The 56,014-nt window shown below is 68.3% G+C and carries 55 protein-coding genes, 2 tRNA genes and 4 pseudogenes (1 of these 61 running past the window's edge); 22 read left to right on the top strand and 39 right to left on the bottom strand.

Going from position 1 to position 56,014, the window contains the following annotated elements; genetic code table 11:
* Positions 1 to 80: 80 nt before the first annotated feature.
* The 3 genes from NVV57_02905 to NVV57_02915 form a co-directional block, all read right to left on the bottom strand.
* Positions 81 to 431 (bottom strand): hypothetical protein, encoded by a 351-nt coding sequence (locus tag NVV57_02905; GenBank protein MCR6711696.1) that lies wholly within the window; start codon positions 429 to 431, stop codon positions 81 to 83.
* Between the two features lie 188 nt (positions 432 to 619).
* On the bottom strand, positions 620 to 1,885 hold the full coding sequence (locus NVV57_02910) for a hypothetical protein (GenBank protein MCR6711697.1): 1,266 nt from the start codon (positions 1,883 to 1,885) through the stop codon (positions 620 to 622).
* Positions 1,882 to 2,646 (bottom strand): isoprenyl transferase, encoded by a 765-nt coding sequence (locus NVV57_02915; GenBank protein MCR6711698.1) that lies wholly within the window; start codon positions 2,644 to 2,646, stop codon positions 1,882 to 1,884. Before NVV57_02915 ends, NVV57_02910 begins: the two co-directional genes overlap by 4 nt.
* Before the next feature lie 77 nt (positions 2,647 to 2,723).
* On the opposite strand from NVV57_02915, the gene NVV57_02920 reads away from it, so the two are divergent.
* From NVV57_02920 to greA, 3 genes are all read left to right on the top strand, one after another.
* Positions 2,724 to 3,380: a hemolysin III family protein gene (locus NVV57_02920; GenBank protein ID MCR6711699.1), complete on the top strand. Its 657-nt coding sequence runs from the start codon at positions 2,724 to 2,726 to the stop codon at positions 3,378 to 3,380.
* A 178-nt stretch (positions 3,381 to 3,558) separates the two neighbouring features.
* Positions 3,559 to 3,978, top strand: a complete 420-nt coding sequence (locus tag NVV57_02925) for a DUF4307 domain-containing protein (protein MCR6711700.1) — start codon at positions 3,559 to 3,561, stop codon at positions 3,976 to 3,978.
* A 69-nt stretch (positions 3,979 to 4,047) separates the two neighbouring features.
* Complete coding sequence (gene greA / locus NVV57_02930) at positions 4,048 to 4,530, top strand: transcription elongation factor GreA (protein ID MCR6711701.1); 483 nt, start codon at positions 4,048 to 4,050, stop codon at positions 4,528 to 4,530.
* 209 nt (positions 4,531 to 4,739) lie between these two features.
* Here the strand turns inward: greA and rlmC are convergent.
* Together rlmC and NVV57_02940 are read right to left on the bottom strand one after the other, a co-directional pair.
* Positions 4,740 to 5,856 (bottom strand): annotated as a pseudogene (rlmC, locus tag NVV57_02935) (23S rRNA (uracil(747)-C(5))-methyltransferase RlmC).
* Entirely contained in the window at positions 5,856 to 7,004 is a 1,149-nt protein-coding gene (locus tag NVV57_02940) for an AI-2E family transporter (protein ID MCR6711702.1), read from the bottom strand. Before NVV57_02940 ends, rlmC begins: the two are co-directional and overlap by 1 nt.
* A gap of 85 nt (positions 7,005 to 7,089) precedes the next feature.
* Between NVV57_02940 and msrA the strand changes: the two genes are divergently transcribed.
* Complete coding sequence (gene msrA / locus NVV57_02945) at positions 7,090 to 7,740, top strand: peptide-methionine (S)-S-oxide reductase MsrA (GenBank protein MCR6711703.1); 651 nt, start codon at positions 7,090 to 7,092, stop codon at positions 7,738 to 7,740.
* 43 nt (positions 7,741 to 7,783) lie between these two features.
* Here msrA and NVV57_02950 read toward each other — a convergent pair whose 3' ends face one another.
* The 5 genes from NVV57_02950 to NVV57_02970 all read right to left on the bottom strand — a co-directional run bounded on the left by NVV57_02950 (position 7,784) and on the right by NVV57_02970 (position 12,401).
* Entirely contained in the window at positions 7,784 to 8,665 is an 882-nt protein-coding gene (locus NVV57_02950) for an SDR family oxidoreductase (protein MCR6711704.1), read from the bottom strand.
* Positions 8,662 to 9,945, bottom strand: a complete 1,284-nt coding sequence (locus NVV57_02955; GenBank protein MCR6711705.1) for an NAD(P)-binding domain-containing protein — start codon at positions 9,943 to 9,945, stop codon at positions 8,662 to 8,664. The genes NVV57_02950 and NVV57_02955 overlap by 4 nt, the downstream gene beginning before the upstream one ends.
* 79 nt (positions 9,946 to 10,024) lie before the next feature.
* Entirely contained in the window at positions 10,025 to 10,996 is a 972-nt protein-coding gene (locus tag NVV57_02960; GenBank protein MCR6711706.1) for an acetylxylan esterase, read from the bottom strand.
* A gap of 5 nt (positions 10,997 to 11,001) precedes the next feature.
* A complete protein-coding gene (locus NVV57_02965; protein ID MCR6711707.1) occupies positions 11,002 to 11,586 on the bottom strand; it encodes a hypothetical protein in 585 nt (194 codons plus the stop codon).
* 2 nt (positions 11,587 to 11,588) lie between these two features.
* A complete protein-coding gene (locus tag NVV57_02970; GenBank protein ID MCR6711708.1) occupies positions 11,589 to 12,401 on the bottom strand; it encodes a Bax inhibitor-1/YccA family protein in 813 nt (270 codons plus the stop codon).
* Positions 12,402 to 12,482: 81 nt separating this feature from the next.
* Here NVV57_02970 and NVV57_02975 point away from each other — a divergent pair, with 81 nt between their 5' ends.
* A complete protein-coding gene (locus NVV57_02975; protein ID MCR6711709.1) occupies positions 12,483 to 12,731 on the top strand; it encodes a hypothetical protein in 249 nt (82 codons plus the stop codon).
* Positions 12,683 to 13,246: a class I SAM-dependent methyltransferase gene (locus NVV57_02980; protein ID MCR6711710.1), complete on the top strand. Its 564-nt coding sequence runs from the start codon at positions 12,683 to 12,685 to the stop codon at positions 13,244 to 13,246. The genes NVV57_02975 and NVV57_02980 overlap by 49 nt, the downstream gene beginning before the upstream one ends.
* A gap of 3 nt (positions 13,247 to 13,249) precedes the next feature.
* Here NVV57_02980 and NVV57_02985 read toward each other — a convergent pair.
* The 7 genes from NVV57_02985 to mfd form a co-directional block, all read right to left on the bottom strand.
* Positions 13,250 to 13,323, bottom strand: a tRNA-Leu gene (locus tag NVV57_02985).
* A 13-nt stretch (positions 13,324 to 13,336) separates the two neighbouring features.
* Positions 13,337 to 14,290, bottom strand: a complete 954-nt coding sequence (locus tag NVV57_02990; GenBank protein ID MCR6711711.1) for a Ppx/GppA family phosphatase — start codon at positions 14,288 to 14,290, stop codon at positions 13,337 to 13,339.
* A 9-nt stretch (positions 14,291 to 14,299) separates the two neighbouring features.
* Entirely contained in the window at positions 14,300 to 14,812 is a 513-nt protein-coding gene (locus NVV57_02995; GenBank protein ID MCR6711712.1) for a DUF501 domain-containing protein, read from the bottom strand.
* A gap of 24 nt (positions 14,813 to 14,836) precedes the next feature.
* Positions 14,837 to 15,499 carry a septum formation initiator family protein gene (locus NVV57_03000; GenBank protein ID MCR6711713.1) on the bottom strand — a complete coding sequence of 221 codons (663 nt, stop codon included), beginning with the start codon at positions 15,497 to 15,499 and terminating at the stop codon, positions 14,837 to 14,839.
* A gap of 96 nt (positions 15,500 to 15,595) precedes the next feature.
* Positions 15,596 to 16,879 carry a phosphopyruvate hydratase gene (gene eno, locus NVV57_03005; protein MCR6711714.1) on the bottom strand — a complete coding sequence of 428 codons (1,284 nt, stop codon included), beginning with the start codon at positions 16,877 to 16,879 and terminating at the stop codon, positions 15,596 to 15,598.
* 112 nt (positions 16,880 to 16,991) lie between these two features.
* Positions 16,992 to 17,633 carry a hypothetical protein gene (locus tag NVV57_03010; GenBank protein ID MCR6711715.1) on the bottom strand — a complete coding sequence of 214 codons (642 nt, stop codon included), beginning with the start codon at positions 17,631 to 17,633 and terminating at the stop codon, positions 16,992 to 16,994.
* A 10-nt stretch (positions 17,634 to 17,643) separates the two neighbouring features.
* On the bottom strand, positions 17,644 to 21,126 hold the full coding sequence (gene mfd / locus NVV57_03015) for a transcription-repair coupling factor (GenBank protein MCR6711716.1): 3,483 nt from the start codon (positions 21,124 to 21,126) through the stop codon (positions 17,644 to 17,646).
* Positions 21,127 to 21,369: 243 nt separating this feature from the next.
* Here mfd and NVV57_03020 point away from each other — a divergent pair, with 243 nt between their 5' ends.
* The 6 genes from NVV57_03020 to NVV57_03045 are packed head-to-tail and all read left to right on the top strand — an operon-like array spanning position 21,370 to position 27,009.
* Complete coding sequence (locus tag NVV57_03020; protein MCR6711717.1) at positions 21,370 to 22,773, top strand: adenosylhomocysteinase; 1,404 nt, start codon at positions 21,370 to 21,372, stop codon at positions 22,771 to 22,773.
* Positions 22,770 to 24,050, top strand: coding sequence for an amidohydrolase family protein (locus tag NVV57_03025; GenBank protein ID MCR6711718.1), 1,281 nt, complete (start codon positions 22,770 to 22,772; stop codon positions 24,048 to 24,050). The genes NVV57_03020 and NVV57_03025 overlap by 4 nt, the downstream gene beginning before the upstream one ends.
* Entirely contained in the window at positions 24,047 to 24,469 is a 423-nt protein-coding gene (locus NVV57_03030; GenBank protein ID MCR6711719.1) for a cupin domain-containing protein, read from the top strand. Before NVV57_03025 ends, NVV57_03030 begins: the two co-directional genes overlap by 4 nt.
* 58 nt (positions 24,470 to 24,527) lie before the next feature.
* Positions 24,528 to 25,397, top strand: a complete 870-nt coding sequence (locus NVV57_03035; protein ID MCR6711720.1) for an ABC transporter substrate-binding protein — start codon at positions 24,528 to 24,530, stop codon at positions 25,395 to 25,397.
* Positions 25,398 to 25,414: 17 nt separating this feature from the next.
* Positions 25,415 to 26,272, top strand: a complete 858-nt coding sequence (locus NVV57_03040; protein MCR6711721.1) for an amino acid ABC transporter permease — start codon at positions 25,415 to 25,417, stop codon at positions 26,270 to 26,272.
* Complete coding sequence (locus tag NVV57_03045) at positions 26,269 to 27,009, top strand: amino acid ABC transporter ATP-binding protein (GenBank protein ID MCR6711722.1); 741 nt, start codon at positions 26,269 to 26,271, stop codon at positions 27,007 to 27,009. The genes NVV57_03040 and NVV57_03045 overlap by 4 nt, the downstream gene beginning before the upstream one ends.
* Before the next feature lie 105 nt (positions 27,010 to 27,114).
* Here the strand turns inward: NVV57_03045 and pth are convergent, their stop codons facing one another.
* Positions 27,115 to 27,687 carry an aminoacyl-tRNA hydrolase gene (pth, locus tag NVV57_03050; protein MCR6711723.1) on the bottom strand — a complete coding sequence of 191 codons (573 nt, stop codon included), beginning with the start codon at positions 27,685 to 27,687 and terminating at the stop codon, positions 27,115 to 27,117.
* A complete protein-coding gene (locus NVV57_03055) occupies positions 27,684 to 28,400 on the bottom strand; it encodes a 50S ribosomal protein L25/general stress protein Ctc (GenBank protein MCR6711724.1) in 717 nt (238 codons plus the stop codon). Before NVV57_03055 ends, pth begins: the two co-directional genes overlap by 4 nt.
* Positions 28,401 to 28,596: 196 nt before the next feature.
* Between NVV57_03055 and NVV57_03060 the strand changes: the two genes are divergently transcribed.
* Both NVV57_03060 and NVV57_03065 read left to right on the top strand, forming a co-directional pair.
* Positions 28,597 to 29,133 (top strand): sigma-70 family RNA polymerase sigma factor, encoded by a 537-nt coding sequence (locus tag NVV57_03060; protein MCR6711725.1) that lies wholly within the window; start codon positions 28,597 to 28,599, stop codon positions 29,131 to 29,133.
* Positions 29,130 to 30,545 carry a hypothetical protein gene (locus NVV57_03065; protein ID MCR6711726.1) on the top strand — a complete coding sequence of 472 codons (1,416 nt, stop codon included), beginning with the start codon at positions 29,130 to 29,132 and terminating at the stop codon, positions 30,543 to 30,545. Before NVV57_03060 ends, NVV57_03065 begins: the two co-directional genes overlap by 4 nt.
* Before the next feature lie 3 nt (positions 30,546 to 30,548).
* Here the strand turns inward: NVV57_03065 and NVV57_03070 are convergent, their stop codons facing one another.
* A complete protein-coding gene (locus NVV57_03070) occupies positions 30,549 to 31,529 on the bottom strand; it encodes a ribose-phosphate diphosphokinase (protein MCR6711727.1) in 981 nt (326 codons plus the stop codon).
* Positions 31,526 to 32,984: pseudogene (gene glmU / locus NVV57_03075) on the bottom strand (bifunctional UDP-N-acetylglucosamine diphosphorylase/glucosamine-1-phosphate N-acetyltransferase GlmU). The gene NVV57_03070 and the pseudogene glmU overlap by 4 nt, the downstream one beginning before the upstream one ends.
* A gap of 155 nt (positions 32,985 to 33,139) precedes the next feature.
* Here glmU and NVV57_03080 point away from each other — a divergent pair.
* Positions 33,140 to 33,541 carry a pentapeptide repeat-containing protein gene (locus tag NVV57_03080; GenBank protein ID MCR6711728.1) on the top strand — a complete coding sequence of 134 codons (402 nt, stop codon included), beginning with the start codon at positions 33,140 to 33,142 and terminating at the stop codon, positions 33,539 to 33,541.
* Between the two features lie 19 nt (positions 33,542 to 33,560).
* Here NVV57_03080 and NVV57_03085 read toward each other — a convergent pair.
* Positions 33,561 to 33,632: transfer RNA gene (locus NVV57_03085), tRNA-Gln, on the bottom strand.
* Between the two features lie 95 nt (positions 33,633 to 33,727).
* On the opposite strand from NVV57_03085, the gene NVV57_03090 reads away from it, so the two are divergent.
* Both NVV57_03090 and mscL read left to right on the top strand, forming a co-directional pair.
* Positions 33,728 to 34,360, top strand: coding sequence for a TetR/AcrR family transcriptional regulator (locus tag NVV57_03090; GenBank protein ID MCR6711729.1), 633 nt, complete (start codon positions 33,728 to 33,730; stop codon positions 34,358 to 34,360).
* 45 nt (positions 34,361 to 34,405) lie between these two features.
* Positions 34,406 to 34,798 carry a large conductance mechanosensitive channel protein MscL gene (gene mscL, locus NVV57_03095; protein MCR6711730.1) on the top strand — a complete coding sequence of 131 codons (393 nt, stop codon included), beginning with the start codon at positions 34,406 to 34,408 and terminating at the stop codon, positions 34,796 to 34,798.
* 6 nt (positions 34,799 to 34,804) lie between these two features.
* On the opposite strand, the pseudogene NVV57_03100 reads toward mscL, so the two are convergent.
* The 7 genes and pseudogenes from NVV57_03100 to rsmI all read right to left on the bottom strand — a co-directional run bounded on the left by NVV57_03100 (position 34,805) and on the right by rsmI (position 42,040).
* Positions 34,805 to 35,742: pseudogene (locus NVV57_03100) on the bottom strand (4-(cytidine 5'-diphospho)-2-C-methyl-D-erythritol kinase).
* Between the two features lie 4 nt (positions 35,743 to 35,746).
* A complete protein-coding gene (gene rsmA / locus NVV57_03105) occupies positions 35,747 to 36,589 on the bottom strand; it encodes a 16S rRNA (adenine(1518)-N(6)/adenine(1519)-N(6))-dimethyltransferase RsmA (GenBank protein MCR6711731.1) in 843 nt (280 codons plus the stop codon).
* Positions 36,590 to 36,608: 19 nt separating this feature from the next.
* Entirely contained in the window at positions 36,609 to 37,202 is a 594-nt protein-coding gene (locus NVV57_03110; GenBank protein MCR6711732.1) for a G5 domain-containing protein, read from the bottom strand.
* A gap of 328 nt (positions 37,203 to 37,530) precedes the next feature.
* Positions 37,531 to 38,364 carry a TatD family hydrolase gene (locus tag NVV57_03115; protein ID MCR6711733.1) on the bottom strand — a complete coding sequence of 278 codons (834 nt, stop codon included), beginning with the start codon at positions 38,362 to 38,364 and terminating at the stop codon, positions 37,531 to 37,533.
* A 28-nt stretch (positions 38,365 to 38,392) separates the two neighbouring features.
* Positions 38,393 to 40,184: pseudogene (metG, locus tag NVV57_03120) on the bottom strand (methionine--tRNA ligase).
* Between the two features lie 228 nt (positions 40,185 to 40,412).
* Positions 40,413 to 40,970, bottom strand: coding sequence for a M15 family metallopeptidase (locus tag NVV57_03125; protein MCR6711734.1), 558 nt, complete (start codon positions 40,968 to 40,970; stop codon positions 40,413 to 40,415).
* A gap of 233 nt (positions 40,971 to 41,203) precedes the next feature.
* Positions 41,204 to 42,040, bottom strand: a complete 837-nt coding sequence (gene rsmI, locus NVV57_03130) for a 16S rRNA (cytidine(1402)-2'-O)-methyltransferase (protein MCR6711735.1) — start codon at positions 42,038 to 42,040, stop codon at positions 41,204 to 41,206.
* Positions 42,041 to 42,078: 38 nt separating this feature from the next.
* Here rsmI and NVV57_03135 point away from each other — a divergent pair, with 38 nt between their 5' ends.
* On the top strand, positions 42,079 to 43,674 hold the full coding sequence (locus tag NVV57_03135) for a phospholipid carrier-dependent glycosyltransferase (GenBank protein MCR6711736.1): 1,596 nt from the start codon (positions 42,079 to 42,081) through the stop codon (positions 43,672 to 43,674).
* Positions 43,675 to 43,686: 12 nt separating this feature from the next.
* On the opposite strand, the gene NVV57_03140 is transcribed toward NVV57_03135, so the two are convergent.
* Entirely contained in the window at positions 43,687 to 44,124 is a 438-nt protein-coding gene (locus NVV57_03140) for an Lrp/AsnC family transcriptional regulator (GenBank protein MCR6711737.1), read from the bottom strand.
* A gap of 121 nt (positions 44,125 to 44,245) precedes the next feature.
* Between NVV57_03140 and NVV57_03145 the strand changes: the two genes are divergently transcribed.
* From NVV57_03145 to NVV57_03160, 4 genes are all read left to right on the top strand, one after another.
* Entirely contained in the window at positions 44,246 to 45,130 is an 885-nt protein-coding gene (locus tag NVV57_03145; protein MCR6711738.1) for an N-dimethylarginine dimethylaminohydrolase, read from the top strand.
* A gap of 1 nt (position 45,131) precedes the next feature.
* Entirely contained in the window at positions 45,132 to 46,157 is a 1,026-nt protein-coding gene (locus NVV57_03150) for an ornithine cyclodeaminase (GenBank protein ID MCR6711739.1), read from the top strand.
* 126 nt (positions 46,158 to 46,283) lie between these two features.
* On the top strand, positions 46,284 to 46,901 hold the full coding sequence (locus tag NVV57_03155; protein MCR6711740.1) for a DUF308 domain-containing protein: 618 nt from the start codon (positions 46,284 to 46,286) through the stop codon (positions 46,899 to 46,901).
* Between the two features lie 21 nt (positions 46,902 to 46,922).
* Positions 46,923 to 48,161, top strand: coding sequence for an AI-2E family transporter (locus tag NVV57_03160; GenBank protein MCR6711741.1), 1,239 nt, complete (start codon positions 46,923 to 46,925; stop codon positions 48,159 to 48,161).
* A 158-nt stretch (positions 48,162 to 48,319) separates the two neighbouring features.
* On the opposite strand, the gene NVV57_03165 is transcribed toward NVV57_03160, so the two are convergent.
* The 9 genes from NVV57_03165 to NVV57_03205 form a co-directional block, all read right to left on the bottom strand.
* Positions 48,320 to 49,276, bottom strand: a complete 957-nt coding sequence (locus NVV57_03165; protein MCR6711742.1) for an FKBP-type peptidyl-prolyl cis-trans isomerase — start codon at positions 49,274 to 49,276, stop codon at positions 48,320 to 48,322.
* Between the two features lie 123 nt (positions 49,277 to 49,399).
* Positions 49,400 to 50,101, bottom strand: a complete 702-nt coding sequence (locus NVV57_03170) for a hypothetical protein (GenBank protein MCR6711743.1) — start codon at positions 50,099 to 50,101, stop codon at positions 49,400 to 49,402.
* Positions 50,041 to 50,394 carry a hypothetical protein gene (locus tag NVV57_03175; protein MCR6711744.1) on the bottom strand — a complete coding sequence of 118 codons (354 nt, stop codon included), beginning with the start codon at positions 50,392 to 50,394 and terminating at the stop codon, positions 50,041 to 50,043. The genes NVV57_03170 and NVV57_03175 overlap by 61 nt, the downstream gene beginning before the upstream one ends.
* Complete coding sequence (locus tag NVV57_03180; GenBank protein ID MCR6711745.1) at positions 50,391 to 51,650, bottom strand: 6-phospho-beta-glucosidase; 1,260 nt, start codon at positions 51,648 to 51,650, stop codon at positions 50,391 to 50,393. Before NVV57_03180 ends, NVV57_03175 begins: the two co-directional genes overlap by 4 nt.
* A gap of 15 nt (positions 51,651 to 51,665) precedes the next feature.
* Positions 51,666 to 52,868, bottom strand: a complete 1,203-nt coding sequence (locus tag NVV57_03185; protein MCR6711746.1) for an ROK family protein — start codon at positions 52,866 to 52,868, stop codon at positions 51,666 to 51,668.
* The gene (locus NVV57_03190; GenBank protein MCR6711747.1) at positions 52,865 to 53,737 is read right to left on the bottom strand and encodes an ATP-binding cassette domain-containing protein; all 873 of its coding nucleotides are present in this window, start codon (positions 53,735 to 53,737) and stop codon (positions 52,865 to 52,867) included. The genes NVV57_03185 and NVV57_03190 overlap by 4 nt, the downstream gene beginning before the upstream one ends.
* Positions 53,734 to 54,576, bottom strand: coding sequence for an ABC transporter ATP-binding protein (locus NVV57_03195; GenBank protein ID MCR6711748.1), 843 nt, complete (start codon positions 54,574 to 54,576; stop codon positions 53,734 to 53,736). The genes NVV57_03190 and NVV57_03195 overlap by 4 nt, the downstream gene beginning before the upstream one ends.
* Entirely contained in the window at positions 54,573 to 55,670 is a 1,098-nt protein-coding gene (locus NVV57_03200; GenBank protein MCR6711749.1) for an ABC transporter permease, read from the bottom strand. Before NVV57_03200 ends, NVV57_03195 begins: the two co-directional genes overlap by 4 nt.
* Positions 55,663 to 56,014: the final stretch of an ABC transporter permease gene (locus tag NVV57_03205; protein ID MCR6711750.1), read on the bottom strand. It continues 650 nt past the right edge of the window; only the last 352 of its 1,002 coding nucleotides appear in the window; the start codon falls outside the window, past its right edge — the gene reads right to left on this strand; it ends in the stop codon at positions 55,663 to 55,665. The genes NVV57_03200 and NVV57_03205 overlap by 8 nt, the downstream gene beginning before the upstream one ends.

Below are 56,014 nucleotides of genomic sequence, written 5' to 3' on the forward strand. Positions count from 1 at the left end.
TTGGCGGCAAGTCGAAAGCGCTGGCGCTCGGGTCGCAGCCCGAGACACTGATCGAACCTAGGAGAAAGGCGAGCGCACCACTAGTCGCAAGCAACGCCCGGGCGAACGGTGTATTCGACATTGATCGTCTCTTCATATGAGTCGCTCCCGACGGTGTACCCAACCACGGTCGTCTTCAGGCTCGCATCTTCCGTTGTTGATTTGGGAACGATCTCCATCACGAGAGCCACCTGCTTCCCCGGTTCAACCGACGTGCCGTCGGCACTGGTCATGCGAGCGAGAATATTGGCCTCTGGGCCAAGCGGCTCCTCCGCCGACGACGCGAAAGTCCCCAAATACTCTCCTTGGGAAGGTCCGCTGCCGTCAATGTAGTAGTCAACCGTCCGCAGATTGGTCCCCGAGGCCTCGACTTTTGTAATCCGGGCGGCCATGTCTCCAGAGTTGGTCAACAACTCACTGAAATAGATCGCCGCACCGGCACCACTCGGAGCGCACACATGCGCAACACCGGGCTCTACCCGCGGCCCAGTGAGCGGGCCAGCCTGGCTTGGACCGGAGCACCCAGTGCAAGCCAGCGCGAGAGCCGCGAGCGCAGCGGCGGTAGCGAAGCGCCTCGTCATCAACCTGGCTTCACTACGAGCTGATATGCATCAGTCTCGGTCGGATAGCCGCCCGAACCGCACAGCTTGCCGCTCGCATTGGTGAACTTCACCGAAAGTTTACCGGTTGAAGTCCATCCGGTTTGGGCGCTCAAACCCACGCCGTAGAACGAAACGGCGCCGGTCCAGGTAACTTGCTTGCTGTTGTCCTTTGTGAACGTGGAACCCTTAAGATAGGTTGAGCAATGTGTAGCGGATGGCAGTGACGCCGACACAAAATTGGTGCCACCAATCCACAGATCTGCCCGCACGATATAACTCACGCTTGTGAATGGCACACCGCCCGTGATGTAAGTACATGCATTAGAGAAATTGCCGTAGCGAAACTGCGTTCGCGCAAGTTTGCTCCCGATGCCAGTTTGGCTTGGAAAGTCGACGGTGCTCGTCGAACTCATGGAAGTGGCGCTACCAGAACTGAAGCCGACTTCCTTCCCTTGAGTCGAGACCGCAGCCCCCAGAGTCGACGCCGTACCCTTCGCGTACTGGAAGTCGACCGTTGCACCCGTATTGGTCGAGAAGATGCCACCTATCGGAATCCATTTCGCGCCGAGATTCTTGACCAGCGTCGCCGTGCACCCCTTCTCGACGTATGCCGGAGCAGTGGAGGAATCGCGTGGTACGCCTTCATCGCTCACTTCCCCGGCGACTGCAACTTCGCCCACATCCACCAACACGTCATCCACGGCGCTCGCGCTCGCGCTCCCGCTCGAGAGATCGATCGGAACGCTCTCCGCATACTCAACCGAACCATCGTCAGCGCTCAGGTAAAGGTTTAGGTCGCCCGACCTCGCCACATACCTGTCGAGATCGTCAGTCTTGTCCAGAGTCACCTCGAATGAACCATCGGACGCGACCTCTGCAGAACCAACCGGATCAAGCGCGAACTTGTCCCCCACCTTTATGTGAGCCAAGACGTCATTGGAAGGCCAAGCGAACACGCTGATCTTGGACGGAACGTCGTCCCCTGATCCGACCTCGAGTTGACCTTCGACTACGACATCGCCAGTGTCGTTTACATTCTCCGAAGTCGACACAGCCCCCGTTGTCATAACCACCGCCGTGGTACCGACAACGATAAGCGCCAGTGCTTTGCCCGTTGCGAGCGCGCGAGAATTCCCTGTAACAAACACTATTCCTCCCCTACATTCCCGATTGATTCCCTGCTCGGTAATGCTCAATGTACGAGCGGCCAGAAGTGTTGTCAACCGGAGCGCGTGGACAATCACTTCCCCAGTCGCCTCTCGCGCTGTGCGAAGTCGCGCAGGGCGCGCAGGAAGTCGACGTGCCGGAAGTCCGGCCAGTACGCCTCGCAGAAGTAGAACTCCGAGTGCGCGGACTGCCACAGCAGGAACCCACCTAGTCGCTGCTCCCCTGACGTGCGGATCACCAGGTCCGGGTCCGGCTGGCCCTTCGTGTACAGGTGCTCGGCGATGGTCTCCACGGACAGCGAGTCCGCGACCTCCTCAAGTGACAATCCCTCGGAGACCCCGGACCGCAGGTATGCGCGCACGGCATCCGCGATCTCGTGCCGCCCGCCATACCCAACGGCGACATTCACGTGCAGATACCCAGCCGAGGCAGTACTGGCGACGGCCTGCGCAATACGCAACCCAGCGTCGGGCGGGAGCAGCGAAGCGTCGCCGACGTGCTGAAGCCGCCACCGGCCGTCGGTCGCCAGGGTCTCCACCGCTCCGCAGATGATGTCCAGCAGCGCCGCCAGTTCGCGCGGCTCGCGCGAGAGGTTGTCCGTGGAGAGCATCCACAGCGTGACCACCTCGACCCCCGCCTCGGCCGACCACTCGAGCACCTCGGTGATCTTGTCCGCGCCCTTCTGGTGCCCGGTTGCCGTGGATTCGCCGGCCTGGCGGGCCCAGCGGCGGTTGCCGTCGAGGATCACGCCAACGTGTCGGGGGACGGCGCCGCCGGCGCGGATCGCGCGCGTCAGTCGGCGCTCGTAAAGCGGGTACAGCACTGAGCTGATTCCCACGTCATAGACCTCCGGCTCGCCCTGATATCGCGGCCAACGCTACTCCGAGCGCCGCTAACCTACGGTATCGTAGGTTCATGGCCGAGAACCTCCCCGACCCCGCGAAGCCGCTGCTGCGGGGCTGGCTGCACCTTGGCGCCGCGCCCCTCGCCCTCGTGGCCGGAATGGCGCTCGTCGTCTTCGCCCCCACGCTCGCCGGCCGCATCTCCGCAGCCATTTTCACGCTCTCAGCCGTCCTGCTGTTCGGCACCAGCGCCGTGTACCACCGCGGCAACTGGTCGCCGAAGACCAAGGCCGTGCTGCGGCGCATGGACCACGCGAACATCTTCATCATCATTGCGGGAACGTACACGCCGCTGACGGTGCTCCTGCTCGAGGGCACGCAGCGCGTCGTCGTCCTGTGCCTCGTATGGGGAGGCGCGCTGCTTGGCGTGCTGTTCCGCGTGCTGTGGGTGGGCGCTCCGCGCTGGCTGTACGTGCCCATGTATGTGGTCCTGGGGTGGGTCGCCGTCGGCTACATCAAGCCGTTCTACGAGGCGGGCGGCCTCGCGGTCGTCATCCTCGTGGCCGTCGGCGGCCTGTGCTACACCGTGGGCGCCATCATCTACGGCACCAAGTGGCCGCGCGGCTCAGAGCGCTACTTCGGCTTCCACGAGATCTTTCACGCGCTAACTATCGCCGGGTTCGTCTGCCACTTCATCGCGTGTGCCCTCGTCATCTTCCACGCCGACTGACGTCTCCTCATCCGCGGGCGGGTGCGTCCGCACCTTGCGCAGGTGAGTGCTGAGCGACCGGAACAGCAGGATCGCGCCAACAACCAGCGCAAACGTCACCACGAACGCCAGGAACCCCGGCCCACCTGAGAACGACGTAGTCACCTGCTCTCCCTTCCAGCGACTATCCTGCCTCAGCATGGGCACTCTTGATGACGCCGGCGTCGGCATGCCCGACGCTTCCGCTGACGAGGCGGCCGGCTCGCCTAGGCGCGCGTCGCGTAAGGCGAAAGCGTGGGGTTGGGCGGGCGTTGGCGTCTTGGTGCTCATCGCGAGCTGGTTCGGGTGGCAGGGCGCGCAGAATCCCGTGCGCTGGAGCGACGTTGGCTTCTCCATCACGTCTCCCACCGAGGCGCAGGCCACGTTCGACGTCTACCTGTACAAAGACAAAGACGTCGTCTGCCACCTGCGCGCGCTCAACTCAAAGTTCGCCGAGGTTGGAGTCGCGGACGTTCCCGTGAAACGCGCCGACGGCAACGAGCAACGCATCACCGGCACCATCATCACCACAGAGGAGGCCACGACGGCCGTGGTGAAGTACTGCGAGCCTGTGGACTGATCCACAGCGGCTTGGGGCCACGCAACGGCGCTTGATACCCTTGCCGCTTCACCTACGAGGAGCAATACCGTGACCGAGACCCCGGCAACCTGGCTGACCCAGGAGGCTTACGACCGCCTGCAGGCGGAGTACGACCACCTCGTCAACGTTGGCCGCGCCGAGATCGCCAAGGAGATCGATGAGCGCCGCCAAGAGGGCGACCTCAAGGAGAACGGCGGCTATCACGCGGCCCGCGACGAGCAGGCGAAGATGGAGGCGCGCATCCAGGAGCTGCGCCACAAGCTGGCCAACGTGACCGTTGGCGAGGCGACCTTCGATGGCACGATCGCCGCCGGCACCGTCGTCACCGCGTCCGTTGGCGGTCGCGAGATGCGCTTCCTCGTGGGGTCTCGCGAGATCGCAGAGGGCACCGACATCGACGTCTTCAGCGCCCAGTCCCCTCTCGGCGCCGCGCTGCTGGGCAAGGCCGTCGGCGACGAGACCACCTACACCGCCCCCAACGGCAACGAGATCACCGTCAAGGTCATCGCCGCGGAGCCCTTCCAGCACTGAGCTCTTCCCCCACGGGCTCCTCCGCGGGTTTAGGCAGCTCAGTCCTGCTCCGCGGGCAGTTGAGCGGCGCGCTAGGCAGCTCAGTCCCGTTTTGGGCCAGGGCCACGCGCACCTTGGGGCGCCGCGGAATCAGGACTGGTCTGCCTAGTCGGGGCCGATCTCGCCCGAAGAGCAGGACGGAGCTGCCTAAACCTCTGGGGGCGGACGCCTTACGCGCGCTCTAGCAGCACCGCCACCTCGTAGTGCTCGGTGTGCGGGAACATGTCGAGGACTCGCCCCTCGACGGGCCGCAAGGATGGCATGCGGGCCAGGTCCTTCGCCAGGCTCTCCGAGTTGCAGCTCGAATACACCACCGTTCGCACGCCCGACGCTTCCAGCCAGTCCGCGAGCGCCTCGCCTATTCCCCGGCGGGGCGGGTTGACCACCACGAGATCGGGCGGGCCGGGCTGGGCGAGCGCCCACGCGGTCGCGTCCGAGGCGATGAACGTCGCGTCGGCACCCAGCGCCAAAGCGGAGCGCTGGGCGGACTGAACCGCGGCGTCTGACACCTCTACACCGGTCACCCTCCGCCCGGGTACTGTCAGATGAAGCGCAAAGCCGCCGACGCCGCAATACAGGTCCCACACGCTCTTGGGTGACGCCGCGTCCACCCACGCCGCGGCCTGTCGGTACAGGGCGGTCGCTACGTCGGTGTTGGTCTGGAAGAAGCTCTGCGGCTTGAGGTGCAGGTCGATGCCGTTGACGGTCATGGCGAGTGATTCGCCTTCCGTCAGCACGATCTCCCGCTCGCCCTCGACCACCGCCCGATGCTCGGAGAGCAGGTTCACCGACGCAACCGCCAACTGCGGCAGTTGGGCCTCAAGCCAGGGAAGATGCTTGCGGATGCGCGCGAGCGACTCCGTGGAGCGCAGCACAAACCGCACCATGAGCTCCCCGCTCGGGGCCACCGTGACGATCACGTTCTTGAGCTCGCCGCGGCGCTCCGGAACGCTGTAGGGTTCGATGGCCGCGCGGGTGACGAAGGCGGTCAGGGGCGCGAATGCCATGGCCAGCTGAGGTGGATACAGGGGGCACTCGGCGAGGTCCACCCCGAGTGCCGTCCGGGGAGAGTATCCCGAGCGTCGGGCTGGAAACGGAGCCGCCAACCACCATCTTGGCCTTGGTGCGAAAGCCGCGCTCCGGCCCAACCACGGGGGCGTGCCACGCGATCCCGGTCGGAAGCAGCGACGTGCAGTGCTCAACCTTGCGCGCGACCTGCACGACGTGAGGCAACTCGATCAGCGTGCACGACCGGCACCGACCCGCCTCGAAATAGGCGCACTCCATCAGGCAGGGGCGGGCTCGGCCCCGTCGTCCGCGGCCTCTTCCAGCTCGCGCGCGTCCGGGTCGCGAAGCTTGGTGACGAGCGTCGTGACGAACGAGACGAACGGCACGGCGATCACGGCGCCAAGGAAGCCGGCGAGCAGGGTGCCGGCGGAGACGCTGAGGAGGATGACCATCGGATGGACCGACGCCGTCTTGCCGAAGAGCAGCGGATACAGGACGGTGCCCTCGACCTGCTGCACCAGGACCACAACTCCAAGCATGATGAGCGCCCTGGTCCATCCGCCGTCGACGAGGGCAACCAGCACGGCGATCGCGCCGGAGATCGCGGCGCCGAACATCGGGACGAACGAGAACAGGAACACGAGGATCGCGATGGGGATCACGAGCGGCAACCCGAGGATCCAGGCGCCGATCGCGATGCCGGTGGCGTCGATGAGGGCGACCGTTGCGCTGGTTCGCGCGTAGCCTCCAAGCGTTCCCCACGCCGCGACGCCCGCGTTGTCGATGCGCTCGGCGTTGCTGCCTCCCACGTGCTTGACGCCCCACAGCCACATCACACGGCCGTCCTTCAGGAAGAAGAACAAGCCGAGGAGCGCGATTACGGTCCCGGCGAGCACCGAGCCGATGGTCGACGTCACGGACAGCGCCCCGTTTGCCACCCCCAGCCAGTTCTTGGTCAGGAAGTCCTGCGCCTTTGCAGCCCACTCATCGATCTGGGCGGGATCCACGTGGAATGGGCCGGTGGTGAGCCACTCGAGGAACGTGTTGAAGCCCTCCACCGCCTCCTGGCGCAGGTCATCGAAACCCGCGGCGATCGTGCCCCCAGCGGCACCCAACAGGCCCAGTACCAGCAACGTCAGAGTGAGCATGACTATCGCCGCGCCGGCACCGCGCGGGATCCGGTGCTTCTCCATGCGGGTCACCAGGTGCTCGAGCGGGGCCGCGATGATGAGCGCGATGATGAGCGGCATCAGGATCGAGGACAGGGTCGCGAAGAGCTTGAGGAGCGCGAGCGCGACCACGCCGATCACGATGAGGCGCCACGCCCACGCCGCCGTGATGACAAAGCCGTAGGGGATGGAGCCGCCTGGCGCGCCGTCGGCGCCGTCAGCGGCCTTCTTCGTGGGCCGGAGCGTGAAGCGAGCCATGCCGCGAGCCTAGCCCCGGCGTCGGGCCCCGAGCGGAACATTGCCGGGCACGCGGGCGTTTCTCAGCCAGGGAAGGGAGCTGAAAATGTTCGGTATCGGTGTTGACAAGCAGGTCATGGTGGCGCGCGAGGACGCGATGAAGGGCCGCGCGGACGTCATGGAGGTGGCGCCGCTGCACGTGGTGCTTGGGACGCCCCTACAAGGGCCGTACCCGGAGAGCAGCGAGACCATCTACTTCGCGATGGGATGCTTCTGGGGCGCGGAGCGCATCTTCTGGCAGATTCCCGGCGTCTACGTGACCGCCGTCGGGTACATGGGCGGCTGGACGCCCAACCCCAACTACGTGGAGACGTGCACGGCGCAGACGGGGCACACGGAAACCGTTCGGGTTGTGTATGACCCTGCGCTGGTGCCGCTCGAGACCCTCCTCGCCGCGTTCTGGGAGAACCACGACCCCACGACGCCCAATCGCCAGGGTGGCGACATCGGCACGCAGTACCGCTCAGCGATCTTCGCGACGACCGACGCTCAACTGGCTGCGGCGCTTGCCAGCCGCGATCAGTACCAGGCTCGCCTGTCCGACGAGGGGTACGGGGAGATCTCCACGCAGGTGCTGCCCGCGGCTGAGGCCGGCGACGGCGAGTTCTACTTCGCCGAGGACTACCACCAGGGGTACCTCTTCAAGAACCCCGGCGGCTACTGCAACCACGGGTTCTGCCAGGTCGCCTACGCGTAGGGTCCCGCGCCTGCGCGCCGCGAGCGGCCGCGCTTTGGCAGGACTATGAATCGGTGAGGCGGTCCACTCCGTCAACCGTCTCGACGAGTCCCCGCGCGCGCAGGTCGTCGATGTACTTCTTCATCCCTCGCTCGCCCTTGCCGCGGAACAGCGGCATGAGGCGCGGCAGCGCGTTCGGCATGAGCATCGCGGTCTTCACCAGCCAGGATTCGCTCAGCTTGGGGTAAACCTCGATGCGCTTCTTGTCCAGCACCTTCATCATGGCGCGCGCCACCTGCTCGGGCGACTGGGGCGGGTCCTGGAACTGCAGCGCGTTGCCGCCGTCGAGGGCCTCCTGACGCAGCATCCGGGTATCCGTCGCGGACGGCAGCACCGAGCCCGCGAGGATCCCTTTGGTGCGCAGGTCCAGCGCGATCGACAGCATCGCCCCTCGCAGACCGAACTTCGACGCCGTGTAGATGGGCGTCTCGCCCAGCGGGAAGATGCCGCCGAGGCTCACGGTGGTCACCACCCGCGGGTCATCGGCGGCCCGCAACAGGTCAACTGCCAGGCGCGTCAGCATGAGCGGCGCATAGAGGTTGACGTTGAGCTCGAGCTCGATGGACTCCACCGAGCGCTCGTCGAAGCGGTCTGCGGACGTCATGCCCGCGTTGTTGACGAGCACGTCGATGCGCCCGTGCTCCTGCTCGATCGAAGCGAGGATGCGCTCAACATCCGCGCGCGAGGTGAGGTCCCCAACCAGCACCGAATGCGGGCCGCCCGGGAGGTCGGCGGCGACCTTGCCGGCAGCGTCGGGCCGAATGTCAACGAGTACGAGACGCGCGCCACGATCCGCAGCCAACCGAGCGAAGGCGGAGCCGATGCCGCCGCCACCACCCGTAACGACGACTACCCGGTCAGTGAGATCCAAAGCGGCAGAGCTCACGGCACGTCCCACGCGAACTGCTTGGCCGTCTTCTTGATGTACTTGGTGATCGCGACGCCGTCAACGTAGCCCTGGTGGCGCGGCGAGTCCACGAACTTGATGCCGCGGCTGAGATCCGGCGAATCGGTCTGGATGCGCTGCTCGAAGTCGGCGTACTTCTCCGGGCGCTTGGCCTTGTCGTCGATGTGCGACGCGATCATCGCGCTGAGCTGCGACATCAGCACGTACGCGGCGCCATTGGTCTCCACGAAGCCGACGCCGTACAGGCCCGGGGTGCGCGAGAACGCCGTCATGTACATGAGCGGGTGCTGCTCGGAGCCCATGAGGTGCTGCGCGAACGGCACCTTGTGGACGTAACCGGTGGCCAGCATGATCAGGTCCACGTCCACCGAGGTGCCGTCCGTGAAGGTCACCGTGTTGCCCTCCGCAGACTCGATCGCGGGCTTGGCGATGACGTCGCCGTGCTGCAGGTAGTGCAGCAGCTGCGTGTTGAGGATGGGGTGGGTCTCGAAGAGCTTGTGGTCGGGCTTGGGCAGGCCGAGCCGCGTCATGTCGCCGTTGAGGACACGCAGCATCTTGCCGAATGCGAACTGCTCGAGCCACATCGGCAGCGTGGGGCCCTCCTCCGCGAACACATCCGCCGGCTTGCCGAACACGTGCTTGGGGATGAACCAGTAGCCGCGGCGCACCGAGATGAACGCGGCGTCCGCGTTGCGGCCGGCGTCGCACGCGATGTCGCAGCCCGAGTTGCCCGCGCCCACCACCAGCACGCGCTTGCCGTTGAACTCGCTCGGCGACCGATACGTGACGGTGTGGCGCACCTCGCCCGCGAAATTGCCGGGGATAGCAGGGATGTTGGGGTACCACTGCACGCCCGACGCCACGATCACCTGGTCATGTTCGGTCGCCTCGCCGTTCGCTCGGGTCACGCGAAACCCGCCGTCCTCGAGCTTCTCCACGTGCTCGACGGCCGTGTTGAACTCGATCGCATCCCGCAGCCCGTAGTGGTCCGCGAAGGCGTTGATGTACGCATAGATCTGCTTGTAGCTGGGGTAGTCCGGGTAGTCGCCCGGCATCGGGAAGCCCGTGAAGCCGCTCAGCGTCTTGGACGAGATGAAGTGGGCGGACTCATACATGGGCGAGCCGTCGGCATCGATGTCCCACAGTCCCCCAACGCCTTTGTTCTTCTCGATGTGGGTGTACGGAAGGCCGCGCTCCTTGAGAGCTCGGGCGGCGGCGAGGCCAGCGGGGCCGGCGCCGATGATGCACGTGTCGCGCATGGATCTCCTCAGCTGTGAGTGGTCGCTCCCCCGGCGCCGCACCCATTTTACGGGCGCGCGCGTCCCGCCTCATCACCGATCAGTGCGTGAGATTGCGCACAAACTCCCACTGCTTGACGCCCTGGTGCCCGGAGCCGCCCTCGTGCGCGTTGAACGGGTAGACCGTGATGTCCTTCTCGGCGCCCGCGTACCAGTTGAAGGCCGCGAACACGGTTGAGGGCGGGCAGATTTCGTCGAACAGGCCGACGCTGAACAGAGCGGGCGCCGACGCTCGCTTGGCGAAGTTCACGCCGTCGAAATAGGAGAGCGTGCGGAAGGTCTGCTCCGCGTTGTCGCGATGGATGGACAGGTAGCGCCTCACCTCGCCGAACGGGTCGGCATCCGTGATCGTGATCGCCCGCTGCGGGTGGCACATGAAGGGAACGTCCGGGGCGACGCCGGCGAGATCGGGCACCAGGCCGGCCACCGCGAGAACCATCGCACCGCCCTGGGAACCGCCGATGACGAACGTTTGCGAAGCGTCGGCCCCTGGAAGGACGCGGGCGGTGTCGATGCTGCGCACCGCGTCGGTGAAGAGGCGGCGGAAGTAGTAGTCGTGGGGGTCGTCGACGCCGCGCGTCATGAAGCCTGGGAGCGACGGGCCGGAGGGGCCGGTGTCTGGGGTGTCACCGCCGTTGCCCCACGAGGAGCCCTGGCCGCGGTTGTCCATCATGATGTGCGCGTAGCCCGCGCTCGGCCAGAAGGTGTGCTCGAACGGAAGGCCGCGCCCTCCCCCGTACCCGTGGAACTGGACCACCACGGGAAGTTGGCCCGTGGCGTCGGCCGGGCGCGAATACCAGGCTTTGATGGGCTCGCCGTTGAAGCCGGGGAACGTGAGGTCGAAGATTTCGACGTTCGGCAGCTGGGTCGCGATCGGCTCGAGCGAGACCTCGCCGTCGATGCCGCGCGCCTCGTCGAGGGTCTGGGTCCAGAACGCGTCGAAGTCCGCGGGCTCGTCCACTGCCGGGCGGTACGTGCGGAGTTCCTCGAGCGGAAGATCAAAGTGGGCCATGGACCTCAGCCAACCACGAAGAGAACGTAGTTGACGATGCTCGCTATGGTGAGCAGCGCGATCAGCCCCGCCGCCACATAGACGAGCTTGGCCTTGAGCCGGAACGGCTCGGCCCACGCGCGCGCGGCGAAGAACGCGGCCGCCACGGCGGTGCCCATGAACACGGCGGCGCGCGGGATGTCCTGCGCCGGGGCGTTGAAGAGCGCCATGATGACCCACGTCCAGCCCATGCCGATCGCGAAGCCGAGCACGAGGAACGCGATCTCTGGCAGGCCGCGTCGCCAGTTGGCGGACACGCGCTGCAGCAGGTAAGCGGGGAGGAGCGCGACCACGAGCCCGCCGATGACCACGGGCGCGGCGACGGCGATGAAGAATGTGATGGCGCCGGCAACGAGCGCCACCGGGAGGATGAACAGCAGCACCGTCCCGATGCCGATTGTCACGGCGCTCAGCAGCAGCGGGGCCGGCTTGACGTAGACCCGCTCCGCCGCCGCCGCGCGCTCGGCGGCGCGCTGCTCTTTGGCGTCGTCGGGCCAGTCGAACTCGTAGGGATCGTCAGCGGGCGAGATGCCCTGCCGGTCTTCGGGCATGGCTAGCGGCGGCCAAACAGGATCGCGATGATCCGCAGGAACTCGATGTACAGCCACACCAGCGTGAGGATCAGGCCGAACGCGGCCTTCCACTCGACCTCTTTGGGAGCGCCGTTCTTGACGGCGTTCTCGATGAAGTCGAAGTCCGCGATGAGCGAGACGCATGCGATGATCACGGCGACGATGCCGATCACCACACCAAGCGGCACGGGACCGATGTACGCCCCTGACCGCAGCCCCCACGCGCTGTCGGAGCCGGAGAAGACCATGTACCCGAGGTTGAACAGGCAGAACACCAGGTACGCGAGGCCGCTGATCATGAGGAAGCGGCGCATCTTGGACGTGTAGCGGACCTTGCCCGAGCGGTAGAGCGCGAGGACCACGGCGAATGTCGCGAAGGTCGCGACGAGCGCCTGCAGGCCGGCACCGGGAACCTCGAATCGCGTCTCCACGAACGTGGTGATGGCGCCGAGGAAATAGCCCTCGGCGACCGCGTAGATCGCGATGAGGCCGGGGCTGTTCTTCTTGCGGAAGATGACGACGAGGCTCACCACGAACGCGACGATCGCGGACACCCACATTGCCGCCAGGTTCGGGAACAGGTAGCCGGGAACGGCCGCGATGAAAGCCCCGATGGCGATCAGCGCGGTCTTGCCGGTCACGCCCTCGTAGGTCATGCGCCCCATCTGCTGCGGCGTCGCCGCCGGGGCGTTGAACTGCTGCTCAAGCTGCTCGGCGGTGACCGGCGCGTTCATCTGCTCGAAGGTCGCATCCGGCTTGAACTCTTTGCCGCTGCTGAAGATCGGGCTGGCCACTGTGCCTCCTTGGGTGGGATACCGGCAAGTGTACCGGCGGAAGGTGAGGGGGCCGTCGGGCCTGTTTGTAGGGTGGGAACCATGACGGATGGCTCTGCAGGGGACGCGGACTACGCCACCATAGGCATGCGCTACACGACCTACCGCCAGCCGGAGCCGGAGTTCGCCGCGGCCATCGAGCGGGCGCTCGGCGACGCCCGGACGGTGCTCAACGTTGGCGCGGGGGCGGCTCCTACGAGCCGCGCGATCGCGAGGTCACGGCGGTGGAGCCGTCGGCGACGATGCGCGCACAGCGGCCGAGCGATCTGGCCGTGGCGATCGATGCGGTAGCCGAGAGCCTGCCGTTCCCCGACGGGGCTTTCGACGCCGCGATGGCGACGTTCACGATCCACCAATGGCCGTCGCTCGAGGCGGGGCTGGCGGAAGTGCGCCGCGTCACCACGGGGCCGATCGCCCTCATGACGGCGGACCCAGACGCGGTGCGACGGTTCTGGCTCAACGACTACCTCGGCGATGTCTTCGCGGTGGAGGCGAGGCGCTACCCCAGCGTCGAGCGGGTGAGGGCCGCGCTGGGCGGCACTGTCCGCGTGGAGAGCCTGCCCATTCCCCTCGCGTGCGTCGACGGCTTTAACGAGGCGTACTACGGGCGGCCCGAGATGTTCCTCGACCCCGGCGCGCGCAGGGCGAACTCGGCGTGGAGCTTCGTTGACGCGCAGGCGGAGTCCGACGCCGTGGAACGGCTGCGCGCCGATCTCGAGTCCGGCGCGTGGGACGAGCGCTACGGCTCGCTGCGCACGCAGCCTCACTTTGAGGGTTCGCTGCTGCTGGTGGTGGCGAGGCCGTGACGGTGCCCCCGGCGGGGCTCGAACCCGCACTGTGCCGATTTTAAGTCGGCTGCCTCTGCCGGTTGGGCTACGGGGGCGTGCCTAGCCTACTTAGGCGATAGATAGTGCGATGCCGTCGAGGATGTCGTGCTCGCTCGTCGTCACGGTCGTGAGCACACGGCCCGACGCCGCCACGGCTTCGGCGACGGCCGTCACCACCTCTCGCCACACCAGGGCTCCCGCGCCGATCGCCTCGACGCGGCCCGGGTGCATGAACGGCATCGCCGCGCGCTCCGCGTAGGTCGCGGCGATGAGCTGGTTGCATGAGGCGACAACCGCCTCCAATGGAAGCACCGACCCGTGAATCGCCACGGGGTCGTAGTGGTCGAGGCCGAGCGCGTTGGCCGTCACCGTGGTGATGGACCCAGCCACACCGATGAGCGTGGCCGTGTCCCCAATGGGCACCGTCTGGACAGCAACGGCCAGTGCCGCCCGCACGTCGGCGACCGCGGCGGCCTGCTGCTGGGGCGTCGGAGGGTTCGAGACCAGGTGCCGCTCCGTGAGCCGCACGCAGCCAACGTCCATCGAGTACGCGGCGCTGAGCTCAATCACACCGCGCTCTCCGGAGCCAAGCGCAAGCTCGGTGGACCCGCCGCCGAGGTCAACCACCAGATACGGGCCCGGCGCGTCCGATACCGCCGAGACCACCCCGCGGAAGCTCAAGGACGCCTCCTCGTGCCCGCTGATGACCTCGGGGGTGACGCCAATGCGCTCTCGCACCCCGGAGAGAAACACTTCGCGGTTGCGGGCGTCGCGGGTCGCGGACGTCGCGACGAATCGGATGCGATCAACCTCAAGCGCGCGGCACGTCTCCGCGTAGTCGTCGAGCACGGCGAAGGTACGCTCAAGCGCCTCCGCGGCGAACTCGCCGGTCTTGTCCACGCCCTGGCCGAGCTTGACCACGCGCATCTCGCGGGTGAGGTCAACGAGCCGGCCGTCCACGGCGTCGGCCACAAGCAGGCGAATGGAATTGGTTCCGCAGTCGATGGCGGCAACGCGCGTCATAGGGGGAGCCTAGCCAGCGGCAGGAGTCGCGCAGGTGCAGCGGTCCACGCGCCACTCGTCGCGAATCAGCGCGAGCGCCTCATCACCCAACGGGTTCACGCCGGAACCGGCCGCGAGGGCATGACCAACGAGCACGTGCAGGCACTTCACCCGCGTCGGCATGCCGCCCGCGCTCACGCCGTGGATCTCGGGAACGTCACCGAGCTCGTAGCGCTCCTCGAGATAGCTCTCGTGGGCGGCTCGGTACGCGGCCGCGAGGTCCGCGTCGAGCGCGAGCCTCTCCTGCATCTCCCGCATCGTCCCCGTCGCCTCAAGCGTCGACACCGCGGCCACCGCGCCCGGGTGCGTGAGGTAGTACTGGGTGGGGAAGGGCGTGCCGTCCGGCAGTCGGGGCGCCGTGCGCACCACTACCGGATTGCCGCACGCACACCTCGCGGCCACGGCGAGCACACCGCGCGGCTCGCGACCGAGCTGCTCGTGCAGCGTCACGAGGTCGGCGTCGGTTGCGGGAGTCAGCGGCACCCGGGCAGTCTACGTCGCGCGGCCCTACGGCGTTGCGGTCTCCTCAGAGCCGTCCGTGGAACCGGTGCCCGCCTCCTGGATGGAGTCCCACAGCGTCGTGTACCAGGGGTTCACCGACACGGCGTCCGGGGTCTCGACCGCCCCTGAAACGTCCTGCTGCTCTGCCGTCACTATCTCCGGATCCACCACCCGATACGCGGTCTCACCAGGGAAGACATAGCCGAGGCGCTCCCTCGCCTGCGCCACAACATAGGCGGGGTCGTCCCAACGGGCCAGGTCGTCAGTGAGGTCGTCAACCTCGCTCGCCGCCTGATCGCGCTCGGCCGCGAGCTGCTGCAGGTTCTCCTGCTGCGAGAAGTAGACCCGCAGCGACGGCAGGAGGACGGCAAGGGCGAGCACCACCACGACCGCCAAGACGGCTGTGCGCCAACTCAGCGCGCCCACGAACGAGCCGCGCACCCCAGCGGCCTCGATCCGCGGCTTGGTCTGGGGAAGGGAACGGCCAGGGCCCGACGGCCCGCCCGGGCGAGTGCTCGCACCCGCTGGCTTGGAGCGTCGGGCCGGCTTGGGTACCCCAGCCGACGGCGTGGCCGGCACCCGCCCTGGCGTCACCTTCGGCGTGGCCGGGCGCGCGGACCCCCGCTGCGCAGAACGGCGCGGCGCACCAGGACGCTTGGGGGCAGACATGCCCTCATTGTCCCGGCGAGCCGCGCCCTTCCTGAGCTAGCTGGCCGCGCGTCGCCGGATTAGCGGCGACAATCCAACACAGTGCGCGATTTGGCGCTAGTTGCCGTACTTGCGCGGGAACGCGGACTTGCCCGCGTAGGTCGCGGCGTCGTCAAGGTCCTCCTCGATGCGCATCAGCTGGTTGTACTTGGCGATGCGCTCGCCGCGCGCGGGGGCGCCGGACTTGATCTGGCCGGTGTTGAGCGCCACCACGAGGTCCGCGATGGTCGTGTCCTCGGTCTCGCCGGAGCGGTGCGACACCATCGACGTGAACCCCGCCTTGGTGGCGAGGGCCACCGCGTCGATGGTCTCGGTGAGCGAGCCGATCTGGTTGAGCTTCACGAGCAGCGCGTTGGCCGACTTCTCGTCGATGCCCCGCTGGAGGCGCACGGGGTTGGTGACGAACAGGTCGTCGCCGACCACCTGAACCTTGTCGCCGAGCTCGCTGGTGAAGTGCGTCCAGCCGGCCCAGTCGTCCTCGTTGAGCGGGTCCTCGATGGACACCAGCGGGTAGTCCGCAACGAGCGTCGCGTAGTACTGGGTCATCTCCTCGGCGGTCTTGGTGCCGCCCTCCCAGTGGTAGACGCCGTCCTTGAAGAACTCGGAGGCGGCGACGTCGAGCGCGAGCGCAACGTCATCCCCGGCGGTGAAGCCCGCCTTGTCGATCGCGACCAGGATGAGGTCGAGCGCCTCGCGGTTCGAGTCGAGGTTGGGCGCGAAGCCGCCCTCGTCGCCAAGGCCGGTGGCCAGGCCGCGCTCCTTGAGGACCGACTTCAGCGCGTGGTAGACCTCCGCGCCGTAGCGGTAGGCCTCGCGGAACGAGCTGGCGCCAACGGGGGCGATCATGAACTCCTGGATGTCCACGTTGGAGTCAGCGTGCGAACCGCCGTTGAGGATGTTCATCATGGGCACGGGCACCACGTGGGCGTTGGGGCCGCCGAGGTACTTGTACAGCGGGAGGTCCGCGCTGTCGGCGGCGGCGCGAGCGACGGCCATGGACACGCCCAGGATGGCGTTCGCGCCGAGTTTGCCCTTGTTCTCCGTGCCATCGAGCTCGATCATGATCTTGTCGATGAGGCGCTGCTCGGTGGCGTCGAGGCCGATGACCTCGGGCGCGATGAGGTCGGTGACGGCCTCGACGGCGTCCTTAACGCCCTTGCCGAGGTAGCGGCCCTTGTCGCCATCACGGCGCTCGACGGCCTCGAAAGCTCCAGTGGAGGCGCCGGACGGGACCGCGGCGCGAGCGAACGTGCCGTCCTCCAGGGCTACCTCGACCTCAACAGTTGGGTTGCCGCGCGAGTCAAGAATCTCGCGGGCGCCTACGGCCTCGATGCTGGCCATGATGCTCCTTGCGGTTGTTGGGGGATTCCGTTCCGAGTCTAGTCAACGTGAACGGGCAGTGCGGCGCGACGAAAGTCCCGTGAGACGGGGCGCGCAAGCGATACGGGGGACCTCAGCCGAGGTTGACGGTGGCGCCGCGATCGAACCAGGAACGGTCCTCGTCGGTGAACGCGGAGACGTTCTGGTACTCGGTGTAGCTGAACTGCGAACCGAGCTGCTGATCCTCCGCCGACTTCATCGCCTTCTGGACCGAGGCGATGAGGGTGTCCGTGTCGTAGACGCCGCTTCGCGGGCTCACCTGGGCGGACTTCGCGACCTTCTCGGAGATCTCCTTGAGGTCGGCGAGGGTGGGGTCCACGTTGGCGACAATGTACAGCGCGAGGATGCCCTGCACGGCGCTGATCATCGGCTCGCTCGCGGTGCCTTGGATGCCCTTGAAGGTGATCCACTGGTTCGCCTGCGACTGGGCGACCGACCACGTCACGGGGTAGCCCAGCTCCTTGCACTTGGCGAGGAGGTCGTTGCGCAGCAACTCGATCGTGAGGATCTGGCGGCGGTTCGCGACGTCCGTGCCCTGAGTGTCATCGAGCCACGCCTGGTAGATCTCGTCGATGCCGGCGTTCGTGACAGTCTCGCTCTCGTACGTGGCAGCGACGCCGGGGTCGCCCGGCTGCCCGGGAGGCGCGCAGGCGGTGAGGACGAGAGTGATGACGGCCGCGCCGAGCACGGCGGCGCGAGAGCGCTTCAATCGCATGGGTGACATCCTAATCTGGCCACATGGCGCTCATCACCGAGCGCACCCACTCGAGAACGGGCAGCCCCTCCACGGCGCTCCCACCAACCCTCGAGGTCTTGGGCGCGGGGATGAGCACTTGCCTCACGGCGGGCTTGATGTGGGTTCCCGGATACAGTCGGCCGACGCGCATGGCGGCCGAGTCCGGAAGCTCAACTGGGGAGAAGCGCACGTAGGTGCCCTGGCTCACCACGTCGTGAATGCCGCGACCGCGAAGCTCGATCCGCAGGGTCGCGACGGCGAGCAGGTTCTCGACCACCTCCGGCAGGTTCCCGTAGCGATCGGCGAGTTCCTCGCGAACTGCCGCCAGCGTCGGGCCGTCTGTTGCGTCCGCGATCTTCCGGTACGCCTCCAAACGCAGCCGCTCGTGCTCGATGTACTCCTCCGGGATGTGCGCGTCGATGGGCAGGTCCACGGTCATGGGCGCGCGCTCCGGTTCGCCCTCTCCGCGGAAGTCCGCGACGGCCTCGCCGACCATGCGGATGTAGAGGTCGAAGCCAACCCCCTCGATGTGACCGCTCTGCTCAGCGCCAAGCAGATTGCCCGCACCCCTGATCTCCAGGTCCTTCATGGCGACGGCCGCCCCGGCGCCAAGGTCCGTGTGTGCCGCGATGGTCTGGAGGCGGTCGTGGGCCGTCTCCGTGAGGGAGCGATCCGGCGGGTAGAGGAAGTAGGCGTACGCGCGCTCGCGGCCGCGGCCAACGCGTCCTCTCAATTGGTGCAGTTGGGACAGCCCAAAGGTGTCGCTCCGCTCCACGATGAGCGTGTTCGCGTTGGAGATGTCGAGGCCAGTCTCGACGATCGTGGTGCACACGAGGACGTCGTAGCGCTTCTCGTAGTAGTCGACGATGACCTGCTCCAGCTGCTTCTCGCTCATCTGGCCGTGGGCCACGGCGATGCGCGCCTCGGGAACGAGGTCGCCGAGATGAAGCGCGGCGCGAGTGATGGTCTTGACCGAGTTGTGAATGAAGAACACCTGGCCGTCGCGGAGCAGCTCGCGGCGGATCGCGGCCGCCACCTGCGAGTCCTCGTGCGGGCCCACGTAGGTGAGGATCGGGTGTCGATCCTCCGGCGGCGTGGCGAGCGTCGACATCTCGCGGATGCCGGTGATCGCCATCTCGAGGGTCCGCGGGATCGGTGTGGCGGACATCGCGAGCACGTCCACGTCCGTCCGCAGCGCCTTGAGGGTCTCCTTGTGCTCCACGCCGAACCGCTGCTCCTCGTCGATGATGACGAGCCCGAGGTTCTTGAACCGCACCTGTCCCGTGAGGATGCGGTGGGTGCCGATGACGAGGTCAATCGTGCCGTCCGCGAGGCCCTCGACGATCTGGCGCGCCTCCGCGTCCGTCTGGAAGCGAGACAGCGCCGCGACCTTCACGGGGAATGGCCCAAAGCGATCGCTGAACGTGTCGAAGTGCTGCTTTACCAGGAGCGTTGTTGGGCACAGGATCGCAACTTGGGTGCCGTCCTGGATCGCCTTGAACGCCGCTCGCACCGCGATCTCCGTCTTGCCGAAGCCCACGTCGCCGCAGATGAGGCGGTCCATGGGGATGGGCTTCTCCATGTCCGCCTTGACCTCGTCGATGGTGCTGAGCTGGTCGGGCGTCTCGACGAACGCGAACGCCTCCTCGAGCTCGCGCTGCCACGGCGTGTCCGGCCCGAACTCGTGGCCGCGCGTCGCCATCCGCGCGCTGTAGAGGCGGATGAGCTCGCTCGCGATCTCCTTGACGGCTTTGCGCGCACGACCTTTGGTCTTGGCCCAGTCCGCGCCGCCCATGCGGCTGACCGACGGCGTCTCGCCGCCGACGTACTTGGTCACCAGGTCCAGCTGGTCGGTGGGGACGCTCAGCCGGTCCCCCGGCCCGCCGCGCTTGCTCGGCGCGTATTCGATGACGAGGTACTCGCGCTCCACACCGCGCACGGACCGCTTCGTCAGCTCGACGAAGCGCCCGATGCCATGCGTCTCGTGCACCACGAAGTCGCCCGGCCGCAGCTGCAGCGGGTCCACCACGTTGCGACGCCTCGACGGGACGGACACCTTGGGGCCAGCGGCCGTGGCCGCGCGGCCCGTGAGATCGGACTCGTTGACCACGAGCAGCTTCTCGCCGGGAACCTGGAAACCGCGCCCGGTGACGTGGGGCACGATGCTCACCACGGCGTCGGGCCCCTCACCAAGCGGGCCGACGCTGGCGACGACTTTGGCGGGGACGCCCGCCTGGGCGCACTGCTCGGCGATGCGCGCGGCCGAGCCGGGGCCGGCGGCGGTGACGATCACGCGCCAGCGGTCCTTGAGCCGGTCGCCGAGCTCGCGGATCGCGGCCTCGAGACGACCGCGGGAGTCGTCGAGGACGGCGAAGCCCGCGTCCTCACCGCCCCCGAACGGGCCGATCGTCTGCCACGTCATGCCGCGCTCGGCCGCCCGCTCCTCGATCTGCGCGAGCCCGGCGAAGGAACCGTCTCCCTCGATCGGGGAGTTCGCCCCGGCCGCCGCGCTCACCCAGGCGGCGGAGAGGAACTCGGCCGCGGTGCGCACCAGGTCCTCCGCGCGGCGCGCGAGGCGCTCCGGCTCCACGGCCACGAAGCGGATGGTGGCCGGGAGGATGTCGGGAAGCAGGTCGAGGTGATCCACGAGCACGGGGATGAGCGACTCCATGCCCTCGACCGCGTGCCCGTCGGCGATGCGGGCGAGGATGTCTGCTGCGGCGGGGGCGTCGGGCATGAGCGCGGCTGCCCGGCCGCGCACCTCCGGCGTGAGAAGCAGCTCGCGGCACGGCGGCGCCCACAGCACCGGCACGGGGGCGAGCGAGCGCTGGTCCGCTATCGAGAACGCGCGCAGCGACTCGACCTCGTCACCGAAGAATTCGATGCGGATCGGGTGCGGATCGGTGGGTGCGAATACGTCGACAATCCCGCCGCGCACGGCGAACTCCCCGCGCCGCTCCACCATGTCGACGCGCGTGTAGGCGGCCGCGCCGAGCGCCCGGGCGAGCTCGGTGAGGTCCACCCTCTCCCCCACCGCGAGGCGCACGGGGACCAGGTCGGCGAGGCCGGGCGCGAGCGGCTGCAGCACGGCGCGCAGCGGCGCCACGACAACCGCGAGGGGAGCGAGCCCCGCCTCCTCGGCGACCGCGTCTGGATGGACAAGGCGTCGCAGGGTCGCGACGCGTTGCGCCACGGTGTCCGCGCGCGGGCTCAAGCGCTCGTGCGGGAGGGTCTCCCAGCTGGGGAACCGGGCGATCGTGGCCGGGTCGAGGTAGGCCGCGAGGGCGGCCTCGAGGTCCTCGGCGTCGTTCGAGGTGGCGACGACGGCGACGATCGGGGCGGCGCCCACGGCGCCCGCGATGAGCGGCGCCGCGGCCACCGCTGGGGCGACGACGTGTTGCGCGCGCGGGTGCGGGAGGTCGGCAAGGAGCGCCGCGAGGGGGCGGGGCGTGTCGGTCACGGGCGGGGTCATGCGGGGCCTCCAGGGCATGCCAAACAACCGGAAAAACCGGCGTTCCCATCCTAGGTGAGCCAGCGTCGGGCCTCGCCAGAATTCGCCACGCCACCGTTGGCCGCACAGGGACACCCTGTCCGCCACAACGGCTCGCGGCGTGTTTGGCCCGGCTCAGAGCCCCAAACCTCGCGTCAACTGTTGTGGCGGACGACGCCATCGCGTGGGCGTAACGCGCCATCCGCGCGCTCCTAGACTTGCCGCATGCCCACTCCCTTCGACGACGCAGAGCGCCTCGTCAGGGAATTTGCCCGGCGCACCAACCTGCAGCTCGCGGGGCGACCGTTCCGCGTTTCGCGGCCCGACGCCATTGGCGCCGCCCTGCACGTGCTGCTGTTGGCGCTCGGAGCCCGGGAGGTGACAGGCGACTCGACCCCGCCGGGGCTCCTGGAGTTCGGCGAAGCCGTGACCCTGGACGGCGCCGCGCTCCCCGATCGCGGAGACGCTAACGGGCGCATCGACTTCGCGGGTGCGCACATGGCGGCGTCGAGAGAGCTCGCCGCGGACCTGCGGCTCGAGGGCCTCTCTATCGGCGTGGCGATGACGCTCGAGCCCAAGACGGCCAACCTCGCGCTGCTGCTCGCCGGCGCCGGGGCCAACGTGGCCGTGTACGCGCACCCAGACGAGACCGACCCGAGCGTCGCCGAGGCGCTCCGCGAGCGCGGCATCGCGGTGGACGCCGACCCTTCGCTCACCGGCGCGGCCGAGCGCGAGGCCGCGCTCGCCTGGCTCGGCCGCGGCTTCGACGTGGTCATGGACGACGGCTCGCACCTGGTGCGACTCGCCCACGAACTGGCCCCACACCAGGTTGCAAGGTGGATCGGCGTGACCGAGGAGACCACCTCGGGGCTGCGACCGCTGCGAGCGATGGAGGCGGACGGCGTGCTCGCCACCCCCGTGATCGCGGTCAACGACGCTGCGACCAAGACCCAGTTCGACAATCGCTATGGCACGGGCCAGTCCTGCGTGTTCGCGATCGCGGACGTGCTCGAGGGCGCGGGCGTCACGCTGCGCGACCAGCCCGCGCTCGTCATCGGCTACGGCCCGGTGGGACAGGGAGTTGCGGCGCATCTGCGAGCGCTCGGCGTCTCGGTCTCCGTGGCCGAGACAGATTCGGTGCGAGCCCTTCTCGCGCTCTACGACGGCTTCGAAGTTGGCGACGCGGCGCAGCTCGCAGAGGGCGCGCTCGTGGTCTCGGCTACCGGTGTACCAGCATCTATAACACGTTATGAGTGGCGGAACGCAGTGGCCGCCGCCGTCGCCGGCGGCGTTCCGGGCGAGCTGGACCTCGACGGCGCCGAACTCGTGCCGGTCGCCCCCCACCTTGACCGCGCGGGCAACACCCTGATCCTCGACCGCGGCGGCTGCATCAACATCACCGCCGCGGAGGGCAACCCCATCGAGATCATGGACCTGAGCTTCGCGACCCAACTCGCCGCCCTCGCCCACCTCCTCGAGGCGCGCCCCGGCATCGGCGTGTTCGCGCTCCCCCCGGAGTCAGTGGACCGCGTTGCCCAAGCCGCCCTGCGCTCGCGCGGCCTCACCGCCAACCCGGCCACAGCGTCGGGCCGGGGCGAAGACGACTGGCGCTCCTTGAGGTACCGATGACCACCACCCTGTACACAGCCGCGCTCGTGGTCCCCGTCACCGCTCCCCCCATCGTGGACGGCGCGGTTGCCGTCAAGGACGGCCGCATCCTGCACGTGGGCGACCGACGCTGGGTCGCCGCGACACTCGCCGAGCGTGGCCTCGACTTTGAGGAGAGGCCCTGGCACGGCGTCCTCACGCCGGGCCTCGTCAACGCGCACACGCACCTCCAGTACACGCGCATGGCCGCCGTGGGTCAGGGCCGCTACCAGGGATTTCCCGACTGGGCGAAGGCCTTCAACCCCGTCTACGAGGCGGGCTCCGACTGGGCGAAGGCGGCCACGGAGGGCGCGCGACTGCTGCTGGAGAGCGGCACCACCGCGGCTGCGGACGTGGTCACCGACGCGGTCGCCGCGGGCGCGCTGCACGACTCGGGCCTGCACGGAATCGCGTACTGGGAGGTCATGGACTGGACCAATGACGCCTGGACCCTGCGGGGTCGCGCCGAGGTTGAACGGGCGCTTGACGCGCTCCCCAGCAGCCCCGGCACCGGCCTTTCGCCCCACGCGCCGTACTCGCTCGAGATCGTTCCGCTCCTCGACATCCCCGACATCGTCCGCGAGCGCGGGTCGCGGCTCCACATCCACCTTGGCGAGCACGCGATCGAGCGCGAGCTCGAGCACACCCATCCAGATCCATGGCACGGCAAGGGCGTCGGCAGCCTCCGCGAGCTGCGGGACGCCGGCTACGGCACCTCGGCCACCGAGTACGTGGATCACCTTGGCGTCCTCGGCCCGGACTGCCACATCGCGCATGGCGTCTACCTCTCCGCGAAGGATCGCGCGATCCTTCGCTCCCGCGGCTCGGCGGTGGCGCTGTGCCCGCGGTCGAACGACGCCATCGGGCTTGGCGAGCCGCCCGTGGCCGCCTACCTCGAGGAGGGCAGCTTCATCGCGGTCGGCACGGACTCGCTCGCATCGGCGCCGTCGCTCGACGTGCTCGGCGACGTTGCCATGCTCTTTGACATCGCCCGACGCCAGGGTTACCACCGCGCTGACCTCGCCGAGCGCCTACTCGCGGTAGCGACCCTCGGCGGCGCGAGGGCGATGGGGCTGCACTTGGGCAAGAAGCGCACCGGCTATCTCGCCGTGGGGGCCCGCGCGGATCTCGCTCTCTTCGACGTTCCCGTCACCACCCCCGACGCCGCGATCGATGAACTCGTGCGGCACGGCGAGGGGCGCGCCGCCGCCACGATCGTTGCCGGCGAGACGCTCTTTGCGAGGGAGGATGCCCGATGATTCCGGAGACCGCCGCCGCGCTCGGCCTGGAGCCGCACCCGGAGGGCGGGCGGTTCCGCCGGATCTATGCCTCGTCCGTGCCCGTCACGACGCCGGCCGGGGAGCGCCCAACGGCAACGTGCATCCACTACCTCCTCACCCCCGGCGAGGAGTCAGCCTGGCACGTCGTCACGAGCGACGAGCTGTGGCTGTGGCACGGCCCCGGCACGCTGGAACTGGCCCTTGGGGGAGAGGCGAGCGGGCCGTCGGGCAGCCCGACGCTGGTGACCCTGGGCGCGAACGTGACAGCGGGCGAGGTGCCGGCCGTGCTGGTGCCGGCTGGGACCTGGCAGGCCGCCCGACTCGCGGGCGGCGGGGAGTGCCTGGTCAGCTGCGTGGTGAGCCCCGGATTCGACTTCGCGGATTGGCGTCTCGCCTGACCCATATACTGGGCGAGCCGCAATCGCGGCAATGTCCATAAACTAACTAGGAATAACCATGTCTCTGTCACTGAAGTTCCGCGGCGCGGCCGTTGTCGTCGCCGTGGCTGCCATGGCCCTGACCGGCTGCTCTTCGTCGGACGACGTCGAGACAACCAGCGCCACGCCCACCACCTCCGGCTCCGCCGCACCCGCCCTCGAGACCCTCACGGAGGGCAAGCTGACGATCGCGACGAGCGAGCCCGCCTACTCCCCGTGGGTGCTCAACGACGACCCGTCCACCGGCGAGGGCTTCGAGTCCGCCGTGGCTTATGCGGTCGCCGAGCAGCTCGGCTTCGGCAAGGACGACGTCGTGTGGGTGCGCGCCGACTTCAACGCCTCGATCGCCCCCGGACCCAAGGACTGGGACTTCAACATCCAGCAGTTCTCCATCACGGAGGAGCGCAAGACGGCCGTTGACTTCTCGAGCCCGTACTACACGACGAGCCAGGCGATCGTGACGACGGGCGACTCGCCCGCCGCCACCGCAACGAGCATCGCGGACCTCAAGAACGTGCAGGTCGGCGCAGCAACCGGCTCCACGTCCTACGAGGCCGCGGCCGCCCAGATCGGCACCGACAAGCTGCAGGTGTTCGACGACAACGACAAGGCCGTCGCGGCCCTGCAGGCCGGTCAGATCGACGCGATCGTCATCGACCTGCCAAGTGCGTTCTACCTCCGCGACGCGGTGCTCGATGACGGCAAGATCGTGGGCCAGCTTCCCGACTCGACCGCGGGCGGCGACCAGTACGGCCTCGTGCTTCCCAAGGACTCGCCGCTCACGACTGCCGTGTCCGCGGCGGTCGACGCCCTCGCGGCAGACGGCACGCTGAAGGCGCTCGAGGACAAGTGGCTGACCACCGCCGAGAACGTTCCGGTCCTGCAGTAACGCCCTAACGTATAGCTATGTCGACGGTCGAGACTTGGGAGCCCTCCGCTCTCGAGCTCGACCGTCGGCGCTATCGGCAGCGCTCGGCGAAGCGCTCCGCGCTCATCGCGGTAGTGTCCACGCTGGTATTCGCCGCGATCATCGCCGTCGGCATCATCAACTCCCCTGGCTGGGACGCGGTCAAGGAGTCCTTCTTCAACGTCGAGATCGGCGCCAAGTACTTCACCGCGATCCTCAAAGGCCTGTGGCTCAACATCCAGGTGCTGTTCTTCTCGTCCATCGGCGTCGCGATCTTCGGCACCCTGCTCGCGGTGCTTCGCTCGCTCAGGGGCCCCGTATTCTTCCCGCTGCGGTTCCTGGCGGCCGCCTACACGGATCTGTTCCGGGGCGTGCCGCTCATCATCGTGCTGTACCTCATCGGCTTCGGGGTTCCCGCGCTCGGCATCTTCCCCAAGCTGCCCAACTACGTGTGGGGCACCATCGCGATCATCCTGACCTACTCGGCGTATGTGAGCGAGGTGCTGCGGGCTGGCATCGAGTCGGTGCACCCGTCTCAGCGGATCGCGGCGAGGTCCCTTGGGCTGTCACACGCGCAGACGCTGCGCCTCGTGGTGATCCCGCAGGGCCTGCGCAAGGTGGTCCCCGCCCTCATGAACGACTTCGTGTCGATGCAGAAGGACGTGGGCCTGATCTCGGTGCTCGGGGCCGTGGACGCCGTTCGCGCCGCCAACATCGCGAGCGCGCTGACGTACAACTTCACGCCATACGTGGTGGCCGCGCTGCTGTTCGTGGCGATCTCGTTCCCCGTGATCAGATTCACCGACCGCGTCACCGCGCGAATGACCGGGCGCGAGCAGAACGCGGGCACCGTATGAGCGCGCCCGTCCTCGAGGTGAGCCAAGTCCACAAGTTCTTCGGCGACAACCACGTGCTGCGCGGCGTCGACCTCGCCCTGAGTCAGCATGACGTCGTGGCCCTCATCGGCGCCTCGGGCTCCGGCAAGTCCACGCTCATGCGGGTGATCAACCTCATCGAGCGCGTCGACGACGGCCGCATCCTGCTCGGCGGCGACGACATCACCGACCCCGCCGTCAAACCGGATGCCGTCCGCGCGCGCATCGGCGTGGTGTTCCAGCAGTTCAACCTGTTCCCCCACATGAAGGTCGTGGACAACGTGACGCTCGCCGCGCGCAAGGTGCACGGCATGGAGCCCGACGCTGCCCGCGCCAAAGCGGCGACGCTCCTGGAGCGCTTTGGGCTGGATTCCAAGCTGGATGAGTTCCCCGATCGACTCTCCGGGGGTCAGCAGCAGCGGGTTGCCATTGCGCGCGCCATCTTCACCGATCCGGAACTGCTGCTGCTCGACGAGATCACCTCTGCGCTCGATCCACAGCTGGTTGGCGAGGTGCTCGACCTGGTGCGCGAGCTCAAGGCGGAGGGCTCGACGATGCTGATGGCGACGCATGAGATGTCCTTCGCGCGCTCGGTCGCAGACCGGGTGATCTTCATGCACAACGGCGTGATCCTCGAGGAGGGGCCGCCGGAGCAGGTATTCGAGGACCCCGTGCACAACGAAACCAGGGACTTCCTGGCGCGTGTCACGCATCGGTGAGCCAGCGTCGGGCCGCACAACACGTGAATTGGACGCTGAGGTCCACCAAGACGCATTTTCGTGAACCTCAGAGCCCATTCCGGCGGGAGACCGCTTAGCTGCGGGTCAGGACGGGCTGTGCCACCTTTGCTGCGCAGCCTCGAGGCCGAGCTCGAGAACGGCCTCCGCGGCGTCGGCCGCATCGACGATGAGCAGATCCAGCTCCTTGCGCTCGGCCGCGCTGAACGGCTTGAGCACGAACGTCGCGGCATCCATGCTTCCAGGCGGCCGCCCAATCCCCACGCGAACCCGCACGTAATCGGGGGTGCCGAGGGCCTTCGTGATGCCCTTGAGACCGTTGTGCCCGGCGGAGCCACCGCCGCGCTTGAGGCGCACCGTGCCGAACGGCAGGTCGAGCTCGTCGTGGATCACCACAACATCCTCGGCCGCCACGGACTGGTACTTCGCGAGCGACGACACCGGCCCGCCGGAGAGGTTCATGTACGACATCGGCACGGCGACGACCACGCCCTCGCCCGCGATGCGCACGGTCGCGTTGCGCGTGCGCGTCTTCGATTGGGGCTTGAGTGCGGCACCGCCCCGTCGCGCCAGTTCGTCGGCGACCATCTGCCCGACGTTGTGGCGGGTTCCCGCGTACTCCTCACCCGGGTTTCCCAGGCCGACGACGATGCGGCTCACGCTCTCATCCTCCCGGACAGACGAACGCCCGGCCCGCCAGCGTGCGGCGAGCCGGGCGAACATCGGAATGACTTACTCGGACGCGGCTTCGGAATCGGCGGAGTCGAAGCGGCGCCGGAGGCGGCACCGGCCTCGGCGGACGCAGCGTCGGCGGCGTCGTCCGCGGCGGTCGCGGCACGCGGCACGGCGATGTTGACGACGATCGCCTCGGCGTCCGTCACGAGCTCAACGCCGCTGGGCAGCGTGATCTCGCCGGCGGTGAGGTTGTGGCCCTCCTCGAGTCCCTCGATGTTCGCCTCGAACGACTCGGGGATGTGGGTGGCCTCGACGATGACCTGCAGCGTGGAGTGGTCCTGGATGTGGATGGTGCCGGGCGCGGACTCGCCAACGACGTGCAGCGGCACGTCAACGGTGATCTTCTCGCCCTTCTTCACGATGATGAGGTCGATGTGCTCGATGATGCGCTTGACCGGGTCGCGCTGCACGTCCTTGGCGATCGCCATCTGCGAGTCCTTGCCGAGCACGATCGTGAGCAGGGCGTTCGGGTGCTTGAGCGCGAGGGAAGTCTCGTGCGCGGGAAGCGTGATGTGCACGGGGTCCGTGCCGTGGCCGTAGATGACGGCGGGGATCTTGCCGGCGGTGCGCGCGCGACGCGCGAAGCCCTTGCCGAACTCGGTACGGGCCTCAGCAGTGAGCGTCAGAGCGTCAGACATGGTGATTCTCCTCTTGTACGACGGATGGGGTCCATGGCAAGGCAGGCGCTCGCGCATCCGCCGCGTCGATAACGCCGGAGTCGTAAGACCCCCGCCTCGCCGAGGAACCTGAAAAGTATACCGGCTCGCGACTGGGCGGCGCACCCCAACTTTTCTGCCACCATCTCTCGTCATAGGGGAAACAAGAGGGGTGCGAATGTCCTGGGAGCCCATGCTCGACGAATTGGCCGCGCAACGCGGCGGTAGGTTGCTCGCCTTCGCGACCATGCTCGCGGGCCCGGCCGTGGCCGAGGACCTGGTGCAGGAGGCCGTGATCGCCACGTTCTCGCGGGGCCGCGGCTTCGCGAGCGTGGCGCAGGCCGAGCAGTACGTGCGCAGGGCGATCGCCACGCGCTACGTGGACGCGGTGCGCAAGGACGCCTCGCGCCGCTCGGCGGAGCAGCGGGCCGCCGTCTCGCCGGTTCTGCCCGACGCTGGGGCCGGGCTTGGTGGGGACGCGGTGGTCGACGCGGCTCTGGCTGGGTTGGCACCACGGGTGCGCGCGTGCGTGGTGCTGAGGTACATCGAGGACCTCTCGATCCGCGAGACGGCCAACATCCTCGGACTCAGCGAGGGGACCGTCAAGCGCTATGTGGCAGACGGACTCGCATCCCTCAACTCCCGGCTTGGCACTACCACCCCAGAGGACAGGGACCTGGCTGCCGTGACCTCCAAGGAAGGAGGGGCGCGATGAGCGACATCCGCGACGTGCTCCAGAACCGCACCACCCATCTCGCCCAGTCGCTTCGCGGCGCCGACGAGTTCAACCTCCCCGCTGCCAAGGGCGCGGTCAGGCGCAAGCGGACCGTACGAGGAGTGCTCGTCGGGTCAGCTGCCACCGTGGCGGTCCTGGCGATCGGTGCGGGCGCGTGGGCCGGATACGGAGCCTGGCGCGTGGGCCCGGCGACCTCGCAGAGCCCCTCGGCCACACCGTCGGGCAGTGAAAAGCCGAGCGCGTCTCCAAGCCCAAGCGTGACGCCGTCTGACGAGCACCAGATCGTGAGCGGCGCTGACGTAGAGATCCTCGAGCGCCTTGAGCACCCGACTACGGGCGAGACGTGGCACGAGCCGGTGGAGATCGCGTCGTTGGGCGTGAACAACACCGAGGGCTGGCCCGACGAGATGCGGTACTTCGAGATCGGCACCCGCGGCGATGCAACCATCGTCGCCGTTGTCCCTTCCTCCTACGGCCCGTACGCGCAGGGCTACGGCATCAATCAGCTGCTCGAAGTCGAGGGCGATGAAGTTCGCTGGATCCGCTGTCCCTCATCCCGCGCTTCGGATCCGTGCACGGATTTCGAGCCGTCAAACGCGGGTTCATTCTCGGTCGATTCCGATACGCACTATGACTCGCTCACCTATCCGCAGACCACCAGTCCCGTGAGCGGCTGGAACCTCGGAACTGCGCCGGGGGCAGAAGTGCAGTTCCCCGAATACGCGCTGTTGGGGACGGCGAATGGCTTCCCTGGCATCGATCTCGGCGACTACGAGGACGACATGACGACGGGCGCCACGCGTCGCGAACTCGCAAAGCTCGGGGCCTCAACGCTCGTCGAGTACGACTCAGCGGGACCGATTCCGGGCACCGTTTCCTCGAGGTTCGCGATCGAGACTCCGTTCGGCTCCGTCATCTGGCTGGGCGGCTGGAGCGGCAATATGTACGAGCCGTCCACTGTCAACGGCGTGTGGTACGCGCCCGATTCGGTCACGTGGGACGACGGCAAGGACACGTTCACCAAGTCTGCGGCGGGCTCATCGTCGTTCGACAAGCCACGACCGCTGCCCGCGGCACTGTCCTGCAATGCCCCTGACGAAGTGACGCTGGACGCGTTCGATCCGGCCGATTGGGTCAAGGCCGGCACGCACGCCGAAGGCGCAGACGTCTATCTGCCGGTGGACGGCGGAAATGCCCAAGCGAAGGCCGTGTGGACGTGGCTGCACGACAACTCGGGGGCCGACCAAATCAACCCCGACCTGAAGTATCCGTACTCGACCTACAAGGAGTTCCTCGCCGATCGCAGCGTGTTCGCCTGGCAACGGCCGGATGGCGCCTGGGTGCTTGCGATCAACTCGTACGCGGCGCAGCGAGTCTACGAATGCGCGTGACGCCTACACGTTCCCGTTGAACAGGCTCGTCACCGAGCCGTCGTCGAAGACCTCCTTGACGGCGCGCGCGATGAGCGGCGCGATCGAGAGCACGGTGAGGGTCTCGAACCGCTTGTCGTCGTCGATGGGGAGCGTGTCGGTGACGACCACCTCGGAGATTCGCGAGTTGCGGAGCCGCTCGGCGGCGGGTCCGGACAGCAGTCCGTGGGTGGACGCCACGATGACGTCCTTGGCGCCGTTTTCAAAGAGCGCCTCGGCCGCGAGAACGATGGTCCCGCCGGTGTCGATCATGTCGTCTACCAGCACACATGTACGACCCTCGACCTCACCCACCAGCTCGTGGACCTTCACCTGGTTCGGAACCGAGGGGTCGCGGCGCTTGTGGATGATCGCGAGCGGAGCGCCCATGTGGTCCGACCATTGGTCCGCGAGGCGCACGCGCCCAGCGTCCGGCGACACGATGGTGAGGTTGCCAGGGTCCACGCGGGAGCGCACGTACTGCGCGAGCATCGGCATAGCCCACAGGTGGTCAACGGGGCCGTCGAAGAAGCCCTGAATCTGAGACGTGTGGAGGTCAACGGACATGATGCGGTTGGCGCCGGCGGTCTTGAACAGGTCCGCCATCAAGCGCGCGCTGATGGGTTCGCGGCCCTTGTGCTTCTTGTCCTGCCGCGCGTACCCGTAGCACGGCATGATCGCGGTGATGGATCGGGCGGACGCACGCTTGAGGGCGTCCACCATGATCAGCTGCTCCATGATCGCCTCGTTGATGGGCGCCGCGTGCGACTGCAGCACAAAGCAGTCCGTGCCGCGCACGCTCTCGCCGAACCGCACGTACAGCTCGCCATTGGCGAAGGTGTACGCGGTCGTGGGCAGCAGCTCAATGTCGAGCCCCTTCGCCACCGCCTCCGCGAGTTCGGGGTGGGCGCGTCCGGCGACAAGCACCAACTGACGCTCGCTCGGGCTCGAAATCACGGCGTTCATGCATCTCCCTTGGTGGCGGCACCGTCACGTTCCTGGGCCTCTCGCGCGGCCTGCGCGGATGGCGTTCCCGGTCGCCGCGCCTCGACCCAGCCCTCGACGTTCTGCTGGGGGAGACAGGTTGCGCGCCATGGCGCCAGGCGGGACGTCTTTGCGGATGATCGCGCCGGCGCCCGTGTACGCGCCGTCGCCAACGGTGAGGGGCGCGATCAGCGTGTTGTCCGAGCCGATCCGCACGTGGCTCCCGACGCTCGTCTGGGACTTGGCGACGCCGTCGTAGTTAACGAAGATCGTCGCGGCGCCGATGTTCGTGTACTCACCGATGGTGGCGTCGCCCACATAGCTGAGGTGCGGAACCTTGGAGTGGGCGCCGATCTTCGCATTCTTCGTCTCCACGAACGCGCCGATCTTGCCGTCTGGGCCCAGCACGGTGCCCGGCCGGAGATACGAGAACGGCCCCACGGTCGCCCCCGGCTCGATGACGGCAAGCTCGCCGTGGGTGCGGATCACCCTGGCGTTCTCGCCAACCTCCACGTCCTTGAGGGTCGTATCCGGCCCGACGCTGGCACCAGTGGCCACGGACGTGGCACCCAGGAGCTGGGTTCCGGGAAGCACGGTGGAGTCGGGCGCGAGCGTCACGTCGGCGTCTATCCAGGTGGTGGACGGGTCGATGATCGAGACTCCGGCGCGCATCCATTTCTCGAGGATGTTCCGGTTGAGCGTTGCGGCGGCCGCGGCAAGCTGAACCCGATCGTTGACGCCCTCGGTGGCCACGGCGTCGGGCGCTACGAAGGCACCAACCCGCCCGCCGGCCTCCCGCACGATCTCGACCACGTCGGTGAGGTACATCTCGCGCTGCGCGTTGTCACGGCCAACGCTCGCAAGGGCGGTGCGGAGCGCGTGCGCGTCGAAGACGTAGATTCCGGCGTTGATCTCGTCGATCGCGAGCTCGGCGTCCGAGGCGTCCTTCGCTTCGACGATGCGGAGAACCTCGCCGTCGGTGCCGCGGATGATGCGGCCATACGCGCCAGGGTTGGGGACCCTGGCCGTGAGCATGGTGACGGCGTTACCGCCGTGTGCGTGCCCTTGGGCGAGGCTCGCGAGCAGCTCCCCGGTGACGAGCGGAACGTCCGCGGAGGTGACGAGCACAACGCCTTCGGCCTTGGTGTCGCGCGCCGGGGCGCCTACGGTGCCTGCGGCGACGGCGCCCGCGACGGCCGTGGCGTCCAGGACGGTGAGGCCGCAGTACACGGCGCGACCGGTGCCGGGGATGTCGTCCTGATCTGCGATGAGGGTGTCAGGGGCGACCGCCGAAGCCTCGGCGGCGACCGCGTCTCGCTCATGGCGCACCACGACTACCAGGCGGTTTGGTTCAAGCTCGTTCGCCGCGACGATCGCGTGATGCAGCAGGGAGCGGCCCGCGATCGCGTGCAGCACCTTGGGCTTCGCTGAATTCATGCGGGTGCCCGCTCCGGCAGCGAGGATGATCACGGCGGAAATCTGCTGACGGCTCACGTGCCTCCCTCGCGATCTCTTGCTGGCCCAGCGCTGCGGTGTGAGGTCAGTCTAGCGGGGGCGCTTAGGTCGCCGAATGCCGCGCGTATGCTCTCGGCATGAGTGATGGGGGCGACAGCGCCGCGCCGCTGCGGGCGCTCATCAGCGACGCGTACTACGGCGCCACCCTCCGCGGTGTCGACTTCACCGGCGCGTCCCTAGTTTCCGTGTCCGGGCCAAGCGTCTTGTTCTTGAAGCGCTGCATATTCACGGAAGCTGATCTGCGCCAGGCAACTCTCGACGGGTGGTGGCTCACACTCTGTGATCTCCGGAGCGCGAACCTCAGAGGAGCATCGCTTAGGGGCGCGCGGTTCGTTGGATGCGATCTGACGGGCGCAGACTTGAGGGGCGCTGACCTGACCCACGCGATCTTCGGGTCTGTCGGCGCTGGCGAAGGTGCCAGGGAGACCCAGCTCGCCGGCGCTCTCTTCGACCCTGGCGTGGTTCCAACCTTGGAGTGAAGGTAGCTTCTGCTGCGAGCTCCGCCCCCAGGATTCGAACCTGGACCGCAAGGCTCCAAAGGCCTGCATGCTGCCGTTACACCAGGGCGGAAAGGGGCTTCGTGCGCCGCCTCCGCGCAAGTCTGCCAGCATTCACGGCACACTAGGACCGTGACCACCGAGCCCCGGCGCATCCCGCGCTCCCGCATGACCGCCAGAGAGCGGCGGGAGCAGCTGCTCGATGTCGCTCGCGCCCTGTTCGCCGAGAAGGGCTTCGAATCCGTCTCCGTGGAGGAGATCGCGGCCCGAGCGGACGTCTCCAAGCCCGTCGTCTACGAGCACTTCGGCGGCAAAGAGGGCATCTATGCGGTCATCGTGGACCGCGAGGTCTCCGCGCTGCTCGGCGCGCTGACCGACGCGCTGTCGTCGTCTGGCCACCCGCGCCAGTTGGTCGAGAAGGCCGCCCTCCAACTGCTCGACTACATCGAGAGCTCGCCAGACGGCTTCCGCATCCTCGTGCGCGACTCGCCGGTTGCTCAGGCGACCGGCACCTTCTCGTCACTCATCGGCGACGTGGCGACCCAAGTGGAGGGCCTGCTGGCCGCCCAGTTCCGGCGGCGTCGGCTTGATCCCTCGGTGGCGCCCATCTACTCGCGCATGCTCGTGGGCATGGTCGCGCTCACCGGCCAGCACTGGGCGGAGGTGCGTGAGCCAGCCAAGGAGGTCGTGGCCGCGCACCTCGTCAATCTGGCGTGGAACGGCCTGTCGACGCTCGAGAAGAGCCCCGTGATGCCGGAAGACCCCGCCGACGACCTCGCCGACGAGCCGGAGGACGGATAGCCTGCTCGTAGGGCGCCGCAGGGGCGCCGACGAGAGGAGAAACCCGTGATCAAGGGCTTCAAGGACTTCATCACCCGCGGCAATGTCGTCGATCTGGCGGTCGCGGTCGTCATCGGCGCCGCGTTCACCGCGGTGGTCAACTCGATTGTTGAGGGCGTCATCAACCCGCTGATCGCAGCAATCTTCGGCGAGCCGAATCTCGCAGCGGTGGGCAACTTCACGATCAACGGCGCCGCCTTCTCGTTTGGTGTGGTGTTGGCTGCTGTGTTCAATTTCCTCTGCGTGGCCGCCGCGATCTACTTCCTCGTCGTCGTGCCGCTCAACAAACTCGCCGAGCGCAGCAAGAAGGATGAGCCCGCCCCCGACGAGGCCGCGTCGCCCACCGAGATCGAACTCCTCGCCGAGATCCGCGACGCTCTCCGGGCCCAGTCCAAGTAGCGCGCGTCAGGCGAGCAGCGTCGCGCCCGGCGCGGGGCCCGACGCCGTGATCACCTGGTCTGCTAGCCCGGTCGAGCGCAGGTGGGCCGCGATGGCCAGCGCGTGTTGCGCGTTGCGCGCGAGGGCAGCCACGGTGGGTCCGGAACCCGAGACGATCGCACCGCACGCATCGATCTCGAGCGCCGCGTCGATGACGTCCTGCAGGTGCGGCGCGAGCCGCAGTGCGGCTCCTGGAGGTCGTTCACGAGCGCCGCACCGAGCGCGTTCGGATCCCCAGCGATGAGCGCCTGCATCACGTGGTCGCTGATCATCGGGTCGCCCGAGGGCAACCCAAGGTCCGCGTTCATCGCGTCGAACTCCCCGTAAACGGCGCGCGTAGACAGCCCGTGGGCCTGCGTGGCGAACACCCAGCTGAAGCTCCCATGGGTCATCGCGGGCGACAGCCGGTCGCCCCGCCCAAGGCCAACCGCCGTGTGGCCGAGCAGCGCGAACGGAACGTCTGCGCCCAGCCGTGCCGCGATGTCGGCCAGTTCCTGCCGCGAGGCCCCCGTGTCCCACAGCTCGGCGCAGGCAACGAGCGCCGCCGCAGCGTCGGCGCTGCCGCCCGCCATCCCCCCGGCGACCGGAATGCCCTTGACCACCGTGAGGTCCACGCCGTCGGAAAGCCCGTACTCGTCGGCGAGGGCGCGCGCCGCGCGCACGGCGAGATTACTGTCATCGCCCGGGGCGCCACTCACGTCAATGCCGTTGCCCGACGCTGTGGTCACCGTGACGCTGCCGTCTTCACTTGAGCGCGCGGTGACGTACTCGTAGAGATCGACCGCCTGGAACACGGTTGCGAGGGGGTGATAGCCGTCCTCTTGAACCGCGCCAACGGCTAGCTGGAGGTTGACCTTCGCTGGTGCTCGCACCGTGACTTCGCGCGGCTGAGCAGGGGATGTCATGGGCTCAGCGTGGCAGACGGGCGGCGATGGCCGCAAAGTCCTCGATGCTGAGCTGCTCGCCGCGCGTCAGCGGGTCGAATCCTGCGGCGCGCAAGGCGGACTCCGCCGCTGCGGGCGAACCGGCGATGCCGGCGAGCGCCCCGCGCAGCCCCTTCCGGCGCTGCGCGAATGCCGCGTCCACCACCTCGAACACCCGCGAGCGCGGCACGTCCGTGACCGGGGGCTCCCTGCGCTCCATCAGCACAAGAGAGCTGTCGACGCGCGGCACAGGCCAGAACACGGCTCGCCCCACCTGGCCCGCGAGCCGAACCGAGCAGTACCAGGCGGCTTTGGCCGACGGGATCCCGTAGGTGCGGGAACCCGGCGGTGCCGCGAGGCGATCCGCGACCTCGGACTGCACCATCACCAGCACCCGCTGGAGGGACGGGAAGTTCTCCAGGAAGTGCAGGATCACCGGCACGGACACGTTGTAGGGAAGGTTGGCGACCAGGAGCGTCGGCGGCGGGTCCAGCGAGGTGATCGTCAGTGCATCCGCCTGGAGCACCGTGAGACGCTCGGCGTCCTCGGGTGCGCGCTCGGCGACCGTTGAGGGCAGCGCCGCCGCGAGCCGTGGATCGATCTCGACGGCCGTGACCGTCGCCCCCGCCTCCAGCAGGGCGAGCGTCAGGGAGCCCAGCCCGGGACCGATCTCAACCACGGCGTCGGCCGGCTGCACCCCAGCAATCCGCACTATGCGCCGCACCGTGCCGGCGTCGACAACGAAGTTCTGGCCCCACTTCTTGGTGGGGGAGGTGCCGAGAGACTCGGCGAGGGAGCGCACGTCCGTGGGACCCAGCAGGTCAACCACGGCTCACGACCGCCACGGATCAGTACCAGTTGTGGTCGAGGAAGTGCTGCCACGCGCCGCACGGCGTGGTGTAGCGGCCCTTGACGTAGGCGAGGCCCCACTTGATCTGTGTGGCGGGGTTGGTGCGCCAGTCGTCGCCGTACTTCGCCATCTTGGAGCCGGGCAGCGCCTGGGGGATGCCGTAGGCGCCGGAGGACTTGTTGCCCGCGGTGGTGCGCCAGCCGGACTCGTGGGCCCACAGCGTGTCGAGGCACGCCCACTGGTCGCCCTCCCAGCCGTAGATGCTCGCGGCCATCTCCTTGCCAAGCGCGCGGTTGGAGCCCGCCTGAGCCGGGGAGGTCTTGGGGATCACGAGCGTGCCGACGGAGACCACCTTGTCCGTGGCCGGCTCAACGACAACCGACATGGCCTGCTCGCGCGAGACCTCCACGCCGTCCTCGTAGGTGACGGTGTAGGTCACGAGCTCCGTGCCGGAGTCGCCCTTGCGCAGCACGGTCTTCTCGCCCTTGAAAGCGGTGGGGTCCTTCTTGACCACCTCGCCAGGGGCGATCTTCTTCTCTTCCGTGACGGTGGCCGTGGTGACGTCGGTGTCTTCGGCCGCGACCCTTGTCACGAACTCGTCCGTGGAGGCCTGCGCAGCTTTCGCCGTGCCCGTGATCGAGTCGGCCGCAGCGGACGCGAAGGAGCCGCCGCGAACGCGACAACCGCGAACGTGACGCCCAGTTGGCGCGTCAGGCGGTTGCGCGCAGCGTCACGGTGCCGCCGATCACGGCGTCCGCCAGGCATTGGCGCAGTGCGTCGATAGCTCACTCAGGTCCTCACGTCGGCGCGCGACCCAGCCAGTCGGCGCACGTAACTAACAGTCTTTATCTCACAAAGGTGGCGGTTGGCGCCAACCGAGGGGAAGCGCAATGTGGTTATCCCCACATTCGCTCAAGGGTCTACCAAGGCCCGTAGAGGGCCTCAGAGTTGGACTGGAGTTCAACGCACAGGGCCTCGAGTTTGTCCCCGCGCGCCTCCGCGAGGGCCCTCACCGTGTGTGCGGCCTGCGCTGGCGAGTTGGGCCGCCCGCGGTGCGGCACGGGCGTGAGGAACGGTGCATCGGTCTCCACGAGCAGCCGGTCGCGCGGCGTGATCGCGGCCGCCTCGCGCAGCCCGGGGGCGTTGGCGAACGTCACGGTCCCGGCGAAGCTCAGGTACCAGCCTCGTTCGAGGCACTCGCGCGCGAAGTCCGCGTCGCCGCTGAAGCAGTGCATGATCACGGCGCGCGGCGCGGTGTCCGCGTCCATCACGCGCAGCACCTCCGCGTGCGCGTCGCGATCGTGGATCTGCACGGGCAGCCCGAGCTCGCGGGCCAAAGCCACGTGATCGCGGAACGCGCGCACCTGGGCGGCCACGCCGTCGGGCCCCGTGCGGAAGAAATCCAGCCCTGTCTCCCCCACCACCCGTATCCGCTCGCCTTGTGCGAGGGCGGCGATCTCGGCGAACGCATCCTCATACGAGATGCCCGACGGGTGGGTTCCGTTCGCGTGGAGCGGCGCCTCGTTCGGGTGCAGGGCCACGCCGCCGACCATCTGCGGGTACTCGGTGACGACCTGCGCGGTCCAGCGCGCGGACTCGAGCTCGCAGCCGATCTGCACCACCTGGGTCACGTTCGCTGCCGCCGCGGCGGCGAGCTTCTCCGTCACCGAGGGCGCGTCGTCGCCCCCCTCCCAATCGAGGTGGGTGTGGTTGTCCGTGACCGGGAGCGGCAGCGGCTCCGGCGCGGGGGCCAAGGGCCGGACGGCATGTGATCGGCCCCGCCTACTCCGTGGCCATGCGCTCGAGTTCGGCCTCGATGATCTCGTCATCGAGCTTGGTGAAGACGGGTGTGGGCGCTGGCACTTCTGCGCCCGACGCGATGGGGCGGCGGCCCCACGTGCCGTGCTGCGAGGAGTAATCGCCGTGGATGACCGGGTAGCGGCGGCCCTCGAGGTCGAGGTCGTCGACGTCGGTCATCTGGGGCATGGGCGCGATCTCGCCGCTCCCGCCGATGGCCTGGTGCACGCGCTGGGCGCTGTGCGGGAGGAACGGAGCCAGCATGGTGTTCGCGTCGCTGACGAGCTGGGTGGCCACCGCGAGGACCGTGCGCATCCGCTCCGGGTCCTCGGTCTTGAGCTTCCAGGGAGCCGTGTCCGCGAGGTACTTGTTCGCGTCGCCGACGACCCGCATGGCCTCGGCGATCCCCGCGCGCTGGCGCTGGCTCGCCACGAGGTCTCCGACCGTGGTGAAGCCGGCCTCGCTCGCGTCGAGGGCCGCGCGGTCCACCTCAGTGAGGTTCGTGAGCTCCGGCACCGTGCCGAGGTTCTTGTGCAGCAGCGACGCGGTCCGGTTGACGAGGTTGCCCCAGCCGGCCACGAGTTCGTCGTTGGTGCGGCGCTTGAACTCCGCCCACGTGAAGTCCGCGTCGCTGGTCTCCGGCCCGGCCACCGCGATGAAGTAGCGCAGCGCGTCCGGCTGGTAACGGGAGAGCATGTCGCGCACGTAGATGACGTGGCCGCGGCTCGAGGAGAACTTCGCCGACTCCATCGTCAGGAACTCGCTCGACACCACCTCGGTGGGCAGGTTGAGCTCCTTGAACTCGCTCAGGTGGCCGCCCTTGGTGCCGTGGCCGTTCGCGGCGATGAGCTCCCCCGGCCAGATCTGCGAGTGGAAGGTGATGTTGTCCTTGCCCATGAAGTAGTAGGACCGCGCCTCGGGGTTGTTCCACCATTCGCGCCACGCCTCGGGGTCGCCGGAGCGTCGCGCCCACTCGATGGAGGCGCTGAGGTAGCCGATCACCGCGTCGAACCACACGTAGAGGCGCTTATTTGGGTTGTCCTCCCAGCCCCTCGAGCGGCACGGGGATGCCCCAGTCGATGTCCCGCGTCATAGCGCGAGGGCGCACGTCCGCGAGCAGGTTGCGCGAGAAGTTCAACACGTTGGGGCGCCAGCCCTCGCGATCGGCGAGCCACTCGGCGATCGCCGGAGCGAGCGCGGGCAGGTCCAGGAAGAAGTGCTCCTGATCGATGAACTGCGGCGTCTCGCCGTTGATGCGGCTGCGCGGGTTCTTGAGGTCGATCGGGTCCAGCTGGTTGCCGCAGTTGTCGCACTGGTCACCGCGGGCGCCGTCGAAGCCGCAGATGGGGCACGTGCCCTCGATGTAGCGGTCCGGAAGGGTGCGGCCGGTGCTCGGGGAGATGGCGCTGCGGGTGGTCTGCAGCACCATGTAGCCGTTCGCGTGCACGGCCTTGAAGAGGTCTTGCGCCACCTTGTAGTGGTTGCCCGTGGTGGTGCGCGTGAAGAGGTCGTAGCTCAGCCCCAGCGCCGTGAGGTCCTCGACGATCACCCGGTTGTAGCGGTCCGCCAGCTCTTGCGGCGAGACGCCCTCGCGCTCGGCCTGCACGAGGATGGGCGTCCCGTGCTCGTCCGTTCCGGAGACCATGAGCACGTCGTGTCCCGCCATGCGCATGTAGCGGCTGAAGACGTCGGAGGGAACGCCGAACCCGGCGACGTGACCGATGTGCCGTGGGCCGTTCGCGTACGGCCAGGCAACCGCGGAGAGGATGTGGGACATGCGGTTAATCCTAGGGCCGGGGAGAAGCCGGTCATCCTGCGCTCAAGCACACCGCCCCCACGGTTGAGGTAGGTCCCGGGCGTTTTTGGCCCCAGAATCACCCCGCATCTACCTCAACCCTGCGCTCAAGCACACCGCCCCCACGGTTGAGGTAGGTCCCGGGCGTTTTTGGCCCCAGAATCACCCCGCATCTACCTCAACCCGCAGGGGGACCGGAGGGAGGGGGTGTCAGTCGTAGTCCGGGGCAGGCGGCAGGCCGAAGACCTCTTCGAGGGTCTCGATCTTCTGGTCCCGCATGTACTGGGCGAGTTCCACGCCAACGTAGCGCCAATGCCACGGCTCCCACTTGTAGCCCGTCACCTTGGACTCCCCCTCGGGATAGCGCTCGATGAAGCCGTAGTCGGCCGCGTGCTTGACGAGCCACTTCCCCGCCTTCGTGTCGGCGAAGCACTCCGTGTGCGCGCACCCGCCCTTGAGGTCGTAGAGGTCGAGCGCGAAGCCCGTCTGGTGTTCCGAATACCCCGGCCGCGCGGAGAACGTCTCGGCCTTCGCCACCCCCCACTGGTTCGCGTACTGCGAGAACAGCCCCTTCTGGAAGTTAAATGAGCGGTAGGCGGTCGACGAGCCGAAGCCGCCCCAGCGTCGGCCGCAGCCGCGTACATCTTCCTGAGCGCCGTCACCGCGCGCTTCGAGACCTCGTTGCCGCCGGGGATGCCCGTGGCCGTGAGGTCGTCGGGCACAAAGCTCTCGGGGTCCACGGGGCGCTGCTTGTTGACGACCACCCACACCGAGGACGGGTCATCGGTCGAGTGCGCCGTGAGGTCGATGCCGACGGGCGAGGCGACCGGCGCCGGTTCCGCGCTCGGGTCCGCGGTCGCCGTGGTCGTCACGTGCACGGTCACGGGGGTCGTCTGCGGCTCAGCGACGACTCGCGGCTGCAGCACCGACGCGACGAACACGCCAGCAACCGCGCACAGCACCGCGAGCACCCCCCGCGGTGAGCCAGCGGGCCATACCGCTCATTCGCGGCCCTTCGCGGCGACGATTGCGGCGTACAGCTCGCGCGAACTCACCCCGGCGAGCGGCGCCAGGTCCGCCGCCACGTCCTTCGCGCGCTCGCCCGCCTTCACACGCCCGACGGCCTCGGCAACGGCGTCGTCGAGGGCAAGGGCGGCTGGGGTTGCGCCCGCAACGCACACCACGATCTCCCCCTTGACACCGTCGGCGGCCCACTCGGCGAGCTCCCCGATCGGTCCCCTGCGCGTCTCCTCGAACGTCTTGGTGAGCTCGCGGCTCACGGACGCGGCACGGTCCGGCCCGAACGCGACGGCCATGTCGGCCAGCGACTCCGCGAGCCGGTGCGGAGCCTCGAAGAACACGAGCGTGCGCTCCTCGTTCGCGAGCGCCGCGAGCGCCCGCGCGCGTTCCCCCGCCTTGCGCGGCAGGAAGCCCTCAAAGGCGAACCGATCCGTGGGCAGCGCGCTCACCGCGAGCGCAGCGAGCACGGCGCTCGGGCCCGGAAGCACCGTCACCTGAACCCCGGCGGCCGCCGCCTCCTCGACCACGCGAAAACCGGGGTCGGAAACGGTGGGCATGCCAGCGTCGGACACAAGGAGCACAAAGGCGCCGCCGAGAGCCTCGCCAACCAGCGCGGCGGCCCGCGAGCGCTCGTTGTGGTCGTGAAGCGCCACGAGGCGCCCGGCGATGGTCACCCCTAGGCCGCGCGCGAGGTCGAGCGTGCGGCGCGTGTCCTCTGCCGCGACCACATCCGCGGTGGCGAGGGCCTCGCGGAGACGGTCGGTCGCGTCGGCGAGGTTGCCGATGGGCGTGCCCGCGAGAACGATGCGACCGGTCATGTGGCAAGCGTGGCACACGCTCCGGTTACGATTCGCATGTGCTGAACACAGTTAGCGCCCGCTGGGAGTCCCAATGGGAGTGGCTATGGCGCTGGCGAGTGGCCGTCATGGTGTCCGCGGTTGGAGTGCTCGCGGCGGTGCTGAGGTTCGTGGGGTTGAACAAGCCCAACGCCCTCGTGTTCGACGAGGTGTTCTACGTCCGCGGCGCATACTCCCTGCTCAAGTACGGGTATGAGGGCGACTGGACGGGCGACAACGACTGGTTCGAGCAGGGCAACCTCTCCGGTCTGCACACCACGGGGGACTTCATCGTGCACCCGATGGTGGGCAAGCTGCTCATCGCGTTGGGCATGAAGACGTTCGGAAACAATCCGTTCGGTTGGCGCGTCACCACGGCCCTCGCGGGCGTCGCTACGTGCATCATCGTGGCGCTCATCGCGCGGCACCTGTTCCGCTCCACCCTGTGGGGAGGGGTCGCGGGGCTGCTCGTGGCCATCGACGGGATGTCGATCGTGCTGTCGCGCACCGCGCTGCTCGACAACTACCTGGCGTTCTTCGTCACCGCCGGCTTTGGGCTGATCCTGCTGGACCGGCATCGGATGCGAGCGCGGGTGTTCGAGCGTGCGGCGGCAGAGCGGCAGCGGCGCGGTCTTGACCCTTACGAATACATCCCGGGCTGGGGCTCCCGCACGGGAATCCACTGGTGGCGCTGGGCCGCGGTGGTGGTGTTCGGGCTCGCGATCGGCACCAAGTGGTCTGGGATGTACTTTGCGGCCGCATTCCTGCTGCTGTCCGTGATCTTCGACATGGCGGACCGGCGCAGGGCGGGCTACGGGCGCTGGTTCCTCTCGGCCGGCGTTCGCGCCATTCCCACGGCGATCGGGGCTCTCGTCGTCATGCTCGGTGTGTACCTGCTGACGTGGTGGAACTGGTTCGCCACATCCGGATCATGGGACCGCGACTGGGCCCAGAAGCATCCCGGCGAGGGCGTCACGTGGCTCCCGGACGCCTTGCGATCGCTCGTCTACTACCACAAGCAGATGTGGGACTTCCATACGTCCCTGACGAGCCACCACAACTACATGTCCAACCCGTATGGCTGGATCCTGCAGTTGCGCCCCACGGCCTTCTGGTTCACCGACGTCGACAACGCCGACTGCGGCGCCTCCCGCTGCGTGAGCGCGATCCACGCCCTTGGCCACCCGTTCATCTGGTGGGCGGGAGCGGCCGCGCTCGTGTACGCGCTGTGGCGCGTGATCCGCCACCTGGACCTCATGGCGCTCACCGTGTCGATCGGCGTTCTCGCCGGCTGGGTGGTGTGGTTCCCCTACGCGTACCGCACCATCTTCACGTTCTACTCGGTGGCCTTCGCGCCGTTCCTGGTATTGACGCTCACCTGGGCGCTGCGAAAGATCGCGCTGCCCGACGCTCTGGCCGACTGGGTGGGCATCGGCAGGTATTCGCGCGGCGGGTCCATGGCCGTCACCGCGTTCCTTGCGGTGTGCCTCATCTTCGCGGGGTTCTTCCTGCCGATCTGGACGGGAATGACGATCCCCTATGAGTACTGGCAGATGCACATGTGGATACCGAACATCGTGATCGATCCCGAGGGCGCGAAGATCGGCTGGATCTAGCCCTCGGTGCTGTTAACCGTCTCTGCGCTCGATGAGGCGCGAGAGCACGATCGCGGAGCGCGTCGAGTCCACCTGGGGAGCGAGCCGCACCCGCTCCAGCGCCACCTCGAGGCTCGCGATGTCGCGAGCGCGGATGCGCACGATGGCGTCGGCGTTGCCGGTGACCGTCCAGGCCTCGACCACATCCGGAATGTCTGCGAGGATGCGCGTGAGCTCCCCTGGTGCAACGGTTCCGCGGCAGAAGAGCTCGACGTACGCCTCGGTGTCCCTGCCATCGACATCGGGGTCCACGACAACGCCAAAACCGCGGATCACGCCCGTCCCGACGAGGCGGTCAACCCTGCGCTTCACCGCTGAGGCGGAGAGCCCTATTCGCTGGCCAAGATCCGCGAATGTTGCGCGGCCATCTCGACGCAACATTTCGATGAGCCTGCGATCGAGTTCGTCCACGCTCACTTCGGTGCCTCCACTTCGCCAGCCACAAGAGAATCTTGCGCCAGACTAACAAACTTCGCAACAATCACCAACATATCGACAACACCTTGCAGGGATTCGCTGTCATGCTTACGCCATGACGAGTCCCCACTCCACGCCCCAGCCCATGACCACCACCACGACGGCCGACCGCACCCCCATGCCCATGGCCGTGCTCATGTGCCCGCCCACCTACTTTGACGTCCTCTACGCGATCAACCCGTGGATGGATCCCACCGTGCCGACTGACACCGACCTTGCCGTGGCCCAGTGGCGCGAACTGCGCGACACTTACGCTCGCGTCGGCATCGAGGTGCAGGAGATCGACGGCGTCGAGGGCCTCCCGGACATGGTTTACGCCGCCAATGGCGCCACCGTCGTCAACGGCATCGCCTACACCGCGTCGTTCCGCTTCCCAGAGCGCCAGCCGGAGGCCGACGCCTACGCGGCATGGCTTGCCCGCGCGGGTTACGAAGTGGTCGAGGCCACTGCGGTCAACGAGGGCGAGGGCGATTTCCTCGTCGTCGGTGACGTCATCCTCGCGGGAACCGGCTTCCGCTCGACCATCGCGAGCCACCGCGAGGCCGCCGGGGTCTTCGGCCGCGAGGTCGTGACGCTCATGCTCGCGCGCCCCGAGTACTACCACCTGGACACGGCGCTCGCCGTGCTCGATGCGCGCCCGGGCCGTGAGCAGATCGCCTACCTGCCGAGCGCCTTCGCCCCCGCGAGCCTCGCCGAACTCGAGCGCCGCTACCCGGACGCCCTCATCGTTGACGAAGACGAGGCAGCGATGCTCGCCCTCAACGTGGTCAGCAACGGCCGCGACGTGGTCATGCCCAAGCGCGCAACGCGCTTTGCGGAGGCGCTCCGAGAGCGCGGTTTCAACCCCGTTGGCGTCGACCTCTCGGAACTGCTCAAGGGCGGCGGCGGCGTGAAGTGCTGCACGCTCGATTTGCGGCCAAGGAACGCAGAGGAAGCCTGACATGGTGCAAGTCGTCGACGTAGCGCGCATGGCGCGATGGATCGCCGATTCGGGTGCTGAGGCCCGAATCGCCGGCATCGCGGCCGCCATCGAGGCGGACTTCGTGGAGTGGGAGCGCTTCGACAAGCGGCCGCGCACGGCGCACCACTCGAAGGACGGCGTGATCGAGCTCATGCCAACGTCCAACGGCGAGCTCTACGCGGTCAAGTACGTCAACGGGCACCCCATCAACCCCGGCCGAGGCCTCCAGACGGTCGTCGGCTTCGGCGTCCTCTCTGACGTCGCCACCGGGTACCCGCTGCTCATCAGCGAGATGACCATGCTGACGGCGCTGCGCACCGCGGCCACGTCCGCGATGGCGGCCAAGTACCTGGCACGCAGGGACGCCACCCGCATGGCGCTGATCGGCACCGGCAGCCAGTCCGAGTTCCAGGCGCTCGGCTTCCGCGCGCTGCTCGGCATCAACGACCTCTCGCTATGGGACACAGATCCCGCAGCGCTCGCCAAGGCGGAGCGAAACCTGCGCTCGCTTGGCTTCGAGGTCCGCGTTGCCTCCGGCGCGGCTGACGCGACAGAGGGCGCGGACATCGTCACCACCTGCACCGCGGACAAGGCCCTCGCCACCGTGCTCACCGAATCGATGGTGCGCCCCGGCATGCACCTCAACGCGATCGGCGGCGACTGCCCGGGCAAGACGGAGCTCGAGACCAGCATCCTGCGCCGCTCGAGCATCTTCGTGGAGTACGAACCGCAGACGCGCGAGGAGGGCGAGATCCAGCACCTCCCGGAGGATCACCCCGTCACCGAGCTCTGGCGGGTCATCCGCCGCGAGACGCCCGGCCGGCGCTCCGAGGAGGAGATCACGATCTTCGACTCGGTTGGCTTCGCGATCGAGGACTTCTCCGCGCTTCGCTACGTTCGCGACAGCCTCGACGCCGACGTAGCCGACCTCGACCTCCTCGTCTCGCCCGCGGATCCCAAGGACCTGTTCTCCCTGGTCGCGCGCACAGCCCCAGTCGTCGCCTGACCCGAGCTCCGCGCCTAACTCGACCCCAGCGTCGGGCCGTGCCATGCGCGTGAAAACCCTCGTTTAGCGCTAGCGTTGGCGCTGATGACCCGCGCATTGGAGCGTGGGCACGAGCAGGAGGACGCAATGGCTGACAACGGATCGGTGAGCGGCGTGAGCATCGACGTGTTCGAGCTCGACCCGAGCGAGCTTGGAAAGAACGGCATCAACGCCGTTCGCGCGGCCTTCGGCCTCGTTGGCCTGTTGGGCATCGCGCTCGGCGTGGCCCTGCTCGTGTGGCCAGGCAAGACGCTCGCGGTCTTCGCGGGAATCCTCGCCATCTACTTCATCTTCGCTGGTATCGCGCGCGTTGCGCTGTCGATCTTCAGCAGCGGCATCGGCGGCGGACACCGCATCCTCGGCCTGATCCTCGGCCTGATCGTGTTCCTTGCGGGCATCATCGTGCTGCGCAACCTCGCCGCCTCCACAGGCGTGCTCGCGATCATCGCGGCCCTCGCGCTCGGCATCGCGTGGATCATCGACGGCATCATGGCGCTCGTCGAGTCCGGCAAGCGCGACGGCAGCCGCGGCGTCGGCATCGCGTTCGGCATCTTCTCGATCCTCGCTGGCGTCGTCGTGCTCATCTGGCCGGGCTGGACCATCCTTGCTTTCGCGGTCCTCATCGGCATCTCGCTCGTGATCCTCGGCGTCATGGGCGTCGTGCGCGCCTTCACGTTCGGCAAGAGCGCGAAGGTCGCCGCCTAGACGGCTGCACCACGCACCGCGATGAGCGCTGACACCCCGGCGTCTGAAGAGCCAGAGGTCCCCACGGAGGTTGCGCGGGCTGCACGGTTGTGGGCCGGCGACAAGAAGTACGCCGAGCCCGAGTACGCGGGATGGGCCAACCACTTCACGTGGGTGGTGCTCCGCAAGACCGTGGCCGTTGCCGCCTTGACGACCCTCGCGGTGCTGGCGATCGTGCAGGCCCGCGGGCTCGTGGGGATGCTCATCATCTCCACGTTCTTCGCGCTCGCCATCATCCCCGGCGTCAACACGCTGACCGCGAAGTACCACATGAAGCGCGGGGCGGCCGTGGGGATCGTCTACCTCATCGCCCTCGTCGCGCTGATACTGCTCGTTCTGGTGCTGATTCCCGCGATCGTGAAGTTCGCCGAGGCGGTGCAGAGCAACATCGCGGGGTGGATCGACGACCTCAACGCCTGGACCACCGCCACGTTCGGCGGGGAGGCCGTGTCGAGCGAGAGCGCCCAGCAGCACGCCGACGAGTTCCTCAACTCTCTCGCCGCGTGGGGCTCGAGCGTGTTTGGACTGGTGACGAGCGGTATCGGCTTCATCTTTGACTTCTTCACGATCGCCGCGTTCACGTTCTACATCGCGGCGGGCTTCCCGAACATCCGCAGGGCGGTCGCGGCCCGCATGAACCCAGACCGCCAGCGCGTCTTCGCGTGGATCACCGACCAGTCGATCGAGCAGACGGGCGGGTACTTCTACTCTCGCCTGCTGCTCATGGCCGTCAACGGCGGCCTCGGCTTCACGGTGATGGTCATCCTGGGGATGCCGCTCGTGTACGCCATGCCGATGGCGCTGTTCATGGGCTTCGTGAGCGAGTTCATCCCCATGATCGGCACGTACATCGGGGCGATCATCCCGATCCTCTTGATTCTCGCGGTCCAGGGGCTCGTCCCGGCAGTCATCTTCCTCGTGTGGATCATCATCTACCAGCAGCTCGAGAACTACTGGCTCAGCCCACGCTTCTCCTCGAAGACCATGGAGCTGAACGGTGCCGTGGCGTTCGGCGCCGCGCTCTTCGGCGGTGCGGTCGCGGGCCCCATGGGCGCGTTCATGGCGCTCCCCGTGGCCGCGCTCGTCACGGCGGTCGTCAAGAACGCGGGAAAGACCTACACGGTCGTCGTCGACGACCTCGACGGCCCCGAGCTGTCTCTTGGCAGCGACGAGCCAACCCGGACACGGGAGCACCCGCGCTGGCAGGTCTGGCGCCGGTAGCGTCGGGCCGCCCCCCACCGCTCTGAACCACTTTCAGGCACTTCTAGCGGCTTGTGAGCGCTCAACGTGCCGCTGAGCGGTTCGGAGCGGTGCGCAGCATGACAACACAAAGGCGCCGGCCCCCTGTCGGGAGCCGGCGCCTGTTCGCGTGACGTGAGTTAGGACACCGCGAGGATGTCGACCACGAAGACGAGCGTGGATCCACCGGGGATCGAGCCGTCCGAGGAGTCGTCGTCGCCGTAGCCAAGGTCCGACGGGATGACGAGCAGCACCTGCGAGCCGACGGTCTGGCCCGCGAGTCCCTTGACCCAGCCTTCGATGAGCGACGAGGTCGTAAGGGTCGTGGTGAACGGCGTGCCGCGGTCCCACGACGAGTCGAACTGGGTGCCGCCATCCCACAGCCAGCCGCTGTAGTGGACGGTGATGTTGTCGCCCTCCTCGACGGTGTCGCCGTCGCCCTTGATGAGGGTCTGCGCCACGAGGTCCTTGGGCGGATCCGTCTTGGGGATCTCCACCGAAGGCGCGCCGTTGTCGGCGAGGGTCACGACGGGGAGGCCCTCCTCGGGGGTCACGGCGGTGCCGGACGCGCGGTCGAGGGGCGTCACGGTGCCCGCGACGGTGACGGCCATGATGACCGACGTCGTGGGAGAGGTGGAGCTGTCAACTGCCGCGTAGAGGAAGTCGGCACCAACGTGCGCGCCCACCAGCAGGTCGATCAGCAGCGGGTCGATCTGGCCCTCGATGAGCGACACAGCCTCGGGAGTCGAGCCCGTGTAGGTCGAGTAGCTCACCGAGCCGTCTTCGCCGGAGGACACCGTGTAGTCAAGGGTGACGACGTCGCCCTCCTTGATCTGCGCACCGTCTCCGTCGGAGATCATGCGCGTGGCGGTGGTGCCCACGTTGAAGGGCTGGGCGAAGGTCAAGGTGGGAACGCCGTCGGCGTCCTCGTCCCAGCTCACGGTCTCGAGAGCGGCGTCAGCCGCGGCCTGCAGGGCCTCGGTGTCATCGGACGCGCTCGGCGAGGGCGAGGCGTCGCCGCCCGCCGAGGAGCAGCCTGCGAGCACGAGGGCCGCGAGGGCGGCCGCGGCAAGGGAAACGGACAACTTGGTCTTCACGCGAAAATCTCCCAGGTAGGGGGTGGATACATGGCCCTGCGCAGGGCGACACGGACGTAACCGATGGGCTTCTGCGAAAGTTCCCGTTCGTTGCCAGTCCTTAGGAAACTGTAACCTTTCGCGTCACACGGGAGCGACGGCGCTCGTCGCAGTGCCCGCGAACGCCGCGTCCGCCACGGCGATCGCCTGGGCTTGCACGCCCGCGTGTTCGAGCGCGAGGAGCGCCGCTCCCGCGATCGGCGGGCGGCGCACGTGCACCACCTTGGCGCGCGGAGCCACCTCCGCGACCCCGGCCAGCACGCCCCCGCTGAGGCGGGGCGTCTCTGTCTCGAACATGCCGCCGCCGAGCACCACGGGGAAGGCGTGGTCCCCGAGTCCGAGGCGCGTCACGATCGCGCGCACGAACGCCACGATCTCCTCCGCTTGCCGGTCTACCAGGCTCAACGCAATGGCGTCGTCGCGAGCCGCGGCCGCGAGCACCACCGGCGCGAGGCTGGACAGGTCCGAGAACTCCCGCTGCCCAAAGTGCAACTGCTCGATGACCTCGTCGATGCTGTGCGCCCCCAGAGAGGTCAGCACTCCCTCCACGAGCGCCGTCTGCGGGCCGCGCCCGTCGACGGCGCGCGCCGCGTGCCACAGCGCCGCCTGGCCCAGCCCATACCCGCCGCCCCAGTCGCCGGAGATCTCGCCGAGGGCGGGGAAGCGGACCGTGGCGCCGTCCGCGCGGATGCCGACGGCGTTGATCCCCGTTCCGCAGATCACGGCTACCGCGTCGGTCGCCTCCGTGCCGGCGCGCAGCAGCGCGAACAAGTCGTTGTCGACCACCAGCCCCGCGCCGCCCACGCGCATCCGGCCACGCCGGCGCGGTACCGCTCGATCTCGATCGGCAGATCCAGCCCGGAGAGGTACACGTCCGCCTGGACCACCTCGGCGTCGCCGACCACGTCGCGCACGAGCGCGTCGATGACGGCCACCGATCCCTCGAGTCCCACGAGGTGCGGGCTGCTCTTTGGCCCCCGCTTACGCGCGATCACGGTCCCGTCGAGCGCGAGCGCGACGACGTCGGTCTTGGAGCCACCGCCATCGACCGCGATCACGACCTTGTTCGCCGGCGTCATCTCGCCCACTCCAGGTGTCGCTTGTTCGCCGCGAGCAGCAGGTCCGTGAGGCGCTCGGCGCGGTCGTACTGCAGCACCAAGGGGTTGGCCGCCATCGCTCGCACCACACGCTCCCGGCCGCCGTGAACGGCGGCTTCGAGCGCGAGCCTCTCGTATCCGGCGACGGCGCCGATCAACCCGGCCACGTCGTCGGGCAGGGGCGCGACCGGCTCGGCGACGAAGGTGCCGTTCCGGAAGGTGGCGGGCACCTCAACGACGTGGTCGTCAGGGAGGAAGGGAAGGAGGCCGTCGTTGCGGAGGTTGACCACGCGAGGCGGGTGGGCGGCGCCCATGATCGCCGCGAGCAGCTCCACCGCGGCCTCGGAGTAGAAAGCGCCGCCGCGGCGCTCTAGCGCCTCGGGCTTGGTGTCCGCACTGGGATCCGCGTAGATCGCGAGCAGCTCTTCCTCGATGGCGCGAACGGCCTCCGCGCGCGAAGGCTCGGCGAGCTGCTCGGCGAGCACCTCGTCGTGCGCGTAGAAGTACCGCAGGTAGTACGACGGCACCATGCCCAGCCCAGCAAGCAGCGCAGGGGCGAGGTGAACGTCGTCGCTGAGCTCACCCAACTGATCCCGCAGCAGGCCCGGCAGGCGGTCGACGCCGGCAACGGTCACGCTGCGCTCCCACGTGAGGTGGTTGAGGCCAACGTGACCGAGCCGCACGTCGTCGGGCTCCGCGCCCAGCATGCCTGCAAAGCGCCGCTGGAAGCCGATGGCCACGTTGCACAGCCCGACGGCGCGGTGCCCGTGCTCGAGCAGCGCGCGGGTGACTATGCCAACGGGATTGGTGAAGTCGACGATCCACGCGTCCGGCTTGGCGTGCGCGCGGACCGCGTCGGCGATGCGCAGCACCACGGGAACCGTGCGCAGGGCTTTGGCGAGCCCGCCCGGCCCGGTTGTCTCCTGGCCGATGCAGTGCACCTCGTGCGGCCACGTCTCGTCCTCGTGGCGCGCCTCCTGGCCGCCGACGCGCAGCTGCAACAGCACCGCGTCGGCGCCCGAAACGCCTGTTACAAGGTCAGTTGTGGTCACGACGCGCGCGGGGTGACCGGCGCGCGCGAGCATCCTTCGCGCCATCCCGCCAACGAACTCGAGCCGGCGCTCGTCGGGGTCCACGAGCGCAACCTCGTCGAGCGGCAGTTCCGCGCGCAGGCGCGCGAAACCGTCGATCAACTCCGGCGTGTAGGTGGAGCCGCCGCCAACGATTGCGAGCTTCATCGTGCCCTTCCTTGCTCAGCCGATCGCAGGAGCGTCGACGACGATGGCCGCCTCGAGGCGGTCCCGAATCTCGGTGACAAGCAGCCGGCGCGCGCCGCGCAGCACGGGCGAGCCTCCCGCGAGGCTCTGATGCACGGACACTCGGTGGTGCGTGCGGACCTGCGACGGCTTGGCCTTTGGCGGCGGCTCGTCGGCGATGCGCTCCTGGACCAGCGCGGCCAGCCCGTCTCCCGCGGCAAGGCCGGTGGGCCCGCCGATGACGATCGCCGAGGGGTCCAGCACCGCGAGCACGGGAGAGGCGAGCAGCGCTACGCGGTCGGCGAGGGCGGCGAGGGCGGCCTCGTTGGTGTCGAGGCCCGCGAGTGCGTCCGGCAGCCGCGCGTCCTCGGCGGCGCCCACCAGTCGCCGGACGGCGGGGCCGCCGAGCAGGTCCGTGAAGTCCATCGCGTCCGGATCGAGGGAAGCCGCCGAGCGCGGCACCTCCACGTAGCCCACCTCGCCCGCGCCGCCGAACGCCCCGCGCTGCACCTCGCCATCGATGTCGATGCCGACGCCGAGGCCCTCGCCGAGCCACAGGTAGACGAAGCTGGACAGCTCCCGCGTGCTGCGCACAGAGCGCTCGGCTATCGCCGCGAGGTTGACGTCGTTCTCGAGGATCGCGGAGACCCCGGTGCGAGACTCGATGCGCTCGCGCGCGCCGACGCGCGGCCATCCGGGAAGCGTGTCGGTGAAGGACACCGAGTCCTCGCCGCTGTCCACCGCCGCCTGCACGCCAACGGCCACGATCCGCACCGCGGACTCGGCGACATTGGCAGCCTCGCACGCGGCGGCGATGGCCGCGGCGACGTCCGACTCCGGCGAGCGCTTCGAGCCCGGCCGCTCCGTTGGCACCTCGACAACCGGATGCTCGGCGTCCGTAGGGTCGACGACGACCGCCTCGATCGCGTCCGCGAGCACGCTGATGGCCACGCCGGACATGCTCGCCTGGCGAACGCCGTAGGACACGGCATTGGGGCCGCGGGAGCCCGCGGTCTCGCCGACGGGCTCGATGAGCCCGATGCGCTCGAGCCGCGAGATCATCTGGCTCGCCGTTGGCTTGGACAGGCCGGAGAGCTCCCCCAACTGGGACCGGCTCAGCGCGCCGTGCTCAAGGAAGAGGCGGAACGCCGCGCGGTCGTTGTGGGTGCGCAGGAACGTCGGGGTGCCGGGGGTTGTCATGACGCTCCCTGCCCTGATGAACTGCCGAGCGCACTCGCGTGGCGCACCTCGTCGCGCAGCTGGCCAAGGCGATCCGGGTCGGCGGCGGCCTCTCGCAGCGCCTTCGTGTATTCGTGCTGCGGGTTGAGGATGACCTCGTCCGCGGGCCCGCGCTCCACCACCTGGCCATAGCGCATCACGAGGATCTCGTCTGAGAAGTGCCGCGCGGTTGCGAGGTCGTGCGTGATGTACAGCACCCCGATGCCGTCCTGCCGCTGCAGGTCGGCGAGCAGGTTGAGCACGCCGAGGCGGATGGAGACGTCGAGCATCGACACGGGCTCGTCGGCGACGATGAACCGCGATCCTGGCGCGAGGGCACGGGCGATCGCCGCGCGCTGCCGCTGACCGCCCGAGAGCTCGTGCGGCCGCCGCAGCATGAACTTCTCCCCCGGCGTGAGCCGCACGCGCTCAAGCAGCTCAACCGCGCGGGCGTGCGCCTCATCGGCGGACAGGCCCGGATTGTGCAGCCGCAAGGGGCGCTCGATGTGGTGGGCGATCGTGTGGAACGGGTTCAGTGAGGCGAACGGGTCCTGGAAGACCATCTGCACCTGACGGCGATAGTCGGTGAGCGCCTTGCCGCGCACAGGACTGGGCGAGCCGTCGAGCAGAACCTGCCCCGCCGTCGGGCTCTCAAGCTTGGCGATCATGCGCGCGACCGTTGACTTGCCCGAGCCGCTCTCGCCCACCACGGCCACCGTCTTACCTGGTACCAGCGTGAATGAGACGTCCTGCACGGCGTGGAGCGTGGTGACGTGGAAGCCGCTGCGCAGGCGGAAGTCCTTCACGAGGCCGCGCGCCTCGAGCGAGCCCTCGGGCTTGGTTTCGCTCACGCGTCACCTCCGCTCCGGACGAAGCCGCCGCGCTCGCCCGTGAGGCTGGGGAAGCTCGAGAGCAGCTTGCGAGTGTATTCGGATTGCGGGTTGCGATAGATCTGCTCCGCGGTGCCCTCCTCGACGATCTCGCCCTCGAGCATCACGACGATGCGGTCGGCGATCTCGATGAGCAGGGGGAGGTCGTGGGTGATGAAGATGATCGCGAACCCAAGCTCCTCGCGAAGCCGCATGATCTCGCGGATGATGCCGCGCTGCACCACCACGTCGAGCGCGGTGGTCGGCTCGTCCATGATCATGACCTGTGGGTCGAGCGCGAGCGCCATCGCGATCATCACGCGCTGGCGCATGCCGCCGGAGAGCTGGTGCGGGAAGCTCGACATGCGGGAGGGGTCCACGCCGACGAGCGTCAGCAGCTCGGCAGCGCGCGCGTCCCGCTCGCTCTTGCTCATGCCGGGGCGGTGGGTGGTGAGGACGTCGTGGAGCTGCTTGCGCACGGTCAGCACGGGGCTCAGCGAGTTCATCGAGCCCTGGAACACCATCGACACCTTGTCCCAGCGGAACCGCCGCAGCTCGTCGCCGGTGAGGCTCACCACGTCGATGTCCTCGCCCGAGCGGTCGTGGAGAACCACGTCGCCGGACGTCATCACGGCCGGCGCCTTGAGCAGCCGGTTGAGGCCGTAAGCGAGCGTGGTCTTTCCGCAGCCGGATTCGCCGGCGAGGCCTAGGATCTCGCCCCGGTGCAGGCTCAGCGAGACGTTCTTCACCGCGTGCACGGGGGGCTCCACGGCGTAGGTGATGGACACGTCCGTGGCCTCGAGAACGATGTCTTGCGTCATGCCGTCACCCCCTCTTGGGCTGAGCGCGCCGTGCGTTTCGCTGCCCGACGCTCCGCTTGCCTTTGGCTGCGAGCGGCCTTTGGCGCGAGGCGGAGCTTGGGGTCGATGACCTCGTCGATGGCGAAGTTGATGAGCGACAGGCCGGCCCCGAGGAGGGCGATGATCGCGCCCGGCGGAACGAACCACCACCAGGCGCCGGTGCCGACTGCCTGGCCGGTCTGTGCATCGTTGAGCATCGTGCCCAAGGTTATCGACCCCGTCGGGCCCAGACCTAGGTACGAGAGTCCGGCCTCGCCAAGGACCGCGAAGATGATGCCGAAGATGAACTGCGCGGCGATGAGCGGCACCAGGTTGGGCAGGATCTCCACGAAGATGACGCGCATGGGCCGCTCGCCGGCGACCTTGGCGGCGGCCACGTATTCCCTGGTACGGAGGGACTTGGCCTGGGCCCGCAGCACCACGGCGGAGCCGGCCCAGCTCGTGACGCCGAGGATGAGCGCGATCAGCAAAGAGCTGCGCGCGAGCGGGCCCAGGCCGGGCGTGTTCTGGAAGTAGGCGGCGATCACCATGACCAGGGGGAGGCCGGGGATGACGAGCATGATGTTGGTGCCGAGCGTCAGCAGCTCGTCGAGCATGCCGCCGAAGTACCCGGCGAGGATGCCGAACAGGATCGCGAGGATGAGCGTGACGACGCCGGCGACGATGCCGATGAAGAGCGAGCCGCGCGTGCCCCACGCCAGTTGGGCGAGCACGTCGTAGCCGAGCTTGGTGGTGCCGAGCGGGTGGCCCGGGCCTGGCGGCAGGAGCGCGGGGTTGTCGGAGTCGTGCGGGTCCTGAACAAAGTACGGCCCGATCAGGCCGAATGCCGTGATGAGGCCAACGATCACGACGCCCCAAACCAGCTTGGCGGACCAGCGCGGCATGAGGTGGCGAACAGCGTCGAACCTGAGGCGGCGCTGCGCCGCGAAGGAGACGGTCTCGGCGACGCGCTCCTGCTCGGCCTCGTCGCGCCGGGTGATGCGCTCGGCCTCGAGGGCGGCGGGGCTCGCGTTGGGGGTGTACCTGCTGTCCTCAGCCGCTGTCTTGTCAACCACTGTGCCTCACCCTCGGGTCGATGAAGCCGTAGACGAGGTCCATGCTGAAGTTCGCGGCGAGCACCGCGAGGGTGATGACCAGGAATACGCCCTGCATGAGCGCGTAGTCGAGCCCCTGGACCGCCTGGATCATGAGCTTGCCGAGGCCCGGGTAGCTGAAGACCTGCTCCATCACGATCGAGCCGGCCACCACAAAGCCGAGCGCGATGCCGAAGCCTGCGAGGCTGGGGATGGCCGCGTTGCGGGCGGCGTAGCGGCCGCGGATGTGCTTGGGACGCAGGCCCTTGGCCTCGGCCGTGGTCACGTAGTCCTCTGACAGTGTGGAGACCATCATGTTGCGCATG

Origin of the sequence: Demequina sp. (genome assembly GCA_024707205.1) — a bacterium.
Taxonomy (GTDB): domain Bacteria; phylum Actinomycetota; class Actinomycetes; order Actinomycetales; family Demequinaceae; genus Demequina.

Excerpts from the sequence above, each read along its gene's own strand:
- NVV57_02905 (MCR6711696.1), bottom strand. The coding sequence starts at position 431 with ATGGCCGCCCGGATTACAAAAGTCGAGGCCTCGGGGACCAATCTGCGG.
- NVV57_02920 (MCR6711699.1), top strand. The coding sequence starts at position 2,724 with ATGGCCGAGAACCTCCCCGACCCCGCGAAGCCGCTGCTGCGGGGCTGG.
- NVV57_02925 (MCR6711700.1), top strand. The coding sequence starts at position 3,559 with ATGGGCACTCTTGATGACGCCGGCGTCGGCATGCCCGACGCTTCCGCT.
- NVV57_02940 (MCR6711702.1), bottom strand. The coding sequence starts at position 7,004 with ATGGCTCGCTTCACGCTCCGGCCCACGAAGAAGGCCGCTGACGGCGCC.
- msrA (MCR6711703.1), top strand. The coding sequence starts at position 7,090 with ATGTTCGGTATCGGTGTTGACAAGCAGGTCATGGTGGCGCGCGAGGAC.
- NVV57_02955 (MCR6711705.1), bottom strand. The coding sequence starts at position 9,945 with ATGCGCGACACGTGCATCATCGGCGCCGGCCCCGCTGGCCTCGCCGCC.
- NVV57_02960 (MCR6711706.1), bottom strand. The coding sequence starts at position 10,996 with ATGGCCCACTTTGATCTTCCGCTCGAGGAACTCCGCACGTACCGCCCG.
- NVV57_02965 (MCR6711707.1), bottom strand. The coding sequence starts at position 11,586 with ATGCCCGAAGACCGGCAGGGCATCTCGCCCGCTGACGATCCCTACGAG.
- NVV57_02975 (MCR6711709.1), top strand. The coding sequence starts at position 12,483 with ATGACGGATGGCTCTGCAGGGGACGCGGACTACGCCACCATAGGCATG.
- NVV57_02980 (MCR6711710.1), top strand. The coding sequence starts at position 12,683 with ATGCGCGCACAGCGGCCGAGCGATCTGGCCGTGGCGATCGATGCGGTA.
- NVV57_02990 (MCR6711711.1), bottom strand. The coding sequence starts at position 14,290 with ATGACGCGCGTTGCCGCCATCGACTGCGGAACCAATTCCATTCGCCTG.
- NVV57_03000 (MCR6711713.1), bottom strand. The coding sequence starts at position 15,499 with ATGTCTGCCCCCAAGCGTCCTGGTGCGCCGCGCCGTTCTGCGCAGCGG.
- eno (MCR6711714.1), bottom strand. The coding sequence starts at position 16,879 with ATGGCCAGCATCGAGGCCGTAGGCGCCCGCGAGATTCTTGACTCGCGC.
- NVV57_03010 (MCR6711715.1), bottom strand. The coding sequence starts at position 17,633 with ATGCGATTGAAGCGCTCTCGCGCCGCCGTGCTCGGCGCGGCCGTCATC.
- mfd (MCR6711716.1), bottom strand. The coding sequence starts at position 21,126 with ATGACCCCGCCCGTGACCGACACGCCCCGCCCCCTCGCGGCGCTCCTT.
- NVV57_03020 (MCR6711717.1), top strand. The coding sequence starts at position 21,370 with ATGCCCACTCCCTTCGACGACGCAGAGCGCCTCGTCAGGGAATTTGCC.
- NVV57_03025 (MCR6711718.1), top strand. The coding sequence starts at position 22,770 with ATGACCACCACCCTGTACACAGCCGCGCTCGTGGTCCCCGTCACCGCT.
- NVV57_03030 (MCR6711719.1), top strand. The coding sequence starts at position 24,047 with ATGATTCCGGAGACCGCCGCCGCGCTCGGCCTGGAGCCGCACCCGGAG.
- NVV57_03035 (MCR6711720.1), top strand. The coding sequence starts at position 24,528 with ATGTCTCTGTCACTGAAGTTCCGCGGCGCGGCCGTTGTCGTCGCCGTG.
- NVV57_03040 (MCR6711721.1), top strand. The coding sequence starts at position 25,415 with ATGTCGACGGTCGAGACTTGGGAGCCCTCCGCTCTCGAGCTCGACCGT.
- NVV57_03045 (MCR6711722.1), top strand. The coding sequence starts at position 26,269 with ATGAGCGCGCCCGTCCTCGAGGTGAGCCAAGTCCACAAGTTCTTCGGC.
- NVV57_03055 (MCR6711724.1), bottom strand. The coding sequence starts at position 28,400 with ATGTCTGACGCTCTGACGCTCACTGCTGAGGCCCGTACCGAGTTCGGC.
- NVV57_03060 (MCR6711725.1), top strand. The coding sequence starts at position 28,597 with ATGTCCTGGGAGCCCATGCTCGACGAATTGGCCGCGCAACGCGGCGGT.
- NVV57_03065 (MCR6711726.1), top strand. The coding sequence starts at position 29,130 with ATGAGCGACATCCGCGACGTGCTCCAGAACCGCACCACCCATCTCGCC.
- NVV57_03070 (MCR6711727.1), bottom strand. The coding sequence starts at position 31,529 with ATGAACGCCGTGATTTCGAGCCCGAGCGAGCGTCAGTTGGTGCTTGTC.
- NVV57_03080 (MCR6711728.1), top strand. The coding sequence starts at position 33,140 with ATGAGTGATGGGGGCGACAGCGCCGCGCCGCTGCGGGCGCTCATCAGC.
- NVV57_03090 (MCR6711729.1), top strand. The coding sequence starts at position 33,728 with ATGACCGCCAGAGAGCGGCGGGAGCAGCTGCTCGATGTCGCTCGCGCC.
- rsmI (MCR6711735.1), bottom strand. The coding sequence starts at position 42,040 with ATGACCGGTCGCATCGTTCTCGCGGGCACGCCCATCGGCAACCTCGCC.
- NVV57_03145 (MCR6711738.1), top strand. The coding sequence starts at position 44,246 with ATGACGAGTCCCCACTCCACGCCCCAGCCCATGACCACCACCACGACG.
- NVV57_03150 (MCR6711739.1), top strand. The coding sequence starts at position 45,132 with ATGGTGCAAGTCGTCGACGTAGCGCGCATGGCGCGATGGATCGCCGAT.
- NVV57_03155 (MCR6711740.1), top strand. The coding sequence starts at position 46,284 with ATGGCTGACAACGGATCGGTGAGCGGCGTGAGCATCGACGTGTTCGAG.
- NVV57_03160 (MCR6711741.1), top strand. The coding sequence starts at position 46,923 with ATGAGCGCTGACACCCCGGCGTCTGAAGAGCCAGAGGTCCCCACGGAG.
- NVV57_03175 (MCR6711744.1), bottom strand. The coding sequence starts at position 50,394 with ATGACGCCGGCGAACAAGGTCGTGATCGCGGTCGATGGCGGTGGCTCC.
- NVV57_03180 (MCR6711745.1), bottom strand. The coding sequence starts at position 51,650 with ATGAAGCTCGCAATCGTTGGCGGCGGCTCCACCTACACGCCGGAGTTG.
- NVV57_03185 (MCR6711746.1), bottom strand. The coding sequence starts at position 52,868 with ATGACAACCCCCGGCACCCCGACGTTCCTGCGCACCCACAACGACCGC.
- NVV57_03195 (MCR6711748.1), bottom strand. The coding sequence starts at position 54,576 with ATGACGCAAGACATCGTTCTCGAGGCCACGGACGTGTCCATCACCTAC.